43 protein-coding genes and 2 pseudogenes are annotated in these 47,539 nt (G+C 71.4%); 20 read left to right on the forward strand and 25 right to left on the reverse strand.

What is annotated here, in order from left to right; translation table 11 throughout:
- Window positions 1-129 precede the first annotated feature (129 nt).
- Both mmpB and GA0115233_RS27875 read left to right on the forward strand, forming a co-directional pair.
- Entirely contained in the window at window positions 130-258 is a 129-nt protein-coding gene (gene mmpB / locus GA0115233_RS41930) for a morphogenic membrane protein MmpB (RefSeq protein ID WP_093723070.1), read from the forward strand.
- Between the two features lie 22 nt (window positions 259-280).
- A pseudogene (locus GA0115233_RS27875) lies at window positions 281-893 on the forward strand (nucleoside triphosphate pyrophosphatase).
- Window positions 894-1,111: 218 nt separating this feature from the next.
- Here the strand turns inward: GA0115233_RS27875 and GA0115233_RS27880 are convergent.
- Complete coding sequence (locus GA0115233_RS27880; RefSeq protein WP_093723071.1) at window positions 1,112-1,585, reverse strand: hypothetical protein; 474 nt, start codon at window positions 1,583-1,585, stop codon at window positions 1,112-1,114.
- 383 nt (window positions 1,586-1,968) lie between these two features.
- Between GA0115233_RS27880 and GA0115233_RS27885 the strand changes: the two genes are divergently transcribed.
- Both GA0115233_RS27885 and GA0115233_RS27890 read left to right on the forward strand, forming a co-directional pair.
- Window positions 1,969-3,741, forward strand: a complete 1,773-nt coding sequence (locus GA0115233_RS27885; protein WP_093723072.1) for an acetyl/propionyl/methylcrotonyl-CoA carboxylase subunit alpha — start codon at window positions 1,969-1,971, stop codon at window positions 3,739-3,741.
- A 182-nt stretch (window positions 3,742-3,923) separates the two neighbouring features.
- A complete protein-coding gene (locus GA0115233_RS27890; protein WP_093723109.1) occupies window positions 3,924-4,472 on the forward strand; it encodes a TetR/AcrR family transcriptional regulator in 549 nt (182 codons plus the stop codon).
- A gap of 42 nt (window positions 4,473-4,514) precedes the next feature.
- Here GA0115233_RS27890 and GA0115233_RS27895 read toward each other — a convergent pair whose 3' ends face one another.
- Together GA0115233_RS27895 and GA0115233_RS27900 are read right to left on the reverse strand one after the other, a co-directional pair.
- Window positions 4,515-5,450: a DeoR/GlpR family DNA-binding transcription regulator gene (locus GA0115233_RS27895; protein WP_093723073.1), complete on the reverse strand. Its 936-nt coding sequence runs from the start codon at window positions 5,448-5,450 to the stop codon at window positions 4,515-4,517.
- A gap of 166 nt (window positions 5,451-5,616) precedes the next feature.
- Window positions 5,617-7,071 (reverse strand): annotated as a pseudogene (locus GA0115233_RS27900) (NAD(P)H-quinone dehydrogenase); the annotation flags it as partial.
- Between the two features lie 91 nt (window positions 7,072-7,162).
- Here GA0115233_RS27900 and GA0115233_RS27905 point away from each other — a divergent pair.
- The 3 genes from GA0115233_RS27905 (at window position 7,163) to GA0115233_RS27915 (ending at window position 10,480) form a co-directional block, all read left to right on the forward strand.
- The gene (locus tag GA0115233_RS27905) at window positions 7,163-7,600 is read left to right on the forward strand and encodes a gamma-glutamylcyclotransferase (RefSeq protein ID WP_093723075.1); all 438 of its coding nucleotides are present in this window, start codon (window positions 7,163-7,165) and stop codon (window positions 7,598-7,600) included.
- Between the two features lie 114 nt (window positions 7,601-7,714).
- Complete coding sequence (locus GA0115233_RS27910) at window positions 7,715-8,539, forward strand: purine-nucleoside phosphorylase (RefSeq protein WP_093723076.1); 825 nt, start codon at window positions 7,715-7,717, stop codon at window positions 8,537-8,539.
- A 309-nt stretch (window positions 8,540-8,848) separates the two neighbouring features.
- Window positions 8,849-10,480 (forward strand): phospho-sugar mutase, encoded by a 1,632-nt coding sequence (locus tag GA0115233_RS27915; protein WP_093723077.1) that lies wholly within the window; start codon window positions 8,849-8,851, stop codon window positions 10,478-10,480.
- Window positions 10,481-11,073: 593 nt separating this feature from the next.
- Here the strand turns inward: GA0115233_RS27915 and GA0115233_RS27920 are convergent.
- Both GA0115233_RS27920 and GA0115233_RS27925 read right to left on the reverse strand, forming a co-directional pair.
- A complete protein-coding gene (locus GA0115233_RS27920) occupies window positions 11,074-12,660 on the reverse strand; it encodes a hypothetical protein (protein ID WP_093723078.1) in 1,587 nt (528 codons plus the stop codon).
- Window positions 12,661-12,696: 36 nt separating this feature from the next.
- Complete coding sequence (locus GA0115233_RS27925; protein ID WP_093723079.1) at window positions 12,697-13,401, reverse strand: PH domain-containing protein; 705 nt, start codon at window positions 13,399-13,401, stop codon at window positions 12,697-12,699.
- Window positions 13,402-13,514: 113 nt separating this feature from the next.
- Here GA0115233_RS27925 and deoC point away from each other — a divergent pair, with 113 nt between their 5' ends.
- From deoC to GA0115233_RS27940, 3 genes are read left to right on the forward strand one after another with little or no spacing between them, the layout of a single operon-like run.
- The gene (gene deoC, locus GA0115233_RS27930; protein WP_093723080.1) at window positions 13,515-14,474 is read left to right on the forward strand and encodes a deoxyribose-phosphate aldolase; all 960 of its coding nucleotides are present in this window, start codon (window positions 13,515-13,517) and stop codon (window positions 14,472-14,474) included.
- Window positions 14,475-14,479: 5 nt separating this feature from the next.
- On the forward strand, window positions 14,480-15,916 hold the full coding sequence (locus GA0115233_RS27935; RefSeq protein WP_093723081.1) for an aldehyde dehydrogenase family protein: 1,437 nt from the start codon (window positions 14,480-14,482) through the stop codon (window positions 15,914-15,916).
- On the forward strand, window positions 15,909-16,799 hold the full coding sequence (locus tag GA0115233_RS27940) for an aldehyde dehydrogenase family protein (protein ID WP_093723082.1): 891 nt from the start codon (window positions 15,909-15,911) through the stop codon (window positions 16,797-16,799). The genes GA0115233_RS27935 and GA0115233_RS27940 overlap by 8 nt, the downstream gene beginning before the upstream one ends.
- A gap of 101 nt (window positions 16,800-16,900) precedes the next feature.
- On the opposite strand, the gene GA0115233_RS27945 is transcribed toward GA0115233_RS27940, so the two are convergent.
- A complete protein-coding gene (locus GA0115233_RS27945; RefSeq protein WP_093723083.1) occupies window positions 16,901-17,311 on the reverse strand; it encodes a hypothetical protein in 411 nt (136 codons plus the stop codon).
- 59 nt (window positions 17,312-17,370) lie between these two features.
- Here GA0115233_RS27945 and GA0115233_RS27950 point away from each other — a divergent pair, with 59 nt between their 5' ends.
- Window positions 17,371-18,075, forward strand: a complete 705-nt coding sequence (locus GA0115233_RS27950) for a uridine kinase family protein (protein ID WP_093723084.1) — start codon at window positions 17,371-17,373, stop codon at window positions 18,073-18,075.
- 177 nt (window positions 18,076-18,252) lie between these two features.
- Here the strand turns inward: GA0115233_RS27950 and GA0115233_RS27955 are convergent, their stop codons facing one another.
- Window positions 18,253-18,996 (reverse strand): SigE family RNA polymerase sigma factor, encoded by a 744-nt coding sequence (locus GA0115233_RS27955; protein WP_093723085.1) that lies wholly within the window; start codon window positions 18,994-18,996, stop codon window positions 18,253-18,255.
- Between the two features lie 284 nt (window positions 18,997-19,280).
- Here GA0115233_RS27955 and afsQ1 point away from each other — a divergent pair, with 284 nt between their 5' ends.
- The 5 genes from afsQ1 to GA0115233_RS27980 all read left to right on the forward strand — a co-directional run bounded on the left by afsQ1 (window position 19,281) and on the right by GA0115233_RS27980 (window position 23,073).
- A complete protein-coding gene (afsQ1, locus tag GA0115233_RS27960; protein ID WP_037886857.1) occupies window positions 19,281-19,958 on the forward strand; it encodes a two-component system response regulator AfsQ1 in 678 nt (225 codons plus the stop codon).
- Window positions 19,955-21,535: a sensor histidine kinase gene (locus GA0115233_RS27965; RefSeq protein ID WP_093723086.1), complete on the forward strand. Its 1,581-nt coding sequence runs from the start codon at window positions 19,955-19,957 to the stop codon at window positions 21,533-21,535. The genes afsQ1 and GA0115233_RS27965 overlap by 4 nt, the downstream gene beginning before the upstream one ends.
- Window positions 21,535-22,137, forward strand: a complete 603-nt coding sequence (locus GA0115233_RS27970) for a hypothetical protein (protein WP_093723087.1) — start codon at window positions 21,535-21,537, stop codon at window positions 22,135-22,137. The genes GA0115233_RS27965 and GA0115233_RS27970 overlap by 1 nt, the downstream gene beginning before the upstream one ends.
- Before the next feature lie 82 nt (window positions 22,138-22,219).
- Window positions 22,220-22,774, forward strand: a complete 555-nt coding sequence (locus GA0115233_RS27975; RefSeq protein ID WP_093723088.1) for a VanZ family protein — start codon at window positions 22,220-22,222, stop codon at window positions 22,772-22,774.
- A gap of 95 nt (window positions 22,775-22,869) precedes the next feature.
- Entirely contained in the window at window positions 22,870-23,073 is a 204-nt protein-coding gene (locus tag GA0115233_RS27980; protein ID WP_093723089.1) for a PspC domain-containing protein, read from the forward strand.
- A 71-nt stretch (window positions 23,074-23,144) separates the two neighbouring features.
- Here GA0115233_RS27980 and GA0115233_RS27985 read toward each other — a convergent pair whose 3' ends face one another.
- Both GA0115233_RS27985 and GA0115233_RS27990 read right to left on the reverse strand, forming a co-directional pair.
- Window positions 23,145-23,507 (reverse strand): ATP-binding protein, encoded by a 363-nt coding sequence (locus GA0115233_RS27985; protein WP_093723090.1) that lies wholly within the window; start codon window positions 23,505-23,507, stop codon window positions 23,145-23,147.
- Window positions 23,508-23,645: 138 nt separating this feature from the next.
- A complete protein-coding gene (locus tag GA0115233_RS27990; protein ID WP_093723091.1) occupies window positions 23,646-24,803 on the reverse strand; it encodes an adenosine deaminase in 1,158 nt (385 codons plus the stop codon).
- Between the two features lie 113 nt (window positions 24,804-24,916).
- Here GA0115233_RS27990 and GA0115233_RS27995 point away from each other — a divergent pair, with 113 nt between their 5' ends.
- Window positions 24,917-25,672, forward strand: coding sequence for an alpha/beta hydrolase (locus GA0115233_RS27995; RefSeq protein ID WP_093723092.1), 756 nt, complete (start codon window positions 24,917-24,919; stop codon window positions 25,670-25,672).
- Between the two features lie 4 nt (window positions 25,673-25,676).
- Here GA0115233_RS27995 and GA0115233_RS28000 read toward each other — a convergent pair whose 3' ends face one another.
- Window positions 25,677-26,630: a LysR family transcriptional regulator gene (locus tag GA0115233_RS28000; RefSeq protein ID WP_093723093.1), complete on the reverse strand. Its 954-nt coding sequence runs from the start codon at window positions 26,628-26,630 to the stop codon at window positions 25,677-25,679.
- Between the two features lie 63 nt (window positions 26,631-26,693).
- Between GA0115233_RS28000 and GA0115233_RS28005 the strand changes: the two genes are divergently transcribed.
- Window positions 26,694-27,977, forward strand: a complete 1,284-nt coding sequence (locus tag GA0115233_RS28005; RefSeq protein WP_093723094.1) for an MFS transporter — start codon at window positions 26,694-26,696, stop codon at window positions 27,975-27,977.
- Between the two features lie 135 nt (window positions 27,978-28,112).
- Window positions 28,113-29,117: a sigma-70 family RNA polymerase sigma factor gene (locus GA0115233_RS28010; protein ID WP_093723095.1), complete on the forward strand. Its 1,005-nt coding sequence runs from the start codon at window positions 28,113-28,115 to the stop codon at window positions 29,115-29,117.
- Here GA0115233_RS28010 and GA0115233_RS28015 read toward each other — a convergent pair.
- The 11 genes from GA0115233_RS28015 to GA0115233_RS28065 form a co-directional block, all read right to left on the reverse strand.
- The gene (locus GA0115233_RS28015; RefSeq protein ID WP_093723110.1) at window positions 29,010-29,396 is read right to left on the reverse strand and encodes an STAS domain-containing protein; all 387 of its coding nucleotides are present in this window, start codon (window positions 29,394-29,396) and stop codon (window positions 29,010-29,012) included. The genes GA0115233_RS28010 and GA0115233_RS28015 overlap by 108 nt on opposite strands.
- Window positions 29,397-29,453: 57 nt before the next feature.
- On the reverse strand, window positions 29,454-30,041 hold the full coding sequence (locus GA0115233_RS28020) for a Uma2 family endonuclease (RefSeq protein ID WP_093723111.1): 588 nt from the start codon (window positions 30,039-30,041) through the stop codon (window positions 29,454-29,456).
- A 95-nt stretch (window positions 30,042-30,136) separates the two neighbouring features.
- Window positions 30,137-31,420, reverse strand: a complete 1,284-nt coding sequence (locus GA0115233_RS28025) for a thymidine phosphorylase (protein ID WP_093723096.1) — start codon at window positions 31,418-31,420, stop codon at window positions 30,137-30,139.
- 71 nt (window positions 31,421-31,491) lie between these two features.
- Entirely contained in the window at window positions 31,492-31,887 is a 396-nt protein-coding gene (locus GA0115233_RS28030) for a cytidine deaminase (RefSeq protein ID WP_093723097.1), read from the reverse strand.
- Window positions 31,884-33,161, reverse strand: coding sequence for an ABC transporter permease (locus tag GA0115233_RS28035; RefSeq protein WP_093723098.1), 1,278 nt, complete (start codon window positions 33,159-33,161; stop codon window positions 31,884-31,886). The genes GA0115233_RS28030 and GA0115233_RS28035 overlap by 4 nt, the downstream gene beginning before the upstream one ends.
- On the reverse strand, window positions 33,158-34,282 hold the full coding sequence (locus GA0115233_RS28040) for an ABC transporter permease (RefSeq protein ID WP_093723099.1): 1,125 nt from the start codon (window positions 34,280-34,282) through the stop codon (window positions 33,158-33,160). The genes GA0115233_RS28035 and GA0115233_RS28040 overlap by 4 nt, the downstream gene beginning before the upstream one ends.
- Window positions 34,282-35,868, reverse strand: coding sequence for an ABC transporter ATP-binding protein (locus tag GA0115233_RS28045; protein ID WP_093723100.1), 1,587 nt, complete (start codon window positions 35,866-35,868; stop codon window positions 34,282-34,284). Before GA0115233_RS28045 ends, GA0115233_RS28040 begins: the two co-directional genes overlap by 1 nt.
- Before the next feature lie 208 nt (window positions 35,869-36,076).
- Complete coding sequence (locus GA0115233_RS28050) at window positions 36,077-37,129, reverse strand: BMP family lipoprotein (protein WP_093723101.1); 1,053 nt, start codon at window positions 37,127-37,129, stop codon at window positions 36,077-36,079.
- Between the two features lie 590 nt (window positions 37,130-37,719).
- Window positions 37,720-38,772, reverse strand: coding sequence for a BMP family lipoprotein (locus GA0115233_RS28055; RefSeq protein ID WP_176711960.1), 1,053 nt, complete (start codon window positions 38,770-38,772; stop codon window positions 37,720-37,722).
- A gap of 261 nt (window positions 38,773-39,033) precedes the next feature.
- Window positions 39,034-40,257: a M20 family metallopeptidase gene (locus GA0115233_RS28060; protein ID WP_093723103.1), complete on the reverse strand. Its 1,224-nt coding sequence runs from the start codon at window positions 40,255-40,257 to the stop codon at window positions 39,034-39,036.
- A 217-nt stretch (window positions 40,258-40,474) separates the two neighbouring features.
- The gene (locus tag GA0115233_RS28065; RefSeq protein ID WP_093723104.1) at window positions 40,475-42,001 is read right to left on the reverse strand and encodes a hypothetical protein; all 1,527 of its coding nucleotides are present in this window, start codon (window positions 41,999-42,001) and stop codon (window positions 40,475-40,477) included.
- 108 nt (window positions 42,002-42,109) lie between these two features.
- On the opposite strand from GA0115233_RS28065, the gene GA0115233_RS28070 reads away from it, so the two are divergent.
- Window positions 42,110-42,781 (forward strand): class I SAM-dependent DNA methyltransferase, encoded by a 672-nt coding sequence (locus GA0115233_RS28070; RefSeq protein ID WP_093723105.1) that lies wholly within the window; start codon window positions 42,110-42,112, stop codon window positions 42,779-42,781.
- A 49-nt stretch (window positions 42,782-42,830) separates the two neighbouring features.
- Here GA0115233_RS28070 and GA0115233_RS28075 read toward each other — a convergent pair whose 3' ends face one another.
- From GA0115233_RS28075 to GA0115233_RS28090, 4 genes are all read right to left on the reverse strand, one after another.
- Window positions 42,831-43,979 (reverse strand): S1 family peptidase, encoded by a 1,149-nt coding sequence (locus GA0115233_RS28075; RefSeq protein ID WP_093723106.1) that lies wholly within the window; start codon window positions 43,977-43,979, stop codon window positions 42,831-42,833.
- A gap of 139 nt (window positions 43,980-44,118) precedes the next feature.
- Window positions 44,119-45,186 (reverse strand): hypothetical protein, encoded by a 1,068-nt coding sequence (locus GA0115233_RS28080; RefSeq protein ID WP_093723107.1) that lies wholly within the window; start codon window positions 45,184-45,186, stop codon window positions 44,119-44,121.
- Between the two features lie 100 nt (window positions 45,187-45,286).
- The gene (locus GA0115233_RS28085; protein ID WP_255310377.1) at window positions 45,287-46,270 is read right to left on the reverse strand and encodes an N-acetylneuraminate synthase family protein; all 984 of its coding nucleotides are present in this window, start codon (window positions 46,268-46,270) and stop codon (window positions 45,287-45,289) included.
- 14 nt (window positions 46,271-46,284) lie between these two features.
- Entirely contained in the window at window positions 46,285-47,502 is a 1,218-nt protein-coding gene (locus GA0115233_RS28090; RefSeq protein WP_093723108.1) for an N-acylneuraminate cytidylyltransferase, read from the reverse strand.
- Between the last annotated feature and the right edge of the window lie 37 nt (window positions 47,503-47,539).

A 47,539-nucleotide genomic window follows, 5' to 3' on the forward strand; every position in this document is an offset into this window, starting at 1 on the left:
CCCGGACCGGCGACGTGGGCGCGTACGTACTGGCCGAGCTAGCCTTCGGCCCGGAAGCGGAACCCCGGGGCGCCAACTTGAGTACGCGTACTCAGGCGCCCCGGACCCGCCGGGCCGCAGGCTGGAGGCATGCTGTGGTCCGACCCGGAGGATGAGCCTCCACAGGAAATCCGCGACATGCAGAAGATGCTGCGGAGGCTCGGCATTCTGATGGCGCTGGCCATGGTGGTGGCGATGATCCTGACCGGGCTGCGGTGAGCGCGGCGATACGCTGATCCCCATGACCGATCAGCCGCGCCGCCGCCTCGTGTTGGCCTCCCAGTCCCCCGCCCGACTGAACCTCCTGCGCCAGGCGGGACTGGATCCGGAGGTCATCGTCAGCGGCGTGGACGAGGACGCCGTCACCGCCCCACCCCGCCGAGCTGGCGCTCGCACTGGCCGAGGCGAAGGCCTCCGTCGTCGCGGCGAAGCCGGGGGTCAAGGGCGCGCTGGTGATCGGCTGCGACTCGGTCCTCGAACTCGACGGCGAAGCGCTCGGCAAGCCCGCGGACGCCGAGGAGGCCACGGCCCGCTGGAAGTCGATGCGCGGCCGCGCGGGCACGCTCCAGACCGGCCACTGCGTCTGGGACACGGTCACCGGCCGCTACGCCTCGGCGACGGCGTCCACGGTGGTCCGCTTCGGCGACCCGACGGACGCCGAGATCGCCGCGTACGTGGCCTCCGGCGAGCCCCTGTACGTAGCCGGCGCCTTCACCTTGGACGGCCGCTCGGCCCCCTTCATCGAGGGCATCGACGGCGACCACGGCAACGTCATCGGCATCAGCCTCCCGATGCTCCGCCGCCTACTGTCCCAACTGCACGTCTCCATCACAGACCTGTGGACCACCCCTTAGGGGCGCGAGGAACTGCGCGAACAACCCCCACCACCCGCACCCGAAGAGCCGACCGATGGCCCCCAAGGGGCGCGGGGAACTGCGCGCCCAGCCCCCACCCACCCGCACCCGACGAACAACCCCTCGGGGTCGAAGGGGCGAAGCCCCTGGAGTACGGGACGGGTAGGGGCGGCGGGGGCGAGCAACACACCCCCACGACGCCGCACCCGAAAGACCCCCTACGCCGGAGCCGCCCCGTCCGCCGGATCAGGTCCGGGCTCCGGGGCCGGGGCCGGGGCCGGGACGGAGTCCGTAGGTGACGGCTGGGCGTCATACGTCATCAGCAACAGCACAATCAGCCCCAGCACCGTCACCATGAACACAAACGCCCCAACCCCCACCAGCCCCCAAGCGAACGCGCCCAGCAGCCCGTGCACCACCGCCGCACTGATCAGCAGCACCCGCCCCACCCCCGCCGCCGGCCGGTCCCGCAGAGCCACCAGCAGAGCCACCAGCGCACACAGACCGAAGTAGAGCCCGAACACAACCCCGCCGACCTTCGACGAGATCGCCATCATGTCGGAGTCCAGCCCCGCCAGGGACATGTCCTGCCGGTCCACCACCACGCCCAGGAACCACTGGACCGCGGCGATACCCAGTGCCTCGGCGAAGAGGACTATCGCGACCACCCATGCCACCGGTCTGCGCACCACCGGCCCCCACCCACTTCCGAGCGCTCCAGCGCCGTCCTAGCAGGACTGCGGTTACTCCAAGTACGTTCGAGACATCGCGAACGCTACTAACGGGTAAACCTCGGGACAAGGGTTCTGGGAGGGGCAAAGAATCGTTGGGCCATTCGTAGGGACTCCACAAAGAAACAGAGTGGCCCGCAGCACCTGATGACAGAGACCTTGACCACAGCGGACGGCTAGGGTTTCCAGGAGGAGTCCTGCGTACCGCGGTGCGACAAGGGATTTCGCGGGTCGAGCGAGCCTCGAATCACGCTCCGTGTGGGCAAGCTCACCATTGGGGACGGGTCGAAGTGCCGTGTCGGCAGTCCCTAAACTCGGCTTGTTTCAAGGAGGGAGCCTCAATCGTGCGCAAGGTGCTCATCGCCAACCGTGGCGAAATCGCTGTCCGCGTGGCCCGGGCCTGTCGGGACGCGGGTATCGCGAGCGTGGCCGTATACGCCGACCCGGACCGGGACGCTCTGCATGTCCGCGCCGCGGATGAGGCGTTCGCCCTGGGCGGTGACACCCCGGCCACCAGCTACCTGGACATGGAGAAGGTCCTCAAGGCGGCGCGCGAGTCGGGGGCGGACGCCATCCACCCCGGCTACGGCTTCCTCTCGGAGAACGCCGAGTTCGCCCAGGCGGTTCTCGACGCGGGCCTGATCTGGATCGGCCCCCCGCCGCAGGCCATCCGCGACCTCGGTGACAAGGTCGCCGCCCGGCACATCGCCCAGCGCGCCGGCGCCCCGCTGGTCGCCGGCACCCCGGACCCGGTCTCCGGCGCCGACGAGGTCGTCGCCTTCGCCCAGGAGCACGGCCTGCCGATCGCCATCAAGGCCGCCTTCGGCGGCGGCGGCCGCGGCCTGAAGGTCGCCCGCACCCTCGAAGAGGTCCCCGAGCTGTACGACTCGGCGGTCCGCGAGGCCGTCGCCGCGTTCGGCCGCGGCGAGTGCTTCGTCGAGCGCTACCTGGACAAGCCCCGCCACGTGGAGACCCAGTGCCTGGCCGACAGCCACGGCAACGTGGTCGTCGTCTCCACCCGTGACTGCTCCCTCCAGCGCCGCCACCAGAAGCTGGTCGAGGAGGCCCCGGCGCCGTTCCTGTCCGAGGAGCAGAACGCCGAGCTGTACCGCGCCTCCAAGGCCATCCTGAAGGAGGCCGGCTACGTCGGCGCCGGCACCGTCGAGTTCCTCGTCGGCCTGGACGGGACGATCTCCTTCCTGGAGGTCAACACCCGCCTCCAGGTCGAGCACCCGGTCACCGAAGAGGTCACCGGCATCGACCTGGTCCGCGAGATGTTCCGCATCGCCGACGGCGAGGAACTCGGCTACGACGACCCGCAGGTGCGCGGCCACTCCTTCGAGTTCCGCATCAACGGCGAGGACCCGGGCCGCAACTTCCTCCCGGCCCCCGGCACCGTCACCACCTTCAACGCCCCCTCCGGCCCCGGTGTCCGCCTGGACGCGGGCGTGGAGTCCGGCAGCGTGATCGGCCCGGCCTGGGACTCCCTGCTGGCCAAGCTGATCGTCACCGGCGCCACCCGCCGGCAGGCCCTTCAGCGTGCCGCGCGCGCCCTGGAGGAGTTCCAGGTCGAGGGCATGGCCACCGCCATCCCGTTCCACCGCGCGGTCGTCAAGGACCCGGCGTTCGCCCCCGAACTCACCGGCAGCCAGGACCCGTTCACGGTCCACACCCGCTGGATCGAGACCGAGTTCGTCAACGAGATCAAGCCCTTCGCCGCGCCCGCCGACACGGACACGGACGAGGAGCCGGGCCGCGAGACGGTCGTCGTCGAGGTCGGCGGCAAGCGCCTGGAGGTCTCGCTGCCGTCCTCGCTCGGCATGTCGCTGGCCCGTACCGGGCTCGCCGCGGGCGCCAAGCCCAAGCGCCGCGCCGCCAAGAAGTCCGGCCCCGTCGCCTCCGGCGACACCCTCGCCTCCCCCATGCAGGGCACCATCGTCAAGGTGGCCGTGGAGGAGGGCCAGGAGGTCAAGGAGGGCGACCTGGTCGTCGTCCTGGAGGCCATGAAGATGGAGCAGCCGCTCAACGCCCACAAGTCCGGCACCGTCAAGGGCCTGTCCGCCGAGGTCGGCGCGTCCGTGACCTCCGGCGCGGCGATCTGCGAGATCAAGGACTGACGGGTACGCCCGCATCGATTCGCCCGGTGGACTGGAGCCCCAGTCCACCGGGCGTTTCGCTGTCCGGGCGGTGGCATCCTGAAGACAGGGCCGGGCGCGGAGGAGAGCAGGTGGAGGCGATGGCGGGCACCGACTCGCACGGGGGCGCACGGACCGCGGCACCGCGGGCCGCTTCCCGCGTCATGCGCGCCGACGCCCGCCGCAACCACGAGCGGCTGCTCGCCGAGGCCCGCGCCGCCTTCGCCGAGCACGGCACGGAGGCGTCACTGGAGGACGTCGCCCGCCGGGCCGGGGTCGGCATCGGCACCCTGTACCGCCATTTCCCCAACCGGCACGCCCTGTTGAGCGCGGTCTTCGAGGACGCGGTGAGCGAGCTGCTGGACCGGGCCCGGGAGTTGCGTGCCGCCCCGGAGCCCTGCGCGGCCCTGGTGACCTGGCTGCGCGAGATGGTGCGGCACGCGAGCGAGTACCGGGGCCTGTCCCGGGCGCTGATGGCGGCGACCCAGGACGATTCGTCGGCGCTGGCCCGGTGCAGCGACCCCATCAGACAGGCAGGGACCGAACTGCTGAGCCGGGCCCAGCGGGCGGGCACGGTCCGCGAGGACGTGGCGATCGGGGACCTGCTCCAGCTGACCCACGCCATCGCGCTGGCGGCGGAGGCGACTCCCGGGGACGAGGAACTGGCGGACAGGCTGCTGATGCTGACCCTGCGGGGTCTGAAGCGAGCCTGACCGGGCCGTACTTACCGGCCCCGCGGATCGGCGGCCCAAGCCCTACCGGCGCCGCAGATCGGCGACCCGGGCCCGCTCGGACCCCGGAACCGGCTCGCCCAGCACGGTCGAGCGCAGTCCGCCCGGAGCCGCCCGCCTAGGGCCCGGCACGGACCTCGTCCGCCGCGCCGGGACGTCGTCACCCCCCTGGTTGCCGTTCGCCCCGGCCACGGCGATCTGCACCCCCTGATCGGCAAGGGCCTGCAGCTCGGTCTGGGCGCGGTCGTCATGGGACGGCGGCTCGTCGGTCACCAGACGGGTGATCACATCCGTGGGCACGGTCTGGAACATGGTGTCCGTGCCGAGCTTGGTGTGGTCGGCGAGGACGACGACCTCGGCGGCCGCCTGCACCAGGGCCCGGTCGACGGATGCCGAGAGCATGTTGGACGTGGACAGTCCGCGCTCGGCGGTCAGACCGCTGCCGGAGAGGAAGGCCCGGGAGACCCGCAGCCCCTGGAGGGACTGCTCGGCGCCGGAGCCGACCAGGGCGTAGTTGGAACCGCGCAGAGTGCCGCCGGTCATCACGACTTCCACCCGGTTCGCGTGGGCCAGCGCCTGGGCCACCAGCAGGGAGTTGGTGACGACGGTCAGCCCGGGGACCCGGGCCAGCCGGCGGGCCAGCTCCTGCGTGGTCGTACCGGCCCCGACCACGATGGCCTCGCCCTCTTCGACGAAGTTCGCGGCGAGGTCGGCGATGGCCGTCTTCTCGGCGGTCGCGAGATGTGACTTCTGCGGAAAGCCGGACTCCCGCGTGAACCCGCCCGGCAATACCGCACCGCCATGCCGGCGGTCGAGGAGTCCTTCTGCCTCCAGCGCGCGCACGTCCCGCCGTACGGTCACTTCGGAGGTCTGGACGACGCGGGCGAGCTCACGGAGCGACACGGCCCCGTTCGCTCGCACCATTTCGAGGATCAATTGGCGACGTTCTGCAGCGAACACGAAACTGACAGTAACCCCAACGACCGTCTGCTTTCAGCAGTTTGCGCCGAATAGCAGAAGTTGTTCGCACAGCACACCAGGAAGTGGTATAGGGCTTAAACCTGGCACCCATTCCGCACGTGCGCTCGACAACTCCCCGTGACCAGCGGGGAGTCGGGCCGGATCGTCAGACCTCGCTGCCGGCCTTGCGGTTGTGGAGCTGCCGGGCGACCTCCGCGATCGACCCCGAAAGAGACGGGTACACGGTGAACGCGTTCGCGATCTGTTCGACCGTCAGATTGTTGTCGACGGCGATCGAGATCGGATGGATCAGTTCCGAGGCGCGCGGGGCGACCACGACACCGCCGACGACGATGCCGGTGCCGGGGCGGCAGAAGATCTTCACGAAGCCGTCCCGGATGCCCTGCATCTTCGCGCGCGGGTTGCGCAGCAGGGGCAGCTTGACGACCCGGGCGTCGATCTTGCCCGCCTCGACGTCGGCCTGGGTGTAGCCGACGGTGGCGATCTCGGGGTCGGTGAAGACGTTCGAGGAGACCGTCTTCAGGTTCAGCGGGGCCACCGCGTCACCGAGGAAGTGGTACATGGCGATACGTCCCTGCATCGCCGCCACCGAGGCGAGCGCGAAGACACCGGTGACGTCACCGGCCGCGTACACGCCGGGCGCCGTGGTCCGGGAGACCCGGTCGGTCCAGATGTGCCCGGAGTCGCGGAGCCTGACCCCGGCCTCCTCCAGGCCCAGGCCCGCGCTGTTGGGGATGGCGCCGACCGCCATCAGGCAGTGGGTGCCGCTGATGACCCGGCCGTCGGCGAGGGTGACCTCGACCCGGTCGCCGACCCGCTTGGCGGCTGCGGCACGGGAGCGGGCCATCACGTTCATCCCGCGGCGGCGGAAGACGTCCTCCAGCACGGCGGCGGCGTCCGGGTCCTCACCGGGCAGCACGCGGTCGCGGGAGGAGACGAGGGTGACCCGGGAGCCGAGCGCCTGGTAGGCACCGGCGAACTCGGCGCCGGTGACACCGGAACCGACCACGATCAGCTCTTCGGGCAGCTCGGTGAGGTCGTAGACCTGGGTCCAGTTGAGGATGCGCTCGCCGTCGGGCTGGGCGTCGGGCAGCTCGCGCGGGTGACCGCCGGTGGCGATGAGCACGGCGTCGGCGACGAGGGTCTCCTCGCTGCCGTCGGCGGCGGTGACGATCACCTTGCGGGAGCCGTCGAGGGCCTGCATGCCGTCGAGCCGGCCGCGGCCGCGCATGACCCGGGCGCCCGCACGGGTGACGGAGGCGGTGATGTCGTGCGACTGGGCGAGCGCGAGGCGCTTGACCCGTCGGTTCACCTTGCCGAGGTCCACGCCGACCACACGGGCGGCCTGCTCCAGCGGCGGGGTGTCGTCGGCGACGATGATGCCGAGCTCTTCGTAGGACGAGTCGAAGGTGGTCATCACCTCAGCGGTGGCGATGAGGGTCTTCGACGGCACGCAGTCGGTGAGCACCGACGCGCCGCCGAGGCCGTCGCTGTCGACGACGGTCACCTCCGCGCCGAGCTGCGCGGCGACCAGCGCCGCTTCGTATCCGCCGGGTCCGCCACCGATGATCACGATCCGAGTCACGTACTCCATTGTCCCGCACGTGACCCCGTGCTACGTTCCGGGGCCCGCCCCGAGACCCCACCGTTACGGGAGAGGCGGCTGTTGCGCCCTGCCGTACCCTCGGTGCATGTCGCTCTACGCCGCCTACGCCACCAACCTCGACGCGCGGCTGATGACCCGCCGCGCCCCGCACTCGCCGCTGCGTGCCACCGGCTGGCTGAACGGGTGGCGGCTGACCTTCGGGGGCGAGCAGATGGGCTGGGAGGGCGCCCTGGCCACGATCGTCGAGGACCCCGCCTCCCAGGTCTTCGTCGCGCTCTACGACCTCGCTCCCATGGACGAGGAGTCGCTGGACCGCTGGGAGGGCGTCGGCCTCGGCATCTACCGCCGGGCGCGGGTGCGCGCGGTGACCCTGGACGGCGAGGAGTCGGCGTGGGTGTACGTCCTCGACGGCTACGAGGGCGGCCTGCCGTCGGCCCGGTACCTCGGCGAGATCGCCGACGCGGCGGAGTCCGCGGGCGCGCCGCACGACTATGTGATGGAGCTGCGCAAGCGCCCGTGCTGAGCGGGACCGGACCGTCCGCTTCCCGCCTTTCGTCGGAAACAACAAGACAACGATCCCCATCCCGTGGGCTCTGTCATCTACGCGCGTAGGCAATCACCGGCTACCCTCGTCGGCGTGAACGCATCTCTTCTTCCGGACGACATCCAGGGCGACCCGTACGCCGCCGCTGACGCCGCCGCCGCTCGCCTGCGCGAACTGACGGGGGCCGAGACCCACGACGTCGCCCTAGTGATGGGCTCCGGCTGGGCACCGGCCGTGGACGCCCTCGGCGAGCCCGAGGCCGAGTTCCAGGTCACCGAGCTGCCCGGTTTCCCGCCGCCCGCGGTCGAGGGCCACGGCGGCAAGATCCGCTCGTACAAGATCGGCGACAAGCGGGCGCTGGTCTTCCTCGGGCGCACCCACTACTACGAGGGCCGTGGCGTGGCCGCGGTCGCGCACGGCGTGCGTACGGCGGTGGCGGCGGGCGCCAAGACGGTCGTCCTGACCAACGGCTGCGGCGGTCTGCGCGAGGGCATGCGCCCCGGGCAGCCGGTGCTGATCAGCGACCACATCAACCTCACGGCGACCTCGCCGATCGTGGGCGCGAACTTCGTCGACCTCACGGACCTGTACTCGCCGCGGCTGCGGGCGCTGTGCAAGGAGATCGACGACACGCTGGAGGAGGGGGTGTACGCCCAGTTCCCCGGCCCGCACTACGAGACTCCCGCCGAGATCCGCATGGCCCGCGTGATCGGCGCGGACCTCGTCGGCATGTCGACGGTCCTGGAGGCCATCGCGGCGCGCGAGGCGGGGGCCGAGGTCCTCGGTATCTCCCTGGTCACCAACCTCGCCGCGGGTATGACGGGCGAGCCGCTGAACCACGAGGAGGTCCTCCAGGCGGGCCGCGACAGCGCGACCCGGATGGGCGCACTGCTGACGCAGGTACTGGGCCGCCTGTAGCCGACCCCGGACTTCTTCCGCCCCCGCCGCCCCTACCCGTCCCGTCCTGAAAGGGCTTCGCCCCTTCCACCCCGAGGGGTTGTTCGTCGGGTGCGGGCGGGTGGGGGTTGTTCGCGCAGTTCCCCGCGCCCCTTCATAGCCTGTCCGGCGCTTGAGGACGAGGCCGTTCAGGCCGATGGGGGTCCAGGGGGCGGAGCCCCCTGGACGGGGTCGAAGGGGCGGCAGCCCCTGGGGACGGGAACGGGAAGGGGCGGCGGGGGCGAGAAAAGCAACCGCCGAGACAACACCGCACACACGAGAGGGACCGACGTGCACGACGATCTCATCGCCAGGGCCAAGGCATGGCTCGCCGAGGACCCCGACGCGGACACCCGCGCCGAACTCGCCGACCTCATCGAAGCCAAGGACCACGCGGAGCTCACCGCACGCTTCTCCGGCACCCTCCAGTTCGGCACCGCCGGCCTGCGCGGCGAACTCGGCGCCGGCCCCATGCGCATGAACCGCGCCGTCGTCATCCGCGCCGCCGCCGGCCTGGCCGCGTACCTGAAGAAGCAGGGCCAGGAAGGCGGCCTCGTCGTCATCGGCTACGACGCCCGCCACAAGTCCCACGACTTCGCCCAGGACACCGCCGCCGTGATGACCGGCGCCGGCCTGCGCGCGGCGGTACTCCCCCGCCCGCTCCCCACCCCCGTCCTCGCCTACGCCATAAGGCACCTCGGCGCGGTCGCCGGCGTGGAGGTCACCGCCAGCCACAACCCGCCCCGCGACAACGGCTACAAGGTCTACCTCGGCGACGGCTCTCAGATCGTGCCCCCCGCCGACGCGGAGATCGCCGCCGAGATCGCCGCCGTCGGCTCCCTCACGGACGTCCCCCGCCCCACCGAGGGCTGGGAAACCCTGGACGACTCCGTCCTCGACGCCTACCTCGCCCGCACGGACGCCGTACTCGCCGAGGGCTCCCCGCGCACCGCCCGCACGGTGTACACGGCCATGCACGGCGTCGGCAAGGACGTCCTCCTCGCCGCCTTCGCCCGCGCGGGCTTCCCGGCCCCGGCCCTGGTCGCCGAGCAGGCCGACCCGGACCCGGAGTTCCCGACCGTCGCCTTCCCCAACCCGGAAGAGCCCGGCGCGATGGACCTCGCCTTCGCCAAGGCGCGCGAGACCGACCCTGACCTCGTCATCGCCAACGACCCCGACGCCGACCGCTGCGCCGTGGCCGTGAAGGACGGCGGCGAGTGGCGGATGCTGCGCGGCGACGAGGTCGGCGCGCTGCTCGCCGCGCACCTGGTGCGGCGCGGCGCGACCGGCACGTTCGCCGAGTCGATCGTCTCCTCCTCCCTGCTCGGCCGGATCGCGGAGGCGGCGAAGCTGCCGTACGAGGAGACGCTGACCGGCTTCAAGTGGATCGCCCGCGTGGAGGGCCTGCGCTACGGCTACGAGGAGGCCCTCGGCTACTGCGTCGACCCCGACGGCGTACGCGACAAGGACGGCATCACCGCCGCCCTCCTCATCACCGAACTGGCCTCCGAGCTGAAGGAGCAGGGCCGCACCCTGCTCGACCTCCTCGACGACCTCGCCGTGGAGCACGGGCTGCACGCCACCGACCAGCTCTCGGTGCGGGTGGAGGACCTCTCGGTCATCGCCGACGCCATGCGCCGCCTGCGCGAACAGCCGCCGACGGAACTGGCGGGCCTGGCCATCACCCGCGCCGAGGACCTCACCAAGGGCACGGACAAGCTCCCGCCCACGGACGGCCTGCGCTACACCCTGGACGGCGCCCGCGTCATCGTCCGCCCGAGCGGCACGGAGCCCAAGCTGAAGTGCTACCTGGAGGTCGTGGTCCCGGTCGCGGACCACGACGCCCTCCCGGCGGCCCGCACGAAGGCCACGGAGCTGCTGACGGCGATCAAGCGGGACCTCTCGACCGCGGCGGGCATCTGACAACCACGCCGTGACTGAAAGCTGATGGGGTGCCCCCGAGCGGGAACACCCCATCAGCTTTCAGTGGGCGAGGCAGGGGCACTGGGCCGGCATGTGGCAGATCCGAGCCAGCGACACGCCGAGCCGCAGACGCAAGGTGCGCCCGAACCCGCCCGGCACGCGCCCGAACCCGCCCATCACGCGGCCAAGCCCGCCGAAGCGGCCCTCCGCCAAGCCCGACCGACCCTCCGGCCCCGGTGGTCGGGGGCACCCATCAGCTTTGAGTTGCTGCGCCGGAGGCGCTGAGCCGCGGCGATTGGCAGACCCGGGCCACCAACACGCCGAAACGCAGTCACACAGTGCGCCCGAACCCGCCCATCAGCGCGACCGAACCCGCCGGACCGCCCTCCGCCGAAGACCAACCCCCGCCGAAGACCGACCCCCGCCGAAGACCGCCCTCCGCCACCGGACACCAACCGGCGGCCCGCCCGGCACTCGGGCCCCGGCTCCCGCCCGCCGCGCCCGGCACTCGGGCCCCCGGCCCACGAGACCCCGCCCCAGCCACAGCCCCGCCCCCAAGCAGGCGCCGGCCACGGCTCACCGCCCGCCCACCGTCACAAATTCACCCGGGCCAGCACCAGAACCGCCACCCAGCCCACAGCCAGCACCGCCGCCCACGGCCACAGCACCCGCCCGCGCTCACGTTCCTCGCTCTCGCCCGTGGGCCGCAGAGACGGGTCCTCGATCAGCGTCGTCAGCTGTGCCGCCAGCCGGTCGTACGGGTGGACCAGCCCGCGCCTGCGCTGGAGCCGCTTCCAGCCGGGTGCCGAGACCGCCCAGGACTCGCCGCCGCGCCGGCGCAGCTTCAGTTCCAGGGACTGGTGACGGGCCGAGAGGAGTTGGTCCCAGGGGATGTGGGTGACCTTGGTCAGGCCGTTGATCCACAGGCCTGAGCGGTCCGCCGTGATGCGCCACGCCAGCTTCACCGGCACCCGGGCCGCGCCCCATACGCCGATCAGGCCCACCAGGACCTGCTCCCAGAGCGCGTTGCCGGGGTCCGTGAAGGAGCGCCACCCGATCCAGACACCCCACTGCACGAGGATCAGCGTGGCCAGCGCGTCCAGCCATCCCGCCCGCCAGCGCAGTACGGGCTGTACGGGCACCGCCACCTCGGGCAGGGCCTCCTCGCTCGGCAGGACGGTCAGTGGCCGTACGGGGCCGTCCGACCGCTCCACCAGGGGCGCCTCCTCCCCGGGCTCCTCGTCCGCGCTGACCAGCACCACTTCGGCCCCGTCGTACGGCACCCCGTAGAGCACGGCCTCGCGCAGCGGACCCGGCGCGTCGTTGTCGAGCATTTCCAGGAGCGCGGCCTCGTCGTCGTCCTCGTCGGACTCGTCCCCGTCGGGCTCCTCCTCGGGGTCCACCTCACCCACCGACACCGCGAACAACGGCCGCTCCGCACGCACGTCGTCCGCCGCGAAGACCTCCGTCCGCGCCTGCGTCCCCTCGCGCACCAGCACCCGCAGCACGGGAACCGGCGCGGCGAGCAGACGCCGGGCCCGTATCCGCCCCAGCGCACCCGACACGACGATCGACAGCCCCAGCCCCGCCAGCAGGAAACCGACCGCCGGAGCGGTCCCGTCGGAGGTCAGGCCCGTCAGCGTGCCGCCGGCCGCCATCGCGACGAGCCCCCAGCCCACGAGGAATCTCCCCCGCCGCAGCGGGACCCCCGCCCCCGGCGCCGGCGCCACCGCACCCCCGGCGGCCTCCATCGCGTACGCCTTCTGCCTCCGCCGCGCCCGCAACCGCACCTCGGCGAGCACCAGCGACGCCACGGCGACGACCCCGGTCGCCACCAGCGTCGGCCACTCGATCCCCTCCACGGCGACCACCGCGGCCACGAGCGCCGGTGCCGACACCCGCACCAGCTCCGGCCGCAGCAGCACCCACAGGACCTGGAGGGGCAGCAGGGCGGCCAGGTACGGCTCCAGCCCGATGTAGCCCAGCGCGACGGCGGTGCCGCACAGGGTGAGTGTGACTACCTCGTCACGGACCCCGACAAGACGCGGCAGCAGCCACCGCGGCGGCAGTGCCGAGACCCAGCGCCGGGTCTGCTCCCCGTTCCAGGCGGGGCATCCTTCGGGTACGGCGGACTCGGCCAGCGGCCGAGGTACGGTCGGCGGAACAAGATCAGTACTCATCGTCTGCCAGACGGCGGTAGGGCGCTCACGGTTGCCTCAGCCCATCGCCAGCAGCACCACGAGCAGCACCGCCCCGGCCACCATCGGCGCGATCAGCTCGTACGCCCAGCGCACCGTGGCCTCGCCCTGCGCGGACTGCTCCTTCTCCCGCGCCTCCAGCAGTTCCCGCAGTTCGTCCATCACCTTGTCGGTCTCGGCCCGCGCGGGCTCGTTCGGGTCGACGTCACCGAGGCCGCCGCCGAGGCCGCCGCCCAGGCCGCCGAACCCGCCGAAGCCGAGTCCGCCGCCCCGGCCGCTCCGGCCACCGCCCTTGCGCTCGGCCTCGGCCCGCGCCTGCCGTCGCGCGGCCCTCTTGCGGGCCCGCAGCGACACCGGAATGGCCCACAGCTGGAACTTCCCCCCGGACTTCGCGACGACCTCATTGGAGTAACCGGAGCGCAGGGAGGCGACCTCGCCCCACGGCAGCACGATCAGCCGGAGCGGGTTGCGCACGCGCAGCCGGTCCTCGTTGGCGAAGACGGCGGGGCGGAGGGTGAAGGCGACCACCAGAGGCACGACGAGGATCAGCGTGGCCAGGGACAGCCAGGGCGTGCGCCCGTCCCCGTGGATCAGCGCGTCGATGCCCAGCCAGCCCACGAGGCCCAGCAGCAGGACGCCGCCGGTGATGCCCATGGGTGAGCGGTACACCCGGTCCCTGGTGGGTGGAACCGGCGCTGATGAGGGGTGTCCCGGGGTCGTCATGGCCCCGATTGTGCACGACGCCCCGGGCAGCGCTCATTCGCGGTGCCGACTCCGAAGATGAGCGCCCGGGGGTGTACAGCCGCTACGCGCGTAGATATGCTCGTCTGGTGACCATGCCCACCAATGCACCCACCGCAGCGATCCTCTCGGACGTCACCTCCTCCGACAGCACGCTGCGCCGCTTCCTCCACGGGCTGCCCGGCGTCGACGCGGTCGGCCTGGAGGCGCGCGCCGCCTCCCTCGGCACCCGTTCCATCAAGACGACCGCCAAGGCGTACGCCATCGACCTCGCGATCTCGATGGTCGACCTGACGACGCTGGAAGGCGCGGACACCCCGGGCAAGGTCCGGGCGCTCGGCGCCAAGGCGGTCCTCCCCGACCCGACCGACCGCACCACGCCCACCACCGCCGCGGTCTGCGTCTACCCCGACATGGTGGCCGTCGCCAAGGAGGCCGTCGCCGGTTCCGGTGTGAAGGTCGCCTCCGTCGCCACCGCGTTCCCGGCGGGCCGCGCCGCGCTGGAGGTGAAGCTGGCCGACGTCCGTGACGCCGTCGCCGCGGGCGCCGACGAGATCGACATGGTCATCGACCGTGGCGCGTTCCTCGCGGGCAAGTACCTCAAGGTCTACGACGAGATCGTCGCCGTGAAGGAGGCCTGCGGCACGAGCGCGCGTCTGAAGGTCATCTTCGAGACGGGCGAGCTGTCGACGTACGACAACATCCGCCGGGCCAGCTGGCTCGGCATGCTGGCGGGCGCCGACTTCATCAAGACCTCCACCGGCAAGGTCGCCGTCAACGCCACCCCCGCCAACACCCTGCTCATGCTGGAGGCGGTGCGCGACTTCCGCGCCCAGACCGGTGTGCAGGTCGGCGTGAAGCCCGCGGGCGGCATCCGTACGAGCAAGGACGCCATCAAGTTCCTGGTGCTCGTCAACGAGACCGCCGGCCCCGACTGGCTGGACAACCACTGGTTCCGCTTCGGCGCCTCCTCCCTCCTGAACGACCTGCTGATGCAGCGGCAGAAGCTGGCCACCGGCCGCTACTCCGGTCCCGACTACGTGACGGTGGACTGATCACCATGGCATCCGTATTCGAATACGCCCCGGCGCCCGAGTCCCGTTCGGTCGTCGACATCGCCCCGTCCCACGGCCTGTTCATCGACGGCGAGTTCGTCGAGGCCGCCGACGGCAAGGTCTTCAAGACCGTCTCCCCGAGCACCGAGGAGGTGCTCTCCGAGGTCGCCCAGGCCGGTGAGGCGGACGTCGACCGGGCCGTGCAGGCGGCCCGCAAGGCGTTCGAGAAGTGGTCGGCGCTGCCCGGTGCCGAGCGCGCCAAGTACCTCTTCCGCATCGCCCGGATCATCCAGGAGCGCAGCCGTGAGCTGGCGGTCCTGGAGACCCTGGACAACGGCAAGCCGATCAAGGAGACCCGCGACGCCGACCTGCCGCTGGTCGCCGCGCACTTCTTCTACTACGCGGGCTGGGCCGACAAGCTCGACCACGCCGGTTTCGGCGCGAACCCGCGTCCGCTGGGCGTGGCCGGCCAGGTCATCCCGTGGAACTTCCCGCTGCTGATGCTGGCGTGGAAGATCGCCCCGGCGCTGGCCACCGGCAACACCGTGGTCCTCAAGCCCGCCGAGACGACCCCGCTGTCGGCGCTGTTCTTCGCGGACATCTGCCGCCAGGCGGGCCTTCCCAAGGGCGTCGTCAACATCCTTCCCGGCTACGGCGACACGGGCGCCGCCCTGGTCGCGCACTCGGACGTGAACAAGGTGGCCTTCACCGGCTCCACCGCGGTCGGCAAGCAGATCGCGCGGACGGTCGCGGGCACCCGCAAGAAGCTCACCCTGGAACTGGGCGGCAAGGGCGCCAACATCGTCTTCGACGACGCCCCGATCGACCAGGCCGTTGAGGGCATCGTCAACGGCATCTTCTTCAACCAGGGCCAGGTCTGCTGCGCGGGCAGCCGCCTGCTGGTCCAGGAGTCGATCCAGGACGAGCTGCTGGACTCCCTCAAGCGCCGCCTGTCGACGCTGCGGCTCGGCGACCCGCTGGACAAGAACACCGACATCGGCGCGATCAACTCCGAGGAGCAGCTGGCCCGGATCACCTCGCTGGTGGAGAAGGGCGAGGCGGAGGGCGGCGAGCGCTGGTCGCCGGCCTGCGAACTGCCCGAGAGCGGCTACTGGTTCGCCCCGACGCTGTTCACCAACGTCACCCAGGCGCACACCATCGCCCGCGACGAGATCTTCGGCCCGGTGCTGTCGGTGCTGACCTTCCGTACCCCGGACGAGGCGGTCGCCAAGGCCAACAACAGCCAGTACGGCCTGTCCGCGGGCATCTGGACGGAGAAGGGCTCCCGCATCCTGGCCGTCGCGAGCAAGCTGCGCGCGGGCGTGATCTGGTCCAACACGTTCAACAAGTTCGACCCGACCTCGCCGTTCGGCGGCTACAAGGAGTCGGGCTTCGGCCGCGAGGGCGGCCGCCACGGCCTGGAGGCGTACCTCGATGTCTGATGCCACCCGACTTTCCGTCTTCAAGACCTACAAGCTGTACGTCGGGGGCAAGTTCCCCCGTTCCGAGAGCGGCCGGGTGTACGAAGTGACCGACTCCAAGGGCAACTGGCTGGCCAACGCGCCGCTCTCGTCCCGCAAGGACGCCCGTGACGCGGTGGTCGCCGCGCGCAAGGCGTTCGGCGGCTGGTCGGGGGCGACGGCGTACAACCGCGGCCAGGTGCTGTACCGGGTCGCGGAGATGCTGGAGGGCCGCCGCGAGCAGTTCGTGCGCGAGGTGGCCGACGCCGAGGGCCTGTCGAAGTCGAAGGCGGCGGCCCAGGTGGACGCGGCGATCGACCGCTGGGTCTGGTACGCGGGCTGGACCGACAAGATCGCCCAGGTCGTGGGCGGCGGAAACCCGGTCGCCGGGCCGTACTTCAACCTCTCCTCCCCCGAACCGACGGGTGTGGTGGTCGTGCTGGCCCCGCAGGAGTCGTCGTTCCTGGGCCTGGTCTCGGTGCTCGCCCCGGTGATCGCCACCGGCAACACCGCGGTCGTGATCGCCGGCGAGAAGTCCCCGCTCCCGGCCCTGTCCCTGGCCGAGGTGCTGGCCACCTCCGACGTGCCCGGCGGCGTGGTCAACGTCCTGTCGGGGCGTACGGCGGAGATCGCCACCCCGCTGGCCGCGCACCAGGACGTCAACGCGATCGACCTCGCGGGCGCCGACGAGGAGCTGGCCAAGGAGCTGGAGATCGCGGCGGCGGACAACCTCAAGCGCGTTCTCCGTCCACAGCCTGTGGATTACTCGGCGACTCCGGGCATCGACCGCATGACGGCGTTCCTGGAGACCAAGACGGTCTGGCACCCCACGGGGTCACTGGGCGCGTCCGGCTCCGCCTACTAGGAGCCCCGAGAACCGGAGAGCCGCGCCTCCCCTCCGTCCGGGGGAGACGCGGCTCTCTGCTGCATCCGATGCTGTGCCCGATCCTGTGCCCGATCGGCCGGTCAGCCGCCGAGCAGGTCGGTGGCCTGGCCGAGGACCGGGATGTTTCCGATCGACTGCGCCTGGGCGACCGGCGCGGTGAGCATCCGGGAGGTCAGCGGCTGGAAGTCGGCGAGCTGGGTGCCCACGCCGTTGTCGAGGGGGTCGACGCCCGTACCGGCCAGCGGGTTGGGCTTCAGGCCCGCGACCGGGCCGGTGACGTAGCCGACGGTGCCGGTGAGGGCCGTCAGGCCCGCCTGCGGGTCGATCTGGCCGAGGTTGGTGGGCCGGGTGCGGACCACCTGGTCCATGACCGGGCCGGCGTCCGCCGCGGCGGCCAGCGGCGCGGCGACGCCCAGGGCGGCACCGGCGGTCGTGAGGACGGCCAGGGCTCGCCGGGCGGTGGGGTGGGGGGAGGACGCATGTCCGGCCATCGGTTCTGCCACCTTCTGACGCAGCGGGTAATCAGGTCGACACGAAGGGTAGTTGAGGTGTGACGCAGGCATCAAAGCCGACCCGCGGAGTCGAGGAACAGCAGGTATGTACGTCATATTGGTGTTCCGTGAGCTCCCATCCGCCCTTCCCCGCCCGAGTCGTGCTGCTCTGCGGCCCCTCCGGCTCCGGCAAGTCCCTCATCGCGGCCCGCTCCGGCCTTCCGGTGCTGCGGCTCGACGACTTCTACAAGGAGGGCGACGACCCGACGCTGCCCCTGGTCCTCGGGAGTTCCGACATCGACTGGGACCACCCCGAGTCCTGGGACGCGGACAAGGCCGTCGCCGCCATCGAGGCGCTGTGCCGCACGGGCCGTACGACGGTCCCGGTCTACGACATCTCCCTGAGCGCCCGTACCGGCGAGGCGCCCGTGGACATCGGGAGCACCCCGCTGTTCATCGCCGAGGGCATCTTCGCGGCGGAGATCGTCACCCGCTGCCGGGAACTGGGCCTGCTGGCGGACGCGCTGTGCCTGAGCCGCGGCCCGGTGACCACGTTCCGCCGCCGCTTCCTCCGCGACCTGAAGGAGGGCCGCAAGTCGGTTCCGTTCCTGGTGCGCCGCGGCTGGCGGCTGATGCGGGCCGAGCGGTCGATCGTGGCCCGTCAGACGGCGCTGGGCGCCCACGCCTGCGACCGCGACGAGGCGCTGGCCCGGCTGGCCGACGCCGCAGCCGGTCGCGCCGTACGGACGACGACGCCCGCGTAGGCGTCCGGGCGCACAAAAGAAACGGGACTGGACGGACCCCCCGGCCCTCCAGTCCCGCTCCCTTTGGTGCTCCCCCGTATTCCCCCGTGGTGCTCTCCCCCGTGAGTCCCCCCCAAGGTCCCCCCGTGAGCATCCCCCCGGTTACTGCTCCCCCGTGTTGTGCTTCCCCCCGAACCTTCAGGCGACCAGTTCGCCGAAGGCGTCCTCCTCGTCACGGCCGAAGCTGAGGACCTCGTCCTCGCGCAGCCGACGGAGCGACCGCCAGATGCTCGACTTCACCGTGCCGACACTGATGTCGAGGATGTCCGCGATCTCCGGGTCGGTACGGCCCTCGTAGTAGCGCAGGACCAGCATCGTCCGCTGGAGTTCGGGCAGCCGGGCCAGCGCCTGCCACAGGACCGCGCGCAGCTCGGTGCCACGCATCGCGTCCGTGTCGCCGGGCGTCTCCGGCAGCTCCTCGGTCGGGTACTCGTTCAGCTTGCGGCGGCGCCACGCGCTGATGTGCAGGTTGGTCATGGTGCGGCGGAGGTATCCGCCGACGGCCGCCTTGTCACTGATGCGGTCCCAGGCCTTGTACGTCGAGAACAGCGCGCTCTGCAGCAGGTCCTCGGCCTCGAACCGGTCACCGGTGAGGTGGTAGGCGGTGGCGTACAGGGAGGCGCGGCGCTCCTGGACGTAGGCGGTGAACTCCGCCTCCGACAGCGAACGACGCTCCCCCGAGTCCTCCCTGTACGCGCTTCCCCCGTGTGCTTCCCCCGTGAAACCGTCAACCACCGTCATGTACGCGGTGTGCTGACGTCCGGCGCCGCGAGCGCACCCCCGCCCGCTCACAGCACCGGACTTCTCCGAGCCCCGGCCCCCGTTCACGTCGTGCAGACGCGTGACAACTGCGCTGGAGCTTGCACTGTGCAGCGTGTTCATCTCGCGCCCCCCGTCGTGGACTTCCGGTGTTCGGCTTGCTTCCTTGCCTGTGCCGAAAAGCTTGCCCCCGCACCTTCATCGCCGTGTCCGCCGACTGTCACAGACCTGTCACAGGGGTCGGTCGCGCATGACGCACCCTCGTCGCGCAGGGCGTCCCACGCGGTCGCACCATGACGTCCCGCCCGGTCGCGCATGACGTACCGCTCGGTCACGCAGCGCAGCCGTGGGGTGATGTACCTGTCCAGGTGTCGAAACCCCGACCCCCATGGGCCAGAATGACCCCCGTGCCTTCCCTGTTGCTGATCGAGGACGACGACGCCATCCGCACGGCCCTGGAGCTTTCGCTCACCCGCCAGGGTCACCGGGTAGCCACGGCTGCCACCGGTGAGGACGGCCTGAAGCTGCTGCGCGAACAGCGGCCGGACCTGATCGTGCTGGATGTGATGCTGCCCGGCATCGACGGCTTCGAGGTGTGCCGTCGTATCCGGCGCACCGACCAGTTGCCGATCATCCTGCTCACCGCGCGCAGCGACGACATCGACGTGGTGGTCGGACTGGAGTCCGGCGCCGACGACTACGTCGTCAAGCCGGTGCAGGGCCGGGTGCTGGACGCCCGGATCCGTGCCGTGCTGCGGCGCGGCGAACGGGAGTCCAACGACGCGGCGACCTTCGGCAGCCTGGTCATCGACCGCGCCGCCATGACGGTCACCAAGAACGGCGAGGACCTCCAGCTCACGCCGACCGAGCTGCGGCTGCTGCTGGAGCTGAGCCGGCGGCCCGGACAGGCGCTGTCGAGGCAGCAGTTGCTGCGGCTGGTGTGGGAGCACGACTACCTCGGTGACTCGCGGCTGGTGGACGCCTGTGTCCAGCGGCTGCGCGCCAAGGTCGAGGACGTGCCCTCCTCCCCGACCCTGATCCGTACGGTCCGTGGTGTCGGCTACCGGCTGGACGCGCCTCAGTGACAGACGCGCAAGGGGGGTTCCGCGGCTGGTTCGCGGGGCGCAAGGGAGTTTGGTCACGGCTGCGCTTCACCAGCCTGCGGCTGCGGCTTGTGGTCGTCTTCGGGCTGGTGGCGCTCACCGCCGCGGTGTCCGCGTCCGGAATCGCGTACTGGCTCAACCGCGAGGCGGTGCTCACCCGCGCCCAGGACGCGGTGCTGCGGGACTTCCAGCAGGAGATGCAGAACCGCGCCGGGGTACTGCCGGAGCGGCCCACCCAGTTCGAACTGCAGCGTGCCGCCGACCAGATGGCCAGCGGCAGCCAGCGCTTCAGTGTGCTGCTGGTCGCCGAGAACCCCGACGGCCGTACGGTCTCGGGCAGTTCGGGCGGTCTGAGCGGCTTCACCCTGGGTGACGTGCCGAAGTCGCTGCGGGACGCGGTGGCGGAGAAGCAGGAGGTCAACTCCTCCAACAAGTACGCCTACCACCTGTACTGGCAGCGGACGGTCGAGGACGACACGCCCTATCTCGTGGCCGGGACCCGGGTGATCGGCGGCGGGCCGACCGGGTACATGCTCAAGTCCCTTGAGCCGGAGGCCAAGGACCTCAACTCGCTGGCCTGGTCGCTGGGGATCGCCACCGGTCTGGCGCTGATCGGCTCGGCACTGCTCGCGCAGGCCGCCGCGACGACCGTACTGAAGCCCGTGCACCGCCTCGGTGTCGCCGCCCGGCGGCTCGGCGAGGGCAAGCTGGACACCCGGCTGCGGGTCTCCGGCACCGATGAACTGGCCGACCTCTCGCGCACGTTCAACAACGCCGCCGAGGCGCTGGAGAAACGGGTCGCGGACATGGCCGCGCGGGACGAGGCGTCCCGGCGGTTCGTCGCCGACATGAGCCATGAGCTGCGTACCCCGCTCACCGCCATCACCGCCGTCACCGAGGTGCTGGAGGAGGAGCTGGAGGCGGAGACCGGGTCCATGGACCCGATGATCGAGCCCGCCGTCCGGCTGGTGGTCAGCGAGACCCGGCGGCTGAACGACCTGGTCGAGAACCTCATGGAGGTCACCCGCTTCGACGCGGGCACCGCCCGGCTGGTCCTGGACGACGTGGACATCGCCGACCAGATCACCGCCTGCATCGACGCCCGCGCCTGGCTGGACGCCGTCGATCTGGACGCCGAGCGGGGCATCCACGCCCGGCTCGACCCGCGCCGCCTGGACGTCGTCCTCGCCAACCTCATCGGCAACGCGCTCAAGCACGGCGGCTCCCCGGTGCGGGTGTCGGTGCGCGTGGAGGACGAGGAACTCGTCATCGCGGTACGCGACCACGGGCCCGGTATCCCCGAGGACGTCCTGCCGCACGTCTTCGACCGCTTCTACAAGGCCAGCGCCTCCCGCCCGCGCTCCGAGGGCAGCGGCCTGGGCCTGTCCATCGCCCTGGAGAACGCCCATATCCACGGCGGTGAGATCACCGCCGCCAACTCCCCGGAGGGCGGCGCGGTGTTCACGCTCCGGCTGCCCCGCGACGCCTCCTCGCTGACCGGGGACGCGGAGGAGAACAAGGGCGACGGCAAGGGCAAGGACGAGAAGGGCGAGGCGTGATGAACGTACGCCGACTGCTGGCGCTGCCGCTGCTCGCCGGGCTGCTCACCGGCTGCGGCATCCGGGCCACCGAGGTGCCGACCGACTTCGGGCCGGCGCCGTCCCGGGTGCACTGCACCCACGCCGGGGCGGACATCACCACCCAGGCGTCCCGGGGCGTGCCCGTCCAGGTGTTCCTCCTGTGCCGCTCGTCCCTGGTGGCCGTGGACCGCACGGTACGGGTCCCGGAGAACGCCCCCGACTCCCAGCGGCGGGTCCTGGTCGCCCAGGGCCTCCTGGACGAGCTGCGGGCCAATCCCACGGGACCGGAGCAGGAGGCGGGCTACACCAGCGAGGTCCGCGGCAGTCTCGCGGTGAAGGGTCCGCGCCCCGGCGACCCCGAGGACACCCTCCGGCTGAGCACCCCGCCCGACGCCCTCGGCCCGGTGGCCCTGGCCCAGATCGTGTGCACCTTCTCCGACTCGGCGACCTCCGAGGGCGACGGCTCGGTCATCCTGGGCGGCCCGGACGACGAGGAGGTGCGGCGGTACGAGTGCACGGAGGAGGTACGGGCCCGGCCGGGCACCGAGACGCCCCCGTCGTCCGGTGTGAAGGGCGCCTGAGCCCCCCACCGGCCACCGGCCGGAACACAACCCCCCAGCGGTCACCGGAACCAACCGCAACAGATCCCGCGTCTAGCCCAGCGTGCAGCGTCAAGGCTCCATCGGCGACGCCAACGCCGATCCCCGCATCCGTGTGACAGTCGGCGGCCTCCTGGCCGCCTACCTCGCGTTCGTCGCCTGGTTCACGCTGCGGCCCCTGGACGTGCCCTGGGTGATGCCCCCCAACCTGCGCCCGTTCGCCGGTATCGAGGCGGACTTCGCCCTGGGCTGGCAGGTGGGTGTACGGCGGATCGCCGAGGGGCTCGCCCTGCTGGCGCCGCTGGGCGTTCTGCTGCCCGCGGCGCACGGCCGGATCACCGTGTCCCCGCTGGGCTCACTGATCCGTACCGTCGCGGCGGGCGCGCTGATCTCCCTGGGTATCGAACTGTTCCAGACCGGGGTGCCCGGCCAGGTCGTGGACGTCGACTCGCTGATGCTGAACACGCTCGGCGTGGCCCTCGCGCACACCGCGGTGGTACCGGCGACGCGCCACTGGCTCCGCCGCAGGTTCGAGCGGGAGCACGGGACGTCGGCCCTGAAGGAGGAGGCTCCTCAGGGTAGGACCCCGACGATTCCCAGGGTCGGGATCGCACCGTAGAGCGACGCTTTGCCCGCTTCGTCTCCGTAGCGTGGAGGTCAGATGAGGCAGCCGGAAGAGGCCGCCTGCGACCACCGCTCGTGAAGGAGCCCACAATGTCCCGTCTCGCCCGCCCCACCCACGGCCGCATGATCGGCGGAGTGTGCGCCGCGCTGGCGCGACGCTTCGGGACGTCCGCGACCACGATGCGGGTGCTGTTCCTGCTGTCCTGTCTGCTGCCGGGTCCGCAGTTCCTGATCTACATAGCGCTGTGGATCTTCCTGCCCTCCGAGGGCAAGGCGGCCCGCACCGCCTGGTAACCGTGTCGAGGAAACGCCCAAGGGGCGCACCCCGGGTTCAAGGGGTGCGCCCCACCGGTGTGCGTGGGGGGTCAGCCGAGCGGCAGGCCGTTCACACCCGTGCCGGCGCCGCCGCCGGGCAGCACCTTGCCGACCGGGAGGCCGCCGAGGAGCGCCGCGGCCGGCGCGGTGGGGCCGTCGGCGAGCACCTTCTGGGCGACCGGCTGTGCGGCGGCCACGCCCGCGCCGACCGCGCTCTGTCCCTGGGCCAGCGCCTCACCGGCACCCGGCAGCGCCTTGGAGACGTTCTCCGTGGGCAGCGTGCGGGTCACCGTGTCCAGGGCCGCACCGGCGTCCGGCACGGCCGGGGCGGCGTTCGCGGCGCCGGCACCGGCGGCGGCGAAGGCGGCACCGAGGGCGGCGACACCGAGGGTCTTGGCAGCAGACTGCTTCATAGAATGCGTCCTCGAAATGGGATGACGGGGATGTGAGCGGTCCAAGACCGTAAACATGCCGAGCCGCCCGCCGCAAACATCGAAATGCGGACGGATTGTGAACGCCCGCCCGCATTTCGCGTCGCCGATATCCCCGGATCAGCCCTCTTCGGCGGTAGAACCGCTGGTGGAGGCCGTCTGCTGGAATAGCCACTCGGATTTCAGTTCGGCGTAGCCGGGCTTGATCACGTCATTGATCATGGCGAGTCGTTCATCGAAAGGAATGAACGCTGATTTCATCGCATTGACGGAGAACCACTGCATGTCGTCGAGCGTGTAACCGAATGCGTCGACAAGGTGCTCGAATTCCCGGCTCATGCTGGTGTGGGACATCAGCCGGTTGTCGGTGTTCACCGTGGCCCGGAAGTGCAGCCGCCGCAGCAGGCCGATGGGGTGTTCGGCGTAGGAGGCGGCGGCGCCGGTCTGGAGGTTGGAGCTGGGGCACATCTCCAGGGGGATGCGCTTGTCGCGGACGTAGGAGGCGAGCCGGCCGAGGTGGACGGTGCCGTCGTCCTTGACCTCGATGTCGTCGATGATGCGCACCCCGTGGCCGAGCCGGTCGGCGCCGCACCACTGCAGGGCCTGCCAGATGGACGGCAGGCCGAACGCCTCACCGGCGTGGATGGTGAAGTGGTTGTTCTCGCGCTTGAGGTACTCGAAGGCGTCCAGGTGCCGGGTGGGCGGGTAGCCGGCCTCGGCGCCGGCGATGTCGAAGCCGACGACGCCGAGATCGCGGTAGCGGTTGGCGAGTTCGGCGATCTCCAGGGCGCGGGCGGCGTGCCGCATGGCGGTCAGCAGGGCGCCGACGCGGATGCGGTGGCCGCTTTCCCGGGCGAGCCGTTCGCCCTCGCGGAAGCCCTCGTTGACGGCCTCGACGACCTCTTCGAGGCTGAGCCCGCCGTCGAGGTGCTGTTCGGGGGCGTAGCGGACCTCGGCGTAGACGACGCCGTCCTCGGCGAGGTCCTGGGCACACTCCCGGGCGACGCGGACCAGGGCGTCGCGGGTCTGCATCACGCCGACGGTGTGCGAGAAGGTCTCCAGGTAGCGTTCCAGCGAGCCGGAGTCGGCGGCCTCGTGGAACCAGACGCCGAGCTTGTCGGGGTCGGTCTCGGGGAGCTGGGTGTAGCCGCTGTCGCGGGCGAGTTCGACGACGGTGCCGGGGCGCAGGCCGCCGTCGAGGTGGTCGTGCAGCAGAACCTTGGGCGCCCGGCGGATCTGGTCCGGTGTCGGGGTGTTCGCGATGGTCTGGCTCGTCATTTTCGCACTCTAACGCCTACGCGCGTAGATCGCCCGGTGGCGGTTTCCGCCGATATTGAACGGTGACCAGCCGGAGAGGTGGCGTACACCCGTGCTTCTGACACTGTTCTGTCATGGCGCAACAAGCGACGCCGGTTCGTACGGCCCGGCTGGGGAGAGGGTTCGGCACGGAACCGGCGACGGTCTGTGGGGTGGTCCTGCTGCTGCCCGGAGGTGACGAGACGTCGCAGCGGCGTCCGGCCACGGTGCTGGGAACGGCGCCGGTGCGCGCGCTGGGCCGCCGGCTGGCCCGCGCGGCGAAGGCGGACGGGCTGGCCGCGCACCTCGTGCACTACCGGTGGCGGGGCTGGAACGGCTCCGAGGAGAACCAGGCGCGGGACGCGGACTGGGCGGTTCAGGAGGCGGTACGGCGCTACGGCGACGTTCCGGTCTGCCTCGCCGGGTTCGACATGGGCGGCCGTGCCGCACTCCGGGCGGGCGGCCACGAGGCGGTCAACTCCGTGCTGGCGATAGCCCCTTGGCTGCCGGAGGAGGACCGCTCGGTCCCGCCGGAACCGGTGAAGCAGCTCGTGGGCCGCCGTGTGCTGATCGTCCACGGCACCAACGACCGCCGCACGGACCCGGAGTTGTCCTTCCGTCTGGCGGCCCGGGCCAAGAAGTCCAACCGGGACGTCTGCCGCTTCGAGGTCCACTCCGACGGGCACGGCCTGCACCAACACCGCGACGAGGTACTGGCGTTGGCGGAGGACTTCGTGATGGGGGCGCTGTTCGGACGGCACTTCTCCCGGCCCGTGGAGGACGCCTTCGCGGCGCCGCCGCCGCTGGGGCTGCGGATGCCGCTGGCCTCCGGGTTCGGACGCAGGCGCTGAGCGCTCAGCCCGGCAGCAGGTTCCCCCGCTTCGAGAGCAGGAACTTCTTGAAGGCGGCCACCGGGGGTGTGTCCGGGTGGCCGTCGAGCCAGGCGACGCCGATCTCGCGGACCGCGCGCGGGGCGGTGACCGTCAGTTCCACAACTCCGGGGCGGGGTACGGCGGGTGGGGGCAGCAGGGCCACGCCCAGGCCGGCCGCCACCAGGCCGCGCAGGGTTTCCGCCTCCTCGCCCTCGAAGGCGACGCGGGGCTTGAAGCCCGCCTCGCGGCACAGGGCGTCGGTGATGCGGCGCAGGCCGTAGCCCGGTTCCAGGGTGACGAAGGTTTCCTCGGCGGCCTCGGCCAGGCGGATGCGGCGGCGGCCCGAGAGACGGTGGTCGGCGGGGACGACCAGGCGCAGCTTCTGCTCGTCCAGACGGCGCGCGACCAGGTCGGGGGCGTCCGGGACCGGGGAGGTCAGGCACAGGTCCAGCTCGCCCGCGCGCAGGCCCTCCAGCATCGCCTCGCCGTAGTTCTGGACCAGGCTGAAGCGGACCCGGGGGTGGTCGGCACGGAAGGCGCTGATGAGGCCGGGGACCGTCTCCCAGCCCATGGTGTGCAGAAAGCCGAAGGCGACCTTGCCGGTGGCCGGGTCGGCGTCCGCGCGGACCTCGTCGGCGGCCCGCTCGACCTCGGCGAGGGCACGTTCGACGGAGGTGAGGAACGTGCGGCCCGCCGGGGTGAGCGACACCGTACGGCCGCGGCGGGCGAACAGGTCGACGCCCAGGTCCTGTTCGAGGCGGACCATGGCCCGCGAGAGGGTCGACTGGGGTACCTGCATCTCCCGCGCGGCGCGCGTGACGTGCTCGGTGCGGGCCACCCCGGCGAAGTAGGCGAGCCTCGGCGCCAGCAACATCGCCATGTCTTCTGTGTCACTGGACGGTGACAGCCGCGCCCGTGAACTCTGCTGATGCTCCATGGGAACGATTATGGCGATTCCATGCATTGGACGGATGAGCCCGGCCGTCCCTACGGTCGAAGCATGACTCCCGCCAGTACCGGGGCGTCCACCACCGTGGACGCCACCACGACCGTTCCCGCCGCCTCCGCCGCCGACTCCCGCCTGACCCCGGGTGGCCCCGGCTACCGCCGGATGAGCTTCGCCCTGTTCCTGGCCGGGGTCGCGACCTTCGCGCTGCTGTACTCCACCCAGGCCCTGCTGCCGCTGATCTCCGGCGACTTCGGGGTGACGGCGGGCGAGGCGAGCTGGACGGTGGCGGCGGCGACCGGTGGTCTGGCACTGTTCGTGCTCCCGATGAGCGCGCTGTCGGAGCGGTTCGGCCGCCGTACGGTGATGACCGCGTCGCTCGCGGTCGCGGTCACCCTCGGCATGCTGGTCCCCTTCGCGCCGAACCTGACCGCGCTGGTCGCGCTCCGGGCGGTGCAGGGCGCGGCGCTGGCCGGACTGCCCGCGTCGGCGACGGCGTACCTGGCCGAGGAGGTCCGCCCGAAGGCGCTGGTCACCGCGATCGGTCTGTTCGTGGCGGGCAACAGCGTGGGCGGCATGAGCGGCCGGGTGATCACCGGCTGGGTCGCGCAGGAGTGGGGCTGGCGGGTCGCCGTCGGCGTGATCGGCGCGCTGGCCGTGGCGTGCGCGGTGGCCTTCCGGCTGCTGCTGCCCGCGCCGCAGCACTTCACGGCGGGCTCGCTGAAGCCGCGGGTGCTGCTCGACACGGTCCGCGACCACCTCGCCGACCCGCTGCTGCGCCGCCTGTACGCGATCGGCGCGCTGTTCATGACGGTGTTCGGCGGTGTCTACACGGTGATCGGCTACCGCCTGACCGAGGCCCCGTTCGGGCTGCCGCAGGGCATCGTGGGCTCGATCTTCCTGGTCTACCTGGTGGGCACGGTCTCCGCTTCGACGGCGGGCCGCCTGGTGGGCCGCCTCGGGCGCCGGGGCGCGCTGTACGCGGCGGGCGGTACGACGGCGGCGGGGCTGCTGCTGTCGCTGGCGCCCTCGCTGCCGCTGGTGTTGCTGGGGCTGGTGCTGATCACCGCCGGTTTCTTCGCGGGCCACGCGGTGGCGTCCTCGGCGGTCGGCAAGACCGCGACGCGGGGCCGGGCGCAGGCGGCGGCGCTGTACCAGTCGGCGTACTACATCGGCTCCAGCGCGGGCAGCACGGTGGGCGCGCTGGCGTTCCACTCGGGCGGCTGGGCCGGCACCGTGGGCGTGGGCCTGCTGGCGGTGCTGGGCGTCGTGACGATCACGGTGCTGGGTACCCGGGCGGCCCGGCTGCAGCGCCGCGCGCTGGCCACGGCCGCCTGAGCCACCGCTCGGCACCCGCTCCCACCTGCGCCTTCGTCCACTCGGCACGCCATTGTCAGTGGGCTGCGGTAGCTTCCGAAGTGTCCGACGCGATGAGACGTGGGACACAGGGACGGCCACAGGGGTGGGTGGACGATGAGCGACACGGCGACCACGACGGATCTCGACGCCACACTGGAGCGGCACCGGGTGGAGCTGACCGGGTACTGCTACCGCATGCTCGGCTCCTCCTTCGAGGCCGAGGACGCGGTGCAGGACACCCTGGTCCGCGCCTGGCGCAGCTACGACAAGTTCGAGGGCCGCTCCAGCGTCCGCTCCTGGCTGTACCGCATCGCCACCAATGTGTGCCTGGACATGCTGAGCGCGGGCAACAAGCGGGCCCGCCCGATGGACCTGACCGAGTCCACCCCGCTCGCCCAGGCCGCCCTCTCCCCCCGCCCCGACCACACCTGGCTGGAGCCCATGCCGGACGCCCGGGTGCTGCCGACGGTGGAGGACCCCGCGGAGGCCGCCGTGGCCAAGGAGTCCGTGCGGCTCGCCTTCATGGCCGCGCTCCAGCAGCTGCCGCCCAAGCAGCGGGCGGTGCTGATCCTGCGCGAGGTGCTGGCCTGGAAGGCGAGCGAGGTCGCCGAACTGCTGGGCACCTCGGTGGCCTCGGTGAACAGCGCCCTCCAGCGCGCCCGCGCCACGCTCTCCGAGCAGCGGCAGGCGGGCGAGGCGGCGGCCGTGTCGGACCCGCTGGACGAGGAGCAGCAGAAGCTGCTCGACCGCTATGTCGCCGCCTTCGAGGGCTACGACATGACGGCGCTGACGGCGCTGCTGCACGAGGACGCCATCATGACGATGCCGCCGTTCGACCTGTGGCTGACCGGCCCGGCGGACATCACCGGCTTCATGACCACGCTCGGCGCCTCCTGCGCCAATTCCCGGCTGCTGCCCGTCCAGGCCAACGGCCTGCCCGGGTTCGCCCACTACAAGCCGGACCCGGACACCGGCGGCTACACCGCGTGGGCCGTGCAGGTGCTGGAGACCTCACAAGGCCGGATCACCGGGTTCCACTGCTTCCTCGACACCAAGCGCTGGTTCCCGCTGTTCGGCCTGCCCCTCAACCTCGAAGCGGAGCCCGACCAGGCCCAGTAGCGCCCCCAGCGCCGGATCGGGATCACGCAGCCGTATCCGCCCGCCCGCGCGCACCGCGGCGAGCTGGAGCCGGGCCAGCAGATCGACGGTGCCGAGGCCCGGCGGCCCGAGCCCTCCGACATCGCACACCACGACGCCGGCGGCGGACCTTTGCAGCAGCGCGCGCACGTCGTCGCACAGCCGCGTCAGGGTGTCCTGGGTGACGGGGCCGGCCGGCACGAGTACAACGGGTGTCATGGCGTCCACGACCGGTAGACCACGTGGGCGCACGGAACTCATCGCGGGTCCGCCGAGGATCACAGTGACCTGGGGCCGGCCTGCCCCGGCGAGAGGGGCTCAGCTCAGCGGGAAGATGCCGGTGTCGAGGACCAGCTTGAACGGCTCGGGCAGGTCCAGCTTCTCGCCGTACTCCACCGAGGCGAGCACGCGGTACGTTCCGTTCCGCGGTTCCCCGTAGAGCGTCGCCGTGGGGCGCCCTGACTGCCAGGGGTCCAGCAGCAGGTAGAGCGGTACTCCCGCGACGGCGTAGCCGTGGGCCTTCTTGATGCGGTCGTGGTTCGCGTTGCTCTTGGACGTGATCTCGACGACGAGTTCGGCTTCACCCGCGGGCACGCGCGTGCCGCGCCGCAGGGCGGCCCTCGGCACCACACACAGGTCGGGGATGAACAGGCCGCCCGTCTCCGGGCAGGCGAGGCCGAGCGTCTGGTAGACGCCCCAGTCGTCCGGAATCGCTTTGTACAGGAGGCGCTGCACCAACTCAGCGGTGTCGTTGTGCTCTTCGGACGGCGGTGGCGACACGGTGACGATCCCTTCGATGATCTCCACCTTGCTGCCCTCGGGAGCGTCCGTCTCCTCCCAGACACGGACGATCTCGTCCCAGTCCGTGCCCTGCGGGACGCCGGGCTCGGCGGCGAGTGCGCTCATGGCGGTCTCCTTCTCGGTCGTCACCGATCCCAGCATGCCCAACGGGACCGGTGGCGGTCCACCGATCCCGTTCACCCGAAAGAGAAAACCCCTGGTCAGGCGATACGTTCCAGCACCACCGGCGACGCCGTGAACCCGGTGCCGGGGGCCGCGATGTCGTAGGCGTTGGCGACCGCCTGGAGGGCGTAGTCGAAGCGTTCCGGGGTGTCGGTGTGGAGGGTGAGCAGGGGCTGGCCCTCCTTGACCGTGTCGCCGGGCTTGGCGTGCAGTTCGATGCCGGCGCCGGCCTGGACCGGGTCCTCCTTGCGGGCGCGGCCGGCGCCCAGGCGCCAGGCGCCGACGCCGATGTCGTAGGCGTCGAGGCGGGTCAGGACGCCGGAGGCGGGGGCGGTGACCACGTGCTGCTCGCGGGCGACGGGCAGTTCGGCGTCCGGGTCGCCGCCCTGTGCGGCGATCATGCGGCGCCAGACGTCCATGGCGGAGCCGTCGGCGAGGGCCTTGGCCGGGTCGGCGTCGGGCAGGCCTGCCGCGTCCAGCATTTCGCGGGCGAGCGCGATGGTCAGTTCGACGACGTCCGAGGGGCCGCCGCCCGCGAGGACCTCCACCGACTCGCGGACCTCAAGGGCGTTGCCCGCGGTGAGGCCGAGGGGGGTGGACATGTCGGTGAGCAGGGCGACCGTCTTCACGCCGTGGTCGGTGCCGAGGCCCACCATCGTCGAGGCCAGCTCGCGGGCGTCCTCGATGGTCTTCATGAAGGCGCCGGTGCCGACCTTGACGTCCAGGACCAGCGAGCCGGTGCCCTCGGCGATCTTCTTCGACATGATCGAGGAGGCGATCAGCGGGATCGCCTCGACGGTGCCGGTGACGTCGCGCAGGGCGTACAGCTTCTTGTCGGCGGGGGCGAGGCCGTCGCCCGCCGCGCAGATCACGGCGCCGGTGGTGTCCAGGACGTGCAGCATCTCCTCGTTCGACAGCAGCGCGCGCCAGCCGGGGATGGACTCCAGCTTGTCCAGGGTGCCGCCGGTGTGGCCGAGACCGCGGCCGGAGAGCTGCGGGACGGCCGCGCCGCAGGCGGCGACCAGCGGGGCCAGCGGGAGGGTGATCTTGTCGCCGACGCCGCCGGTGGAGTGCTTGTCCGCGGTCGGGCGGGAGAGCGAGGAGAAGTCCATGCGCTCACCGCTGGCGATCATCGCGGCGGTCCAGCGGGCGATCTCCCGGCGGTTCATGCCGTTGAGCAGGATCGCCATGGCGAGCGACGACATCTGCTCGTCGGCGACCTCGCCGCGGGTGTAGGCGTCGATCACCCAGTCGATCTGCTCGTCGCTCAGCTCTCCGCGGTCCCGCTTGGTGCGGATGACGGAGATGGCATCCATGGCCATGACTTTCCTTCCGACGTTCTCAAGAAAGTGCGCGGCCCCTCTGAAAGCGGTTCAGAGGGGCCGCACGGGAGTTACTTGGCGAGATGGTCCGGGCCGAACGCCTGGGGCAGCATCTCCGAGAGGGGGAGGATCCCCGCCGGGGTCTCCAGCAGCAGGTCCGGGCCGCCGAACTCGTACAGCAGCTGTCGGCAGCGGCCGCACGGGACGAGGATCTCGCCCCGGCCGTCCACGCAGGTGAAGTGCGTGAGCCGGCCGCCCCCGGTGCGCTGCAGCTCGGAGACCAGCCCGCACTCGGCGCACAGGCCCAGCCCGTAGGAGGCGTTCTCCACGTTGCAGCCGGAGACGGTGCGGCCGTCGTCGACCAGGGCGGCCACCCCGACCGGATAGCCCGAGTAGGGGGCGTAGGCGTGGCGCATGGCCTCCCGCGCCACCTCCCGCAGGGCCGTCCAGTCGACCGGCTGGGTCACTTGCCCTGGCCCTTCCGGTAGGGTAGACCGTCCGCCTTCGGCATCCGCAGGCGCTGCGCCGACAGGGCGAGGACGATCAGGGTGATGACGTACGGCGTGGCGGAGACGACCTGGTTCGGGACCTCGTTGGTGCCCGCGTACCAGGCGAACACCAGGGCGCCGATGACCGCGGTGATCGTGGAGGAGGCGTACTTCTTCCGGATCACCAGCCAGATCGCGCCGATGATCAGCAGCAGCGCGCCGAGCAGCAGCAGGGCGTGGACGTTCTCCGAGCCGCCGCGCAGGTTGAGGCTGTCGGTGTAGCCGAACAGACCGGCGCCGAGGGCGAGGCCGCCCGGCATCCAGTTGCCGAAGATCATCGCCGCGAGGCCGATGTAACCGCGGCCCGAGACCTGGCCCTCCAGATAGAAGGGGTTGGCCACGATGGAGAGGAAGACACCACCGAGACCGGCCAGGCCACCGGAGATCACGACCGCCAGGTACTTGTACTTGTAGACGTTCACACCGAGGGACTCGGCCGCGACCGGGTTCTCACCGCAGGAGCGCAGCCGCAGGCCGAAGGCCGTACGCCACAGGATCCACCAGGTGGCGGGGATCAGCGCGATCGCGATCAGGGTCAGCCAGGAGACGTCGGTGACCAGGCCGCCGACCAGGCCGGCGATGTCCGAGACGAAGAACCAGCCCTCGTTGTTGAGGTCCCGGAGCCAGTCGGACAGTCCCGGCACCGTGAAGTTGCCGAGCGAGTCGACCGCCGGGGACTGCTTGGCGGAGCCGCCCGGCTCGCCCTCGAAGGCGAGCGGGGCGAGGTAGCGGGTGATGCCCAGGGCGAGGATGTTGATCGCCACACCGGAGACGATGTGGTTGACGTTGAAGGTGATGGTCGCGATCGCGTGCAGGATGCCGCCGATGCAGCCACCGAGGATGCCGACCGCGACACCGGTCCACGGGCCCCACTGGAAACCGGCCCAGGCGCCGAACCAGGTGCCGAGGATCATCATGCCTTCGAGGCCGATGTTGACGACACCTGCCCGCTCGGCCCACAGACCGCCGAGACCGGCGAGGCCGATCGGCACGGCGAGTTCGAGCGCGGTGGACATCTGGCTGACGTTGGTGATGCCGTCCGCGCCGGTGATGATGCGGACGATGGAGGTCAGCGCCAGGGCTCCGGCGATGACCAGCAGCAGGACGGGCCACGACAGGCGGCGGCCGGTCGGCGCCGCGGGCTGGAGCGTCGGCTGGTTGACGTCGACCGCTGAGGTCTGAGGAGCGGTCATCGGCCCGCCACCTCCTTCGAAGTGTTGTTGTCGGCGCCGAGGACGTGTCCGGCGGCGAGTTCCGCGCCGACCCGGCGCTGCTGGCGGCGCAGGCCCCACTCACGGACGGCCTCGTAGGAGACGACCACCGAGAGCACGATCAGGCCCTGCATGATGACCGCGATCTCCTTGTCGTAGTCGTGGAAGTCCAGCTCGGGCGAGGCCTTGTCGAGCCAGGCCCACAGCAGGGCGGCGAAGGCGATGCCGACGGGGCTGTTGCGGCCGAGCAGCGCGATGCCGATGCCGAGGAAGCCGATGCCGGTCGGGAAGTTCAGGCTGAAGGTGTGGGTGTCGCCCATCAGGATCGGCAGACCGGCCAGGCCCGCGATCGCACCGGAGATCAGCATGGCGGTCAGCACCATGCGCTTGGGGTCGACACCGCTGGCCGCGGCGGCGGACTCCGAGGCACCGGAGGCACGCAGGTCGAAGCCGAAGCGGGTGCGGTTGAGCACGATCCAGTAGCCGATGCCGAGCAGCACCGCGAGCAGGACCAGGCCGTAGATCTCGCCGGCGTCACCCATGTCGAAGCCGGGGATCCAGCCGGACTCGTGCATCACGCCGGTGGTGTTGTTGTTGCCGACCTTCACACCGAAGACGTCGGGCAGCCACAGGTAGGCGATGACGGAGGTGGCGATCGCGTTGAGCATGATCGTCGCGACCACCTCGCTGACCCCGCGGGTGACCTTGAGGACACCGGCGATACCGGCCCAGAAGGCACCGGTGCACAGGGCGGTCAGCAGCAGCAGCGGGACCTGGAGGGCGGCCGGGAGGTTCGCGTGCGCGCCGACGATGGCGGTCATCATGGCGGCGAGCTGGTACTGGCCGTCGACACCGATGTTGAACAGGTTCATCCGGAAGCCGATGGCGACCGCCAGGGCGGCGATGTAGTACATCGACGCCTGGTTGATGATCAGCACCTGGACGTCGGAGTAGGTGGCCTGCTCGAACATCAGGGTGTACGGCTCGACCGGGTTCTTGCCCGAGGCGATGAGCACGATCGAGCTCAGCGCGAAGGCCACGGCGAGCGCGATGACCGGGCCGGCCACCGCGAGGAGCACGCGCTCCTTGTCGAACTTCTTCATCAGCGGGCCTCGTCTTCCGGAGCCTCGGGAGACTTGCGGATCTCGGGGGTGTCTGCGCCGGGCTCGGCGTTCTCGGGGTGTTCCAGGTGGCCGGTGGCGGCACCGGTCATGGCCGAGCCGAGCTCCTCCGGGGTGACGGTGGCCGGGTCGGCGTCCGCGACCAGCTTGCCGTTGTAGATCACCCGGAGCGTGTCGGACAGGCCGATCAGCTCGTCGAGGTCCGCGGAGATCAGCAGGACGGCCAGGCCCTCGCGGCGGGCCTCGCGGATGTGGTCCCAGATCGCGGCCTGCGCGCCGACGTCGACACCGCGGGTGGGGTGCGCGGCGATCAGGAAGCGCGGCTTGTGGCTCATCTCGCGGCCGACGATCAGCTTCTGCTGGTTACCGCCGGACAGGGAGGCCGCGGTGACGTCGATGCCGGGGGTACGGACGTCGTACTCCGCGACGATCCGGCGGGTGTCCTCCTGGGCGGCCTTGGGGTCCAGCCATACGCCCTTGGCGTTGGGCTTCTCGGTGACGTGGCCGAGGATGCGGTTCTCCCAGAGGGGCGCGTCCAGGAGCAGACCGTGCCGGTGGCGGTCCTCGGGGATGTAGCCGATGCCGTGCTCGCGGCGCTTGCGGGTGGCCCAGGCGGTGATCTCGTCGTCGGCCAGCTTGATGGTGCCGGAGTCGGCGTTCCTGAGGCCGATGAGGGCGTCCACCAGCTCGGTCTGGCCGTTGCCCTCGACACCGGCGATGCCGAGGATCTCGCCCTCGTGGATGGTGAAGCTGATGTCGTCCAGCAGGGCCTTGCCGCCGGGGGCCGCCAGGCGCAGCTTGTCGACGGTGATGACCGGGCGGTCGGTGACCGTGGACTCCGCCGTCTCCGGGGTGGGCAGCTCGCTGCCGACCATCATCTCGGCGAGCTGACGCGGCGTCGTCTGGGAGGGGACGGCGGTGCCGACGGTGGTGCCGCGGCGGATGACGGTGATCTCGTCGGCGACGGAGAGCACCTCGCCCAGCTTGTGGGAGATGAAGATGACCGACAGGCCCTCGGCCTTCAGGTCGCGCAGGTTGTCGAAGAGCGCCTCGACCTCCTGCGGGACCAGGACGGCCGTCGGCTCGTCGAGGATGAGGGTGGTGGCGCCGCGGTAGAGGACCTTGAGGATCTCCACGCGCTGGCGGGCGGCGACGCCCAGCTCCTCCATGAGGCGGTCGGGCTCCACGCCCAGGCCGTAGCGGTCGGAGAGTTCCTTGATCTTGCGGCGGGCCTTGGCGCCGATGCCGTAGAGCTTCTCGCTGCCGAGGACCACGTTCTCCAGGACCGTGAGGTTGTCGGCGAGCATGAAGTGCTGGTGGACCATGCCGATGCCACGGGCGATGGCGTCGGCCGGGGACGAGAAGGTGACCTGCCGGCCCTCGACCGCGATGGTGCCCTCGTCCGGCTTCTGCATGCCGTAGAGGATCTTCATCAGGGTCGACTTGCCGGCGCCGTTCTCGCCGACGAGGGCGTGGACGGTGCCCTTGCGGACGGTGAGGTGGATGTCGTGGTTGGCCACGACGCCCGGGAATCGCTTCGTGATCCCGGCGAGCTCGACGGCGGTCACCTGACCGTTGACCGCCGCGCCGGCCGGAGGGCTGCTGGACGCTTTGATGGCGCACTCTCCTGGGGACGGGGGTCGTCTACGCGCGTAGCGCCCCTACGGCATACAAAGGGGTGACGCATCGCTGACAACGGGGTACGAGGAGTCTTCCTCCCCGTACCCCGCCCAGCTACGTGACCCCGCGGTTACACGCTGCTCAGGGTGTTGCTAATCAGCTGCTCTTGACCTTGATCTCGCCGTTGATGATCTTCTCCTTGGCCGTCTCGATGGCTTCCTGGAGCTCGGCGTTGTCCGCGAACTTCGGGTTGGAGTTCGACAGGCCCACCTCGCCGGTCTTCAGATCGCCTCGAACGATACCGGTCTCGGGCTTCCCGTCCTCGACCGACTTCGCCAGGTTGTACACCGCCTTGGCGACGTCCTTCATCGCCGAGGTGAGGATCGAGTCCTTGTACTTGGCGAGAGCTTCCTGCTTGTACTGGTCGGAGTCGACACCAATGGCCCACACCTTGTTGGCGGCGGCGGCCTCGATGACGCCCTGGCCGGAGAGGCCGGCGGCCGCGTAGACGACGTCCGCCTTCTTCTCGATCTGGCCCTCGGCGGCCGACTTGCCCTTGTCGGGGCTGGAGAAGCCGCCCTCCTCCGCGGTCTGCGTGAGGTACTGGGAGAGGACCTTGACCTTGGGGTTGGTGTCCTTGACGCCCTGCTCGAAGCCCGCCTGGAACTTGTGGATCAGCGGGATGTCCACGCCGCCGACGAAGCCGACGGTGTTGGTCTTGGTGCTCTTGGCGGCGGCGACACCGGCGAGGTAGGACGCCTCCTCCTCGGAGAAGACCAGGTCGGCGACGTTCTTCGCCTCGACGGTGGAGTCGTCGACGATGCCGAAGGTGGTGTCCGGGAACTTCTCCGCGGCGCCCTTCACGGCGGTGGCGTAGGCGTAGCCGACACCCACGACCGGGTTGTAGCCCTGCTTGGCCAGCGACACCAGCCGCTGCTCCTTGTCGGCGTCCGTCTCGCCCTCGGTGGGCTCCACGTCGGCCGTGGTGTAGCCGAACTCCTTCTTCGCCTGCTCCAGGCCCGCGAACGCGGCGTCGTTGAAGGACTGGTCGCCCTTGCCGCCGACGTCGTACGCGATGGCCAGGCCCTTGTCGCCGCCCTTGGAGTCCGACTTGCTGGACTCGGTGGAGGTGCCGCCGCAGGCGGAGAGGGCGAGGGCCAGAGAGGCGGTCGCTGCGCCTGCGACCGTGATCCGGGAAATCCGGCGCATGTGAAGTGCTCCTAGTGGTACAAGCGCCGGACGGTGGTGTGCTCGGTTGCTTCACAGCATCGGCGCTGATGGCTTCGCCGCAGAGTAACGCGCGTAGACCTGCCTGAAAACCCCTTCTGTCCACCTCGTTATCCGGCCGTGCCCTGTGCCGGGCGGCGCTTGACGGAGGGTCACTGGGGGGCGTCGGGGAGTGGTGGGGGTGTGTTTCTTCGCCCCCGCCGCCCCTACCCGTCCCGTCCCCAGGGGCTCCGCCCCTTCGACCCCGGGGGCGTTGTGTGTCGGGTGCGGGCCGGTAGGGGTTGGTCGCGCAGTTCCCCGCGCCCCTAAAGGCCGGTGGGGGCTGCTCTCGCGGTTCCCTGCGGGCCGCAGCCGGAGAAGAAGCAGCGGCTGGATGTCCCACCCAGGGGCGCGGGGAACTGCGCGAACAACCCCCACCCACCCGCACACGAAGAACAAACGGCCGGCCCCACCCCCCAGGGGCGCGGGGAACTGCGCGACCGGCCCCCACCGGCGTGCGCCCGAAGAACAAGTGAAGCGGGCGGCGCCCTGAGGGGTGCCGCCCGCCTTGGTGGGGAGTTACCGGTGGTGGATCACTCCGTGTTGACCTTGATGTCGCCGGCGATGATCTTCTCCTTGGCCTCGGCCACCGCGTCCGTCAGGCCCTCGATCTCGGCCATCTTCGGGTTGCTCTCGGCCAGGCCGACGCCGTTGACCTTGAGGTCGAAGGTCTGGACGCCGGTCAGCGGCTTGCCGTCGTGGACGGACTCGGCGAGGGCGAAGACCGCGCCGCCGACGTCCTTGAGGGCGGAGGTGAGGATGAAGTCCTTGTACGCCGCCAGGGCTTCCTGCTGGTACTGGTCGGAGTCGACACCGATCGCCCAGACCTTGGCCTTGGCCGCGGCCTCGATCACACCCTGGCCGGAGAGACCGGCCGCCTGGTAGATGACGTCCGCGCCCTTCTCGATCTGGCCCTCGGCGGCGGCCTTGCCCTTGTCGGGGCTGGAGAAGCCACCCTCCTCGGCCGTCTGGGTCAGGTACTGGCTGATGACCTTGACCTTGGGGTCGGTGTCCTTGACGCCCTGCTCGTAGCCGGCCTGGAACTTGTGGATCAGCGGGATGTCCACGCCGCCCACGAAGCCGACGGTGTCCGACTTGGTGGCCTTGGCCGCGGCGACGCCCGCCAGGTAGGACGCCTGCTCCTCGGCGAAGACCAGGGAGGCCACGTTGTCGCCCTCGACGACGGAGTCGACGATGCCGAAGGTGGTGTCCGGGTACTTCGGGGCCACGGCCTCCATGGCGGGACCGTAGGCGAAGCCGACGCCGATCACCGGGTTGTAGCCCTGCTTGGCGAGGGAGGCCAGACGCTGCTCCTTGTCGGCGTCCGTCTCACCCTCGGTCGGCTCGATGTCGGCGGTCTTGTAGCCGAACTTCTCCTGGGCCTTCTGCAGACCCGCGTACGCGGCGTCGTTGAAGGACTGGTCGCCCTTGCCGCCGATGTCGTACGCGATGGCGAGGCCCTTGGTCTCCTTGCTGCCGTCGCTGCCGCTGTCCTTGTCGCTGCTGGTACCCCCGCACGCCGTGGCGGCGAGCGCGATCGACGCGACCCCCACCGCGATCCGGGTCAGTCTGGATGTCCGACGCATCGTGAAGTTCCCCATTCTCCAAAAGCCCCGCAGTGGGTGCCTGAGTTCGGCGCACATTAACGCGCGTAGACACTCCTGGGAACGGGGTATCGCGTGGCCGTTATCCATTCGTGCCGATGGCCGGTTACGTCCCGGTGAACCACCGGATCGAATGGTGCGTTCCAGGACATCGGCGCGCAGGTGTGAGCGCCATGGGGTCAGACTCTCCCGAGGGTGTGGGGGCCGCAACCGGAACGCACCGCGAGGGGGAACGGGCCTCGCTCAGAGGTCGATCAGTGCCGCCGCCGTGAACAGCTCCACGCCCACCTTGATCGCGTGCTCGTCCACGTCGAAGTCGCCCTGGTGCAGATCACGGACGGTGCGCTCACCGGGCGTGCGCACGCCGAGGCGGGCCATGGCACCGGGCACGTGCTCCAGGTACCAGGAGAAGTCCTCGCCGCCGAGGCTCTGCTGGGTGCCCTCGACGGAGTCGGCGCCGCGGCGGGCGATCATGGCGTCCCGCAGCAGCTCGGTGATCTCGGGGTCGTTGACCACCGGCGGCACCCCGCGGACGTAGTTGATCTCGGACTTGGCGCGGTGCAGATTGGCGACCTCGTCGATGGCGGCGACCACAATGTCGGGCGCCTGCCGCCAGGCCTCCAGGTCCAGGCAGCGCACGGTCCCGGACAGCTCGGCGTGCTGCGGGATGACGTTCGGCGCGTGCCCGGACTCGATGCGGCCCCAGGTCACGGCGAGCCCCGCGCGGGTGTCCACCCGGCGCCCGACCAGCGCGGGCACGTCGGTGACCACCCGGGCGACGGCGGTGACCAGGTCGGTGGTCAGGTGGGGGCGCGCGGTGTGGCCGCCGGGGCCGTCCAGCGCGATCTCCAGCCGGTCGCAGGCGGAGGTGATGGCGCCCTCGCGGATACCGATCTTCCCGGCGTCCACCCGCGGGTCGCAGTGCACGGCGACGATCCGGCCCACGCCCTCCAGCACCCCGCACTCGATGGAGTCGGCGGCGCCGCCGGGCAGCACCTCCTCGGCGGGCTGGAAGATCAGCCGCACCGGCCGCGGCAGCAGCCCCCTGCGGTGCAGGTCGGCGAGGACGAGCCCGGCGCCGAGCACCACGGTGGTGTGCACGTCGTGGCCGCAGGCGTGCGCCCGGTCGGGGACCGTGGAGCGGTAGGGGCACTCGGTCTTGGCGTCCGGGATGGGCAGGGCGTCGATGTCGGCGCGCAGGGCGAGCGCGGGCAGCCCGTCGTCCCAGTTGCCGATGTCACAGACGAGCCCGGTCCCGACGGCGAGCACGCGCGGCGCGAGACCGGCCCGCTCCAGGCGCTCCTTGATCGCGGCGGTGGTTCGGAACTCCTGGTTGCCCAGCTCGGGGTGCATGTGCAAGTCGCGGCGGAACGCGACGAGTTCGGCGCGCAGCGATTCGGGCAGCGTGCCCGGGAGCAGCGCTTCCCCGGCGTCCCCCGCGGTTTCGGCCTCGGACTCTACGGACATCAATTGGTTCACCCTCTGAAGGGTAGGACGCCCGGGTGGCCAACTGACCCTCGATCAACAAAAGTTCAGCCCGTTAGGGGAAGAAAATCTGGCCGCCAGACGCATAGGTGTGGGTTGGGACGGGTAAACTCCCTCACTTTTCGAGCGAGTCGATCAAGTCACCCGTCCGCTCTCCTACCAACCCATACCACGCCGCGGACAGCCGCGTCGGTTCTGTTCATCTGTCGGAACCCGGAGTCGAGGCGTCCGCGAGCGTCGCTGTGGTCTCCAGGGCGCGCAGGAGGCGGGCGAGGTCGGCCGGGGCGGCGGCCAGCCGGACGGGGGTGCCGTCGTCGTCGAACTCGGCGACGTGCCAGCTCCGGGGCACGCTGTCGCCGTCGTACTCCTGTGGCCTGCGCACCCGGATGAGGGTGAGCCGCCGGGCCGGGACGGTCCGCGCGCCGTACCGGTCGGGGCCGGGGGTGACGGCGGGCGGCCCGTCGCCGCCGAGGGCGATGTGGGTGCCGAAGCCGTCGGGGTTGTAGTCGGTGGACTCCAGGAAGCGGGCGCGCACGAAGACCTCGCCGCGCTCGTCCGGGACGGTGACCTCACCGGGGAGGCGGACGCGGGTGGCGCGCCAGGCCAGGGCGGTCAGGGCGAGCGTGGCGGTGGTGCCCGCGAGGCCCCAGGTGACGGCGGTGGAGGAGTCGAGCAGGTCGGTGGGGTGCCGGTACACGAGGGGCAGGAGCCATACGGCGGTCGCGGCGAGTACGGCCGCGTAGGGCAGGGCGGAGGGGAGGACCTCTCCGTCGGGCAGCCTCCGCCAGCGCAGACGCGTCACCGTCTGGGCCGCCGGGTAGCCCGCGAGGAGGGCGAGCACCGCCGCGACCACGGCCAGGTCGCCGGGCGGGGAGACGTGCTCACGCCAGACGTGGCGGCTTCCGGAGACCTCCATCACATCGCCGCGCCAGACGGTGAGTGTCACCTGGTCCCCGGCCTGGAACTCCTGCGCGGCGTCCTCCGACACGGAGAGCGCGTCCATCGGTCGGTCGTCGGCGAAGTAGAGCCTTCCGCCCTTCTTCGGTCCCTGGTCCACGGTCGCCTCGATCACGGCCGGGACCGTGGTCAGGCACTCGCGCCGGTCCTCGGCGGGGGCCGACGCCGTGCACGGTACGGCCGACTCCCAGGCCCGCGTGGTGTCGTCGGCCCGCGGTACGGACCAGGCGGCCGCGCCCGCGCACACCAGCAGCAGGACGCACAGGACCGGCGGCCAGGGCGAGCCGCGGCCCGCGGTGCGCTGGGAGACGAGGACGACCCGGTCCGAGCGGGGGGTGCCGTGGCGGCGGTGCAGGGCGCGCAGGGACTCCAGGGCGTCCTCGAAGTACGCGTCGTCGCTGCCCCATCCCGTGGGCTGGGGCAGCTGCCAGGCGCGCCGGTCGCGCACGGCGACGAGGATCTGCCGGGACTCCTGCCCCCTGGGCCACCGCTTGATCCGTACGCGCAGATCGGTGACGTCCGCCCAGGACACGGTGCGGCGCCGGGTGTGGATGCCGTGGGCGTCGGCGCGGACCTCGCCGGTGGCGGGGCGCAGGGCGGCCAGTGCGGTGCCGAGGCAGAGCACGCCGGCGGCGAGGAGCGGGGCCGGACCGCCGCCCCCGGCCAGGGCCAGGGCGGTGAGCAGGGCGCCGGTCGCGGCGACGGCCACGACGGCCCACAGACCGCGCCGGAAGCGGGACCGGAAGACGAGTTCGCGCACACCGTTCATGCCGCAATCCTGTCGTGTTCAGGACCACGGGGGATGTGCGGTGTCCGGCAGTTTTCCGGTGGGTGAAACTGCCGAACCACCCCGCGGGGCGCCACTAGGCTCCGCCCCGTGACCGACTCGACCACGGACCCGTACTTCGTACAGGCCACCAGCGCGTCGTACGACGCGATGGCCGACCCCTACACCGAGCGCCACCCCGACGGCCTCGGCAGCCGCCCCCTGGAGCGGGCCCTGCTCACGGCCTTCGCGGAGGAGGTGCGCGGGCACTCCAAGGCCCCGGTGGGCGACCTGGGCAGCGGCCCCGGGTATGTGACCGCGCGCCTGCACGAGCTGGGCGTGCCGGTGTTCGGGGTGGACGTCTCGCCGCGCATGGTCGCGCTGGCCCGCGAGGCCCATCCGCATCTGCGGTTCCACGTCGGCACGATGACCGCGCTGGACCTGCCGGACGCGACGCTGGGCGGCATCACCGCCCTGTACTCGGTCATTCACATCCCGACCGAGCGGCTGACCGCCGTGTTCCGGGAGTTCCGCCGGGTGCTGGTGCCGGGCGGGCACGTCCTGCTGTCGTTCCAGTTCCCGGGCGGGGAGAGCGACACGCTGCTCCATCTGACGGAGCGCTTCGGCAAGGACATCTCGCTCAGCTACTACCTGCGCACCCCGGAGACGGTCGCGGCCCATCTGCGCGAGGCGGGCCTGGAGGTGCGGTCGCGGACGGTGCGGGAGCCGGTGGAGGAGGAGAAGTACACGCGGGCGTATGTGCTGGCCCGCAGGCCGGAGTGAGCGGTGGGGCCCGGCGACAGCGTTGTCACCGGGCCCCGTGGACGGTCGGTCAGGCGGTGTGCAGGGTCAGGCCGTAGCGGGACAGGATCTCGTTGACCGGCTGGAACCAGGTCTGGCCGCCGGTGGAGCAGTTGCCCCAGCCACCGGAGGTGACGCCCTGGGCCTGGTCGCCGCTGATGAAGGAGCCGCCGGAGTCACCGGGCTCGGCGCAGACGCTGGTCTTGGTCATCTGGTGGACGGCGCCCTGGGCGTAGTTGACGGTCTCGTTCCTGGCCAGGACCGTGCCGCAGTGCCAGTGGGTCGTGGAGCCGGAGCGGCAGATGGAGGTCCCCACCGGGGCCTCCGCGGACCCCCGGACCAGGCGGTCCGGGACCGTGCCCCAGCCGAGGACCACCGGGACGGTCCACCAGCCGCTGTGGATGCTCACGTAGGCGTAGTCGTTGCCGGGGAACGAGGAGCCCTGGAAGGTGCCCATGGCCGAGCCGTCCCAGCCGCGCACCGCCGCCCCGGCCTGTGCGCAGTGCCCGGCGGTGACGAAGCCGCCGTGCACGGAGAAGCCTATGGAGCAGCGGACGTTGCCCGTGTAGTACGGGTCGCCGCCGACGGTGCCGGCCGCGTAGGTGCGCGGCGCCTGGGGGGTGTACGCCACCTCGACGGGGCCGGTGCGCCGGGCGCGGTCGACGAAGGCCCGTACGGCGGAGGCGTTCCGCTCGCCGCGCACGACCGTGACGACCACGCTGTTGGCCTCGGGGTCGACGTGCCAGCCGGCCACTCCGGACGGTGCGGAGAGCGCGTTCAGCCGGGTGGTGACCCGGTCCAGGGCGGCGGCGCTGTGCCGCACGAGCCGGGTGTCGGCGCCGAGGGCCCGTACCTCGTCGGCCTTGGCGCGGTCGGTGAGGGCGACCACGAGTCTGCCGGTGGACGGTTCGAACCAGGAGCCGCCGTAGGCACGCCCGGCCGCAGACCGAGCGGCCTGCTCGGTGTCGAGGGCGGCGCGTTCGGCGCGCAGCCGCTCCTTCGCCTGGGCCTCGGTCAGGCCGAGGTCGCGGCTCATGGCGTCGAGGAGACCGGGCGAGACCGAGGTCTCGGCGGCTTCGGGGGCGGGGGCGGCGTTCGCGGTGCTCGCCTGTGCGGTGCCGAGTCCGGTGGCGAGGAGCAGGGCCGCGAGGGCTGCTCTCAGGGTGACGGTGCGTCTCATGGGACCTCCTGGCGGGTTGTGGGGAGCTGGGAGGGGTGAGAGCGCTCTCAGAGCGCACTCGCTCGCACCGTAGAACCCCTGCCTTGGCAGGTCCATACCAAATTCAAGCCGTCCCTCGAACGGGTGATAGCAGGGCGGGTCAGGCCAGGTTCACCGCAAGCCTGCGGACGCCCTTCGCCGAGCCCGTGACACCGGAGAGGAAGCCGTGGGCGCGCGGCGAGGCGTGGGAGGTGAGCCAGGCCGGGTCGATGTCGCAGACCGCCACCCGTACGTCCGTCCCGGCCAGGGCCAGGGGAAGGGTGTGGACGACCGTGGAGGGGAAGCTGAGCACCTCGCTGCCGATCGGGCCGCGGCGGGCGATCAGCTCCAGCGGGAGGTCCGGGCGGACGACCTCCAGTCCCGTCTCGACGGCCAGCCGGTGGAGCTTGTCGGCGCTCTCCCGGCGGTGCGCGAAGTAACGCGTGGCCCCGTGCGCCTCCGCCAGGAAGCGGACCGCCTCCAGATAGCGGGCGCCGTCGACCACACCGGTCTCCACCAGGGAGGTGCCGACCATGTCGGCGCTCCTGGTGATACGGGGCGGGCCGAAGCGGGACCGGGTCCAGGCGAAGGTGTTCGCGGTCACCTCCAGGCCCGGCAGGGTCTCCTGCATCGGCATCGACGAGAAGACCTCGACCCTGCGGCCCCGGCCCGGGGTGAGCCTGCGGCGGGCCGCCGAGGACGCCGGGGCCAGCACCAGGTCCCGGGGTGCCGTACGGCCGCCTTTGCGGTGCCAGCGCACCAGGCGCTCACCGCGGGCCAGTTGGGCGACGAACTCCATGGTCGCCGTGCCGTCGTCCACCACCACCAGGTCCCGGGCCGGGGTGATGGCCAGCAGGAGCTGGACGTAGCGGGAGAAAGGGTCCCCGAGGACCACCCGGGGAGCCCGGCGGAGCATCCCCGCCAGGCCCGCCACGGTCCGGAACGGCGCGCCCGCGCCGCCCCGCGCCTCCTCCCAGCGGACCTCGTGCCCCTCCTCGCGGGCCAGCTCCGCCGTCCGGCGCAGCTGGCCGCGGGTCATCGGGTCGACCGGAGAGAGGACCACCAGGGTGAGCCCCGCGCCGAGCGTGTGCTCGTGCGCGTGCGCCCACTCCAGCACGTTCAGCAGCTGTACCGGACTCTCGACGAAGGCGAGGGTGCGGGTGCCGGCCTTCTCGGCGCGGGGGTTCATCTGCGTACGACCGTCCCGTAGTAGGAGAATCGAAGGAGGGGTGAATGGGATCAGATACTGCCGGATACCGTCGGATACTCTCAGATCCGATCAAACAGGGTCAGACCGACACGGGTTCCCCGGCCGCCTTGGAGTTCTCCGTCTCGACGTTCCCCGCCTCGACGTTCCCCGCCTCGGCGTTCTCCGCCTCGACGACGACGCCCTGGACGCGGCGCAGCTTCCTCATCGGGCCCAGTTCGGACTCGTAGACCTTCTTGATGCCGTCGCCGAGGGAGGCCTCGATGGTGCGGATGTCGCGCACCAGGCGGGTCAGGCCCTGCGGCTCGACCGAGGCGGCCTGGTCCGAGCCCCACATGGCACGGTCGAGGGTGATGTGCCGCTCGACGAAGGCGGCGCCGAGCGCGACCGCGGCAAGGGTCGTCTGCAGGCCGGTCTCGTGGCCGGAGTAGCCGATGGGGACGTTCGGGTACTCGTCCTGGAGGGTGTTGATGACCCGGAGGTTGAGCTCCTCCGCCTTCGCCGGGTACGTCGAGGTGGCGTGGCAGAGCAGGATGTTGTCCGAGCCCAGCACCTCCACCGCGTGGCGGATCTGACGCGGGGTCGACATACCGGTGGAGAGGATGACGGTGCGGCCGGTGGCGCGCAGGGCGCGCAGCAGCTCGTCGTCGGTGAGCGAGGCGGAGGCCACCTTGTGGGCCGGGACGTCGAACTTCTCCAGGAAGGCGACGGACTCCACGTCCCAGGGGGAGGCGAACCAGTCGATCCCCTTCTCCTTGCAGTACTCGTCGATCCGGCGGTACTCCGTCTCGCCGAACTCCACGCGGTGGCGGTAGTCGATGTAGGTCATGCGGCCCCAGGGGGTGTCGCGCTCGATGTCCCACTGGTCGCGCGGGGTGCAGATCTCCGGGGTGCGCTTCTGGAACTTGACGGCGTCGCAGCCGGCCTCGGCGGCGGCGTCGATCAGCTTGAAGGCGTTCTCCAGCTCGCCGTTGTGGTTGATGCCGATCTCGCCGCAGATGTAGACGGGCTGACCGGGACCGGCCAGGCGGGAGGGGCCGAACGGGCGGAGTCGGGAGTTGCTCATGGCGGGAGGTGTCCTTACTTGGTGAGGGAATCGAGGGAGGGGCCGAGGATCCAGCCGGCGATCTCCCGGATCGCGCCGTCGCCACCCGGGACGGTGGTGACCGCGCGGGCGGCGCCGCGTACGACGTCGTGGGCGCTCGCGACCGCCACGGGCCAGCCGACGAGGGCGAAGCAGGGGAGGTCGTTGACGTCGTTGCCGACGTAGAGCACGCGCTCCGGCGCGATGCCCTGCTCCTCGCACCACTGCTTGAGGGCGAGGTCCTTGCGGTCGACGCCGTGCAGGACCGGGATTCTCAGCTTCCGGGCCCGGGCGGCGACCACCGGGTTCTGTTCCGTGGAGAGGATCAGCATCCGCAGGCCCGCCTGGCGCAGGGCCGCGATGCCGAGGCCGTCGCCGCGGTGCACGGAGACGAACTCCCGTCCGTCGGCGTCGATCAGCACCCGGTCGTCGGTCTGGGTGCCGTCGAAGTCGAGGACGACGGCGTCGATGTCCTCGGGGGTCGGCAGCGCGCCGGGGCGGCCCGCGTCGAACAGGGGCGCGAGGGCGCGGGCCCGGGCGAGGTCGTGCGGGTCGTCGATCTCCAGGACGCGGGCGGGGTCGGTGCGGACCAGTTCGGTGCGGCCGAAGAAGCGGTGTTGGTGGATGCGGAAGCCGGCCGCGTCCATGGCGTAGGCGGTGCCGGTCTCCAGGTAGTCCTGGGGGCGGTCCTGGCGGCGCGGGCGGAAGGACTTGTCGTGGTTGACGCCGACGCCGCCCTCTTCGGACTCGTCGGCGTCACGCCAGACGAAGCCGTGGAAGGGGGCCACGGTGACCGCGGTGTCGGCGCCGTTCTCCACCACGGCCGCTGTGACGGCGTCGATGTCCTCGCGGGTCACGAAGGGGCTGGTGCACTGCACGAGCAGCACCACGTCCACCTCGGTCCGGTGCCGTTCCTCGTGGCTGTCCAGGGCGTGCAGCACGGCGGCCTCGGAGGTGGCGGTGTCCCCGGCGATGGCGGCGGGCCGCAGCACGACCTCGGCGCCGGCGTGCCGGGCGGCGGCGGCGATGGCCTGGTCGTCGGTGGAGACCACGACATCGGTCACCAGCCGCCCGGCCCGGCACTCCCGCACCGCCCGAGCGACCAACGGCACACCGCCGACGGGGGCGAGGTTCTTCGCGGGCACGCCCTTGGAACCACCACGGGCGGGGATGACGGCGAGCACACGGCGCGCGCGGGCGGACGAGTCGGGCATGGGGTGCGCTCCTGGTGCGGGGTGGGGGGCGGTGTTC

It is taken from the genome of Streptomyces sp. DI166 (assembly GCF_900091315.1).
GTDB lineage: Bacteria > Actinomycetota > Actinomycetes > Streptomycetales > Streptomycetaceae > Streptomyces > Streptomyces fuscus.

Bases quoted from the DNA above. Each gene is read 5' to 3' on its own strand.
- GA0115233_RS28090 (WP_093723108.1), bottom strand. From the start codon at position 47,502: ATGCCCGACTCGTCCGCCCGCGCGCGCCGTGTGCTCGCCGTCATCCCC.
- GA0115233_RS28020 (WP_093723111.1), bottom strand. From the start codon at position 30,041: ATGAGCGCACTCGCCGCCGAGCCCGGCGTCCCGCAGGGCACGGACTGG.
- GA0115233_RS27905 (WP_093723075.1), top strand. From the start codon at position 7,163: ATGTCGCTCTACGCCGCCTACGCCACCAACCTCGACGCGCGGCTGATG.
- GA0115233_RS27995 (WP_093723092.1), top strand. From the start codon at position 24,917: ATGGCGCAACAAGCGACGCCGGTTCGTACGGCCCGGCTGGGGAGAGGG.
- GA0115233_RS28035 (WP_093723098.1), bottom strand. From the start codon at position 33,161: ATGACCGCTCCTCAGACCTCAGCGGTCGACGTCAACCAGCCGACGCTC.
- GA0115233_RS28085 (WP_255310377.1), bottom strand. From the start codon at position 46,270: ATGAGCAACTCCCGACTCCGCCCGTTCGGCCCCTCCCGCCTGGCCGGT.
- GA0115233_RS28065 (WP_093723104.1), bottom strand. From the start codon at position 42,001: ATGAACGGTGTGCGCGAACTCGTCTTCCGGTCCCGCTTCCGGCGCGGT.
- GA0115233_RS28015 (WP_093723110.1), bottom strand. From the start codon at position 29,396: ATGAGTTCCGTGCGCCCACGTGGTCTACCGGTCGTGGACGCCATGACA.
- GA0115233_RS27935 (WP_093723081.1), top strand. From the start codon at position 14,480: ATGGCATCCGTATTCGAATACGCCCCGGCGCCCGAGTCCCGTTCGGTC.
- GA0115233_RS28005 (WP_093723094.1), top strand. From the start codon at position 26,694: ATGACTCCCGCCAGTACCGGGGCGTCCACCACCGTGGACGCCACCACG.
- GA0115233_RS27990 (WP_093723091.1), bottom strand. From the start codon at position 24,803: ATGACGAGCCAGACCATCGCGAACACCCCGACACCGGACCAGATCCGC.
- GA0115233_RS27970 (WP_093723087.1), top strand. From the start codon at position 21,535: ATGAACGTACGCCGACTGCTGGCGCTGCCGCTGCTCGCCGGGCTGCTC.
- deoC (WP_093723080.1), top strand. From the start codon at position 13,515: ATGCCCACCAATGCACCCACCGCAGCGATCCTCTCGGACGTCACCTCC.
- GA0115233_RS28010 (WP_093723095.1), top strand. From the start codon at position 28,113: ATGAGCGACACGGCGACCACGACGGATCTCGACGCCACACTGGAGCGG.
- mmpB (WP_093723070.1), top strand. From the start codon at position 130: ATGCTGTGGTCCGACCCGGAGGATGAGCCTCCACAGGAAATCCGCGAC.
- GA0115233_RS27920 (WP_093723078.1), bottom strand. From the start codon at position 12,660: ATGAGTACTGATCTTGTTCCGCCGACCGTACCTCGGCCGCTGGCCGAG.
- GA0115233_RS28050 (WP_093723101.1), bottom strand. From the start codon at position 37,129: ATGCGCCGGATTTCCCGGATCACGGTCGCAGGCGCAGCGACCGCCTCT.
- GA0115233_RS28075 (WP_093723106.1), bottom strand. From the start codon at position 43,979: ATGAGACGCACCGTCACCCTGAGAGCAGCCCTCGCGGCCCTGCTCCTC.
- GA0115233_RS27925 (WP_093723079.1), bottom strand. From the start codon at position 13,401: ATGACGACCCCGGGACACCCCTCATCAGCGCCGGTTCCACCCACCAGG.
- GA0115233_RS27890 (WP_093723109.1), top strand. From the start codon at position 3,924: ATGCGCGCCGACGCCCGCCGCAACCACGAGCGGCTGCTCGCCGAGGCC.
- GA0115233_RS27955 (WP_093723085.1), bottom strand. From the start codon at position 18,996: ATGAACACGCTGCACAGTGCAAGCTCCAGCGCAGTTGTCACGCGTCTG.
- GA0115233_RS28000 (WP_093723093.1), bottom strand. From the start codon at position 26,630: ATGGAGCATCAGCAGAGTTCACGGGCGCGGCTGTCACCGTCCAGTGAC.
- GA0115233_RS27980 (WP_093723089.1), top strand. From the start codon at position 22,870: ATGTCCCGTCTCGCCCGCCCCACCCACGGCCGCATGATCGGCGGAGTG.
- GA0115233_RS27945 (WP_093723083.1), bottom strand. From the start codon at position 17,311: ATGGCCGGACATGCGTCCTCCCCCCACCCCACCGCCCGGCGAGCCCTG.
- GA0115233_RS27940 (WP_093723082.1), top strand. From the start codon at position 15,909: ATGTCTGATGCCACCCGACTTTCCGTCTTCAAGACCTACAAGCTGTAC.
- GA0115233_RS28060 (WP_093723103.1), bottom strand. From the start codon at position 40,257: ATGTCCGTAGAGTCCGAGGCCGAAACCGCGGGGGACGCCGGGGAAGCG.
- GA0115233_RS28025 (WP_093723096.1), bottom strand. From the start codon at position 31,420: ATGGCCATGGATGCCATCTCCGTCATCCGCACCAAGCGGGACCGCGGA.
- GA0115233_RS28080 (WP_093723107.1), bottom strand. From the start codon at position 45,186: ATGAACCCCCGCGCCGAGAAGGCCGGCACCCGCACCCTCGCCTTCGTC.
- GA0115233_RS28040 (WP_093723099.1), bottom strand. From the start codon at position 34,282: ATGAAGAAGTTCGACAAGGAGCGCGTGCTCCTCGCGGTGGCCGGCCCG.
- GA0115233_RS28055 (WP_176711960.1), bottom strand. From the start codon at position 38,772: ATGCGTCGGACATCCAGACTGACCCGGATCGCGGTGGGGGTCGCGTCG.
- GA0115233_RS27985 (WP_093723090.1), bottom strand. From the start codon at position 23,507: ATGAAGCAGTCTGCTGCCAAGACCCTCGGTGTCGCCGCCCTCGGTGCC.